Origin of the sequence: Paenibacillus nasutitermitis (genome assembly GCF_014641075.1) — a bacterium.
GTDB lineage: Bacteria > Bacillota > Bacilli > Paenibacillales > Paenibacillaceae > Paenibacillus_Z > Paenibacillus_Z nasutitermitis.
Genome location: NZ_BMHP01000002.1, coordinates 230,686 through 288,356 on the forward strand (window position 1 = coordinate 230,686; position 57,671 = coordinate 288,356).

The window sequence follows — 57,671 nt, forward strand, 5'->3', positions numbered from 1 at the left end:
TGATCCATGGAAAACAAGATTTCTATCAAAGCGGCTTGTGTGACAATGAATCCCGCGAATCCAACCACGGTCATTAAAAATGCGCCGATTAGCGGAATCCTGGCAATTGTTTTGAAAAATAACGCGGTAATCAGCAGATTAATAACAGGAGCCATATAAGACAGTGACGAAATTTCTTCTCGGGTTAAATAATTCTGGAAATTGATCAACTCGATAATAACCAGCGAATGACCCAAATATCTCAAAAAATTATAGCGGAACACATATAACGCCAATGCATAGATCGAAATACCTTCAATCGTGGAAAAAAACATAAACAACAAGAAACCGCCCATTTATTCAACCATCCCCAGAAGAAAATATAATCTGTCTATGTAACCTCGTCCTAGTAAGGGAGGCCTAACTCTATCATGCCGGATGTTTGCGAAATCGGCAATCACTTCTTTGTATAAGATTCAACAAGAAAGTCTATATTCCTTCGAGCTTATCGGACAAGTCCTATCAAAGTTTTTCAAAAAAGGCAGGAAGCTAATTCTGTGAATCACAAAAAAAAGAGAAGCTCTCATTTAGCTTCCCAACTTCCAGTTAATGGATGATAACCAATCCTTTTTTTAGGGGCAAGATCAAAATGAAGAACGATTTCAATAGGCCTGCTTCTCCATTTTCATGAATAGCCGCAGTTATCAGGAAAACTGTGTAATCGACCCAATTCGGGCTTGAAGACTCCTGGTTGGGGCGGTCCCATGCATGTTGTCAAAGGCTTTAACGACGGCACTTGCCACCTCAACATCCTGTGCGCTTGTACCACCGCTGACCCCGATGCCTCCGATGATCCTGCCCTCTTTTGTAAGCGGAATCCCTCCGCCAAGAATAACGATTCTCCCGTTATTTGTTGTATTGATACCAAAAGATGGCCCGCCGGGTTGGGCTGCTTGCGCCAGGTTTGCGGTCGGCGTTTGCAGCGCGACGCTGGTCCAAGCTTTATTCTGGGAAATATTGATCCCTCCAATCCGCGCATGATCCATCCGGTAGAAAGCAATGAGATTCCCCCCGTCGTCAACAACAGCGATATCTGCCGCGAGGCCCATCTCTTTCGCTTTCTTCTCTCCCTCCATAAGCAGGATTTTTGCCATTTCCAATGTAAGCCGCATTCGCGAATCCACTCCTTAGGTCATATATGACAGTGTATGACCAACTGCCTAATGAAGTGAATAAGGAAAGAACGACACTTACCCCGTTAACGGCAAATCGACTGCTGCTCATCCCGTCGGATTTACCCCTGCCGTTTCCATATCCACAGTTTTGAACCATTCCCAGACCTTAAATAATGCGTTTCACCCGCAAAGTATGTTTTAATGGAAGTAGCCCAATATCATTCATCGTAAAGGAGTAGATCACATATGCAGATATCAACTTTCTTGTTTCCCAAAGATAAAGTGGCCTTCATCACCTCCTCCATGTCCATGAAAGAAGCGATGGATCACTTGGAGCAGTCTCATTATTCCGCCATTCCTATTATTAACGGCGAAGGCAAATATATGGGAACCTTATCGGAAGGCGACCTGCTGTGGAAGCTCAAAAACACCCCCGGTCTGCATTTTGACAACATGCATGAATTCCCCATCACAGACATAAAAAAACGCAGTCGCAATGAATGCGTATCGATTAATGCGCAAATGGATGATATGCTGGCTCTGGCGGCCGACCAGAACTTTGTGCCCGTCGTCAACAACGACCGCGTATTCTTGGGGATTATCCGCCGCAAAGATATCATTGAATACTATACCCGCAATATAACCGATTAAGTCCACTATTACCGTTTGATCGGACGAAGCTGACCGCAGGCTGTCCCGCTTTTATGCTGTTATCAGGGACATGCGTGCGGGCGAGCAGCTTCGCGATTCAAGTACGGGCAGTTGTTTCCAATCCATTCTCCTCTCCCAGCCTCTCTTGATCTTCTCCCATCCAAGGCTCTACTATGTCATCGATGCGTAATATTTCCCATTATAACGGTCGGGCATATTTCTTCTATCTTAGGCAAATGCTAGCGGTAAAAGGGATTCGCCCAGGGAATCGCAAGCAAAGCTGGCATCGTGGCGGGAAATGCAGCAGATGCCACTTTGTCAGAATATAGCAATTACTCTTCCTCACACCAAGCGCAACGTTCTATACTCCTGTGGAGTGCAGTTCGTTTCCTTCTTGAACACTTTAGCAAAATACTGTCCTGACTCGAAGCCGACCGCCCCCGCGATTTCATGCACTTTCAAGCGAGAATTAGCCAGTAGTTCCTTCGCCCGTTTGAGCCGCCGGTCCTTGATCCAATCGGATACCCCCACACTGGTAGCCTGTTTATAGAGCTTGGACAAATAAGTCGGATGCAAGTAGACATGATCGGCCAGAACATCGAGCGACAGCGGCTCGGATAAATGCTGTTCGATGTATTGATTGACGTCGGACACAATTTGCCGGATGCGGTCCTTCTGCTCGTTTGTTTTAAGGGAGAACAGCAACTCATACAAACTTGCATAATACGACTCCGCTTCGCTCCAACTGTGAAACAAGGATGCATTCAACAGTGGTTCCGTTCGGACTGTAGCCGAAACTTCCTCGAACAGCTGCCACCTGTTCAAGTAGGACAGGAACATCGCACTGAACGTATAGTGGATCTCCACCAGAAGCGTTCCTTTCTCCCCTTCCAGGGCGATCGTTCTGACGGTCGCCGCAATTTCCCGAAACATTCTGGCGAACTCCTCTTTTTGACCGCTCTCCAGCTGCCACTCCAGCTGCTTGATTCTCTTGACCAGGAGCACTCCGCGATGTACGGCACCTCCGGGAGTAGCGCTTCCTTCCTGCGGAACTTCATTGTCTTTGGGCTCGAACAAAATCACTTCCCGTCCCCGGCCAAGTCCTTGATGCAAAATGTTCTGCAGCTTCATATACTGCCTGCCTAGTTCCACCCATTCACAAGATGAGCTGCTGATGACGAGGGACAGCTGCACCTGAAGCAGTTGAACGCAACTCGCCTGGATATCGGGCAGCGTATAATGCAAGAACGTCTCGCATTTGCGCCATTCCTCCGCCCTTGCTGCCGCATCCGGTTGAACTGGCTGAATGAGCCAGACCAGCTCGGCATGCCGAGTACTCCAGGAAATGACGTTCCATGTCCTCATATACTCGGCAAATATATTCTGAACCGCAAATTGAAATAACGACTTATCCGACAAGCTCAGAACATCCTCCCGCCAGGAATCGATCCTGCCTGCTACCAGAAGCACGTTCTCGTCCGCAGCGAGTGGGATGTCCAGTTCCTTCAAGCGCTTGTTCGTTACATCTCCAGGAACGAGATCCCCTTCCAACAGATCGCTCAAATATTCCTTGCGCAGCAGCGGAACCGCTTCCCGCACTTGACGTTCAGCCCTCATCATGAATTGTTCCACCTTCAACTCGTCCTGGAGTAGCGTGATTGCTTTGTCAACCGCGTCAAACACGACCTGGTCATCCTCCAGCTTCAAAATATAGTCGATTCCACCCTGCCTAAAGGCCGATTGGATATAGTCGAAATCTTCGTATCCGGTCAAAAAAATGATTTTGCAACGCGGCCACAATTCCAGAATCCGAACTTGAAGCTCCAGCCCGCTCATGACCGGCATATGAAAGTCAGTCAGGACGATGTCCATTTTAGCCGTACTAACGATTCGCAATGCTTCAACCGCCGAGTAAGCCCGATACACTTCCATCTCGACGTGGCCCCATTCCAGAAACTGCTCGTACAAGCCGTTGACTATCTTCGGTTCATCGTCGACGATCAATAATTTGTACATGGCTATCTCTCCCCAGTTGAACTTAATCCTCCGCTCTCTTTTCCCTGACATTCGGAATGCTGATAACGACTTGATTGCCTCCGCCAGACTTGCGGCTGAACGTTACGCCTCCCCTATTGCCGAACTCCAGGCGCAGCCTTCTGTGAACGTTGACCAGTCCCGTCGTCTCCACATCCAACCATCCGGTTGCCTGCAGCTTGAGTTGTAGGTCCTCATATTCCACGTCAGGCATCGGTTCCCCGTTGTCTTCCACAATAATATCGAGACCTTCCTCTTGAGGATCGAACCGGACCTCCAGCAATCCCCCTTCAAGGGTGTTGCGCATCCCGTGCTGGTAGACGTTCTCAAGGATCGGCTGCAAGATCAGCTTAGGCACCATCGCATCCGCATAAGCAGGGGGCAGCTCTTCGAACCGAGCCTCGATCCGCTCTTCGAATCGGAAGGTCTGAATGTCTACATATAATCGTGAAAAAGCCGTCTCTTCTTCAAGCCGAATGGTTCCTTTGTGCGTTCGAGTAATAAATTTAAAATATTTGCCAAGAAACGACGTGAATTCCGCTATTTTCTCGTTTTCCCCGTTTCGGGCCAGCCGGTACAAGATGTAAAAGTTGTTATATAGAAAATGGGGGTTGATCTGCGATTGGAGCTGCCGTAGCTCAGACAAGTTGGCCCTATAGTTCTGTTCGTACACTTCATGGATCAGTTCCTGGATCCGGTTGGTTGTCTGATTGTACTGCTGGTACAGGTAGCCGAATTCGTCCGACCGCTTATACACAAGGGCTTCGTTCTTTCCGTTCTCCATCCCGCGGAAAGCGCGAATTAACCGCAACAGCGGTTGGTGGATCTGCAGAAATATCCAGTAAGAGAACAGGATTATTACAAGCAGGGAGATGAACGAGAGGACCCAGAACCAAACGCGATACTGCTTCAAGGAGCCCAACATCTCTGATTCCGGCGTATACATAAGCAGAGAAAAACCCATATCGCGCGAATCCTCCGCGTACACCCAATACGATTGACCCCCAAACTGCACCGTCTTTACGTGGATGTCTTTCTTTACCGTCTCCTGTGCTGGGGCACTTGGATCTATGTTCTGCTGCACATAGGTCAGCATCTCCCGCTCCAATTCCGTGTTGCCCTTCTTCCCGGTCAGCACCCACCTTCCATCCCGACCCACAACCATCGTCCCTCCGCTTTCATCAATCATTAAGCTGTCAAGCATTTCGCCGACTTTTTCAGTAGCGATCTCGGCACTAACCAGAAATGACGGCTCTCTGCCATTAATCAGCGCCAGATTCGAGTAGGGGAAGCTGATGTACAAGCGGTTGTTCCAATAGACAAACGGATCGGCAAGCCGTTGGCTGACTCCCTTCAAAGCTTTGTATTCCTCATCCGGAAGCAAATCGTATGTATTTGCGGACGAAATAAGCCTGTTCACCGAAGGCAAGTAAACACTCGCCGACCGAACATAATTGCTGGAATTGCTAAGACTGATCAGCCTGCTGCGGACGTTCAGAACCGCGTTGCGCCAGTCATTATCGCTGTACACCTCGCCTTTGCTACTGAGCATCCTCACGTCCCTGTAATTGACAAACTCTTCTTGCGTCCGGGTAATGAGGCTGAAATCGCCCTCCAACTGTCGAATATAAAAGCCAACGCGGGATTTCATGGCATCTTCGATCTTCGCGCGTACGTTGCTCGCACCATAGTTGTTCATCATCAAGCTGATGACATACACCGGAGTCAAGACGAGGAGGAAGGATACGATGAGTTTCGGATAAATATTCAGCAGCTTTCCTAGAACTCCCATAGAATCCCCTTCCCTTGGTTAACATCCTTCCATGTCTAATGGTTCGACAGAAATCAAAGAATGTCCTGCCCCTGAATCAAGGACAGAACATTCCGGAAATGTTCATTCTTTCACGCTGCCAAGAACGATGCCTTTCGTAAAATACCGCTGAAGAAACGGATAAATCATCAAAATCGGTAAGGCGCCGAGAAAAATTTGTGCCGCCCGTACCGTTCTGGCGGATACTTTGTCATACTCCTTGAGCGTATCTCCGGTTCCGCTTAGTGTACTCAAATCGAGATCGATCACGATTGTCCGAAGATAGGTCTGCAGCGGATAATGAACAGGCGAATTCATGTAGATCATCCCGTCGAACCAAGCGTTCCAATGACCCACCGTGCTGAACAAACCAATGGTCGCAAGGGCCGGCAGCGACAGTGGCAGATAAATCTTGATCAGTGTTGTCATATGCCCCGCTCCGTCCATCATCGCCGCCTCATCCAACTCCTTCGGCAAGCCGCGGAAGAAGTTCAAGAGCAGCAGTACATTGAACACCGGTACAGCCCCGGGAAGAACCAGCGCCCAGATCGTATCCAGTATTCCTGTGGCGCGTACGGTCATAAAAGTAGGAATCAGACCGCCGTGGAACAAAATGGTGAATACGATAATCCATGCATACAGCGTACGCTGTGGAAATACCCGAGCTTCCTTCGATAGCGGATATGCCATCGTGACCGCCATAAACATGTTGATCGAAACACCAAGCAGTACCCTTTGGACGGAAACGCCGATGGAGCGTACAAATTCCGCTTTAGCCAACACAATCCGGTAAGCATCCGTCGTGAAGTCGACTGGCCACAGCTTCACGTCACCCGCTGTCACCGCCAGGTCAGAACTGAAGGAGATCGAAAATATGTGAATGATCGGAAATATGCACGAGAATGAAAGAAGCGTAAGAAACAAGTAATTGCAAATAGAAAACAATCTTGAAGACAGCGTAACATCCTTTATCAAGTGCCGTCCTCCCCTCCAGCATTACTTCTGAAACGCACATCATAAGCAGTCAATCTAGAAAATACGGTAATTAGCAAGTCGGTACGCCAAAAAGTAGGAAACCGAGATAAGGATAAAGGACACGACGGATTTGAATAGTCCCACCGCCGTCGCAAGCGAATATTTGGCCTGCTGGATCCCCATCCGATACACAAGCGTGTCAATAATATCCCCGGTATCATAGACTGCCGAGTTGTACATGTTGAACACCTGGTCGAATCCTGCATTCAATATTTGCCCCAGGCTCAAGGTAGCGAGCAGCACGATAATGGGGGTCATCCCGGGCAGCGTGATGTGCCTGATCTGTCTCCACCGGTTCGCTCCGTCGACTACCGCCGCTTCATATAAATTCGGGTTAATGCTCGTTATGGCAGCCAAATAGACGATGGTGCTGAAACCGAAATCTTTCCATAGATCCGTGCTGACGAGTACATAAGGAAACACCTTAGGCTCCCCGAGGAAAAACACCGGCTCGAATCCAAGACTTTTAATAAGCGTGTTAACGATCCCGGTCGAGGGCGACAAGATGTCGATGAAGATGCCGCCCAAAATGATCCAGGATAGGAAATGCGGTAAATAGATCAACGTCTGAATGCTGCGCTTGACGAAATGAATGCGAATTTCATTAATCAGCAGGGCCACCAGAATAGGAAAAGCTAGACCGGCGATCACTTTCAGCACCGCAATGTAGACCGTATTCCAAATGACCCTGTAAATATTGGGCAGCGCCATCATGTAGGTAAAATTATCCCACCCCACCCACTTCGATCCGAATATACCCATCGCCGGCTTGAAACTCTGGAAAGCCAGCGATATGCCCAGCATAGGGATGAAATGATAGACGGCCAACAAGATCAACCCGGGCAACAGCATCAGATGCAGAGGCCATCGCGCATACATCGTCTTCGAATTGTTCCGCATTCTGAATCACCCCTATCATCAATCACAATTATTTTTTCTGGCTTGCTAACCAGTCGTTGACCTCTTTCGTAATTTCGGTGCCGCCGAGTCGATTCCAGTCCGATACGTACTTGTCGAACAAGTCAATGGATTCACCGAGCAATATTTTCGTAAAAGTCTCGACGGTCAAATCGTTCAGCGTGCTGTTCCTATCCACCATCAGTTCAGATGGGATTCCATAGAACTGATCGTAATTGAGCAGCTTTTCCGTTACATATTTATTGATTACTGCCTCCGAACCCTCAGGTCCGAATATCTTGGCATATCTCCACATCGACTTGTCGCCGGCCTGATACTGCTTCACCTGATCGAAATAGCCTTTGCCTTCGGGATTCAGCTTACTCATGTTGCCTGTGCTGAGCGCTTCCTTGATCGCCAAATGATGTTCCAGATTCTTCGTAGCGCCGAACGTCTTCACATCCTGATACTGATAAACGGCAAAGTCACCATCATACATATACTTAAAGTCCGCTGTTTCACCGAATATTTTCTCGACATACAGGTTCATCATCTTGACGATCACAGCTGGATTCTTGCTCTTCTTGTTGACCACCCAGTACGAACCGGGCATCGCAGACACTTGCGACAGAGCCGGCTTGTCGTCGATCGACTGCAAGGGATACATTTCCCAGACTTGATCAGGGTTGGCCGTAACGGCTTTGTTCAGCTTGTTAAGCGGCTCCGCGAACCCGCCGAAAAACATGCCGACCTTGCCGTTTACCGCATCTGTGAGCAGTTGATCCGCCGTCTTGACGGAAAATTCCTTGTCGATTTCCCCAGACTTGTACAGTTCCTGCAGCTTGGCGAGCGCTATCTTCATCTCCGGTTGAATATTTCCCTGGACGAGCCCGCTACCACCCTCTGGATCCTTGATCCAGCTATTCTTATAGGCATGGAAGCCGTTGAAGAAGCCGGTCATCCCGCCGAAGCCGCCGAAAATGTTGGAGTAGAAGCCGAAGCCGAATGTATCGTTCTTGCCGTTCTTGTCCGGGTCATTCTCTTTGAACGCCTTGGATATTTTGTAGACATCGTCCATTGACTTCGGTGCCGATAAGCCCACATTGTCCAGCCAGTCCTTGCGCAGCCAGATCATTTGCGCCCCTTCGGTTGCCGCTGTGATGTACGGGATCGCCATTAGCTTATTGTCTATCGTGGCGGAAGAAAGACCAACGCCATTATCGGACCGCAGCTTCTCGTCGGCTAGCGGTGTAATGTTCTTCTTATAGACGTCCGTAAGATCCGCTACCATCCCGGCATCGATCAATTGCTTAAGCTGGGTTGCTTGGACGCGGAATATATCCGGCAGATCTCCCGAAGCGATAGACAAGTTCAATTTGTCGTTATATGCTGCGCCATCGGTTACCCAGTTATTGATGATCTTGATGCCGTACGTCTGCTCGAGCAGTTTCGTCATCACGTTGCTGTCCAGCGTATCTCCCTCAGGAAACGTAAGGCCTCCCGGCATATCCCGCACCATCGTAACCGTAACAGGCGGATCGTATTTGGCCTCAGGACTTTGTTCGCTCGGGTTGCCGTTTACGGTTGCGGTTGGCTTGTTTTCCTTAGGCGCCTCTGTTTTATTGCCGTTGCTGCTTGAGCATGCAGAGAGCATGGAAGATAGAGCAAGAACCATCGAGATGAGCATGACCTTCTTTTTTTGGTGTTTCAAGTGTACCCCTCCATAAATTAGGAATTGTATGTATAAGGACTATTCTTGCTGTACTTTTAGTCTAACAAACCCATGTTCAGCGAGGTAGAATAAACTCTCAAGCAGTTGTGCATTCTCTCAATCTATTTATCCAACCCGTGAACTTCAATGGGGAAATCACGCAGCAGGCCGAATCGGCAGAAGGGGCTGTCCCCCAAAGGACAACCCCTTCCTGTTCCGCATTCACATGACAAGACCTTAATATACTTCAATCTCGGCAAACTGCATTCTGTAAGACCCATATACATCGGTTCTCAGGTTAGTACCTGTGACCTTAACATACTTCGCAGACTGCGGTGCGAATGTGAAGCTCTGTACCTGATTTCCCGGCTTGGCATAGTTCGTTCTCGTTATCATTGTGGTCCAGTTGACGTTGTCTGTGGACACCTGAATGGTAAAATCAATGGGGAAGCAATTACCCAAATTCGTATTGTCGTTTCTCGGATAAAGATCTACGCGGCTTATCGTTTTATTGCTCCCTATGTCCGCTGTAACCCATTCGGTATGATTTGTGGAAGTACTGTTCTGGCTGCTCCAGCCCAACAGCCCCGACAAAGAAGATCTTAGTCCATCAAATATTTTACTAATTGACCACCCAGATCCTTCATGCGAACTGGAGGCGGTTATATTTTGAACGGGATCGTTTTCTACGGTTTTTACAAACATTACCGCATCCGCTATTGTGTTTCCTGCATCGGTAGTGAGGATCTTAACATAGCCGCCCGTTGGAGCCAGATCATAAGTTCCGATTAGATTCCATTTATCCCCGTTTATCTTCTGATTTACAACTTTTGATGTATCCGTTCCGCCATTATAAGCAATTTCCAGAGGCGCTGCATCAGGTCTGTCGACTCCTGCCGTCCATCTCATATAAATGTTGTACTTGCCTGGTTTAAAGGTATACCAGGAATCTGCATCCGGCGTTGAGAATTTTGCCCATCTCGATGATGCATCTGCTCCACTGGTCCCATCATAAGCATAATTGGTTCCCCAGTATCCGGGCCCGCTTGTAGAGACTGGCCAGGCTGAATCGAATGTGGCATAATTGCTTGTATTATCAACTACGACTTTGCTAATGTAGTTAATATAAGTCGTTGTACTTCCGTTTACAACAAAACCTTGATTCAGTGACTTTTCAAAGTCTGCTTCCGTTTCGGACATGAAAGCATTGAAGTAGTTAATGCTCAATTCTGTACACTGCTTAAAACGATAATTATTGTTCCAATTCGTATCCTTGTGCCAATAGGTTAAATTATATACATCTGATATTCTCATATCATATGGAAGCCCGCTATTATGATCGGAATGATTATCCCAGTTAAGGCTATCCATAACGTTGCCATCCCCTACCGGTGTTTCGGGGATTCCATCCCCATTGTTGTCCACTTTCAAATTGGCGTCAATATTATGCGGATTTCCAGGATCATGACCGGCGTCCAGATGGGCAAAATAGTCCTGCAATAAATGTACGCCATTGGCAAGCAGTCTGAATTGAAGCTCGGGTTTTTGATTTTGTTTTTTCCAGTGAATGGCGAGCTTCAGCATTTCGAGTGCGTTGTTCATTCGGGCATCATTTTTCAAATTGGTAACCTGATGCGCAGCCACATGGATGACGCTGTCATTCGCGGCATTTTCAGAAATATCAATTGAAATGGGAGTTTCCGGATTACCGGGATCGTCCAACTCGGCGACCCATTTTTTCTCATCAGCAACATCGGCCTCTGCAACATATTTCAATAATCGCGGTCCCATTAATCCATAACCAGTATCAGGTATCGAATTCATGTAGCTTTTAAAGGATGAGGCGCGTGTGTCATTATAGGCACTCATAGTGATCTTACCGTGACCGGAGTTGTTGCTGCTCGTTAAATCAGCGCCCCTTGTTGTTACTCCCCCCCATGCTAATGCGGAATGTGGAGAAGACATGAAGATGATCGCGAGAAAACCGATGGAAAGCTTTAAATGGACACCTTTTCTTTTCATATCAAAAACCTCCTTTGATATTGATGCACTCCTCTACTTTAACAAAGCGGCATCTCCGTGGATCCTTCTCCGTTTCGCTACACCTCCTTATGATTGTCAGCCGCATTCATCCTGTCTCTTTCATTCTATAGAAAGGCCCCATTCTCCCACAGTGGAAAGTGTTCGCATTTCGTGTCATCTGTCAACATCTTAGGCGCAGAAAACCCAAAAACCACAAGCTCCGGCAGCCGTTGAGTTGCTTGCACCGGTTACTTGTGGGATGGACAGCCTGACTATTATAAGGGACTACGCCTTTCTTTGCTCAATCACCATTTTCCATCTTTCCAAATAGTTCGTGCAAATTAAGGCGGATGGATACTTGCTCAGGACAAGCTCCATATCCTCTTCGCGATCGACCGGCCAGGCTGCGAGTTGAATACCATTCTACTCGATCGTACGGGCATAGGATTCCGTTAGGAAGGATAGTCTCACACACAAATAAGTGGCGTCGATCTCCTTCATGAAGGGGAAGAAGTGAGGCATGCTGCCATGAAAAACAAGGCCAAGCGGAATGTCCATGTCCAGCTCCCTTAAGCGGGCGATGGAAAAATGGTCGAAAGAGATTACATACACCTGCTCGAGCATCCCCGCCTTGCGCACCACATCCGATACCGCCTGCTCCAGTCCGGGGTACAATTCTCCCTCTTGCTTATCTCGATCCTGACGATCAGGCGGTCCTTCAACAGAAGAAGCACTTCCTCCAGCGTGGGGATCACCTCCGTGCCTCCGACCCGGAATCGGCTCAACACTTCAGACGTGTAATCCTTCACGAGTCCTTTCCCATCGGTCATCCGGTCCAGCGTCTTGTCATGAAGGACCATTGGGATACCGTCCTTGCTTAAGTGAACATCCAATTCCAAATGGGTGAATTCCAACTCGCAAGCTGCTTGGAAAGCTGCAATCGTGTTCTCCGGATAACGCCCCGAATACCCCGGTGTGCAATTCCTCTTACTGCCATCGGTCAATCACTCCTTTAATTTATAAAAATGCGTGCCTAGTATGTGCCGTTCAACAGCAGCAGCCGCATGCCTTCCTCTTCGGACGTTTCCAGCACGGAGATCGTGGCGTTGGATACGGTCAGCTGCCTGTAGGCTCTGAGTGGCATGGACAGCATACCAGCCAAATAGATTCGGATAGCGGTACTATGACTGACGACTAGGATGCGCTTCCCCGGATGCTCCATCGCTTTCTCTTTAAAGAATCCATCCATCCTCCTGTAAATCTCCAAGCCTGACTCACCGGTTTCACCAGCCTTGACGCTTGTCGGATCGGCCTTCCAACTGTTCCAGCAGTCCGGATACCGTTCCTCAATATCATTACCCCAAAGGCCATCCCAGCTTCCAAAGTCCGCTTCCGTCAACCGCTCATCCATCAGAATCGGGAGCTGCCTATGCTGAGCAATGAAGGTCGCCGTATCGATGGCTCGACGTAGATCAGACGCATACACGAGATCGATCCCCACCAGCTGCAAGGAAGCAGCAGCAGCCTGTTCCCTTCCCACATCCGATAGCGGGATATCCGAACGGCCGCAGTAGCGGTTGCGATCTCGGTTCCATTCGGTCTCCCCGTGCCGCATCAAGTAAAATCGAGTCATGTTGCTTCACCTCCCTTTGCCTTGCTTATGTAGCCTTTATCTGTTAGTTGACTTACAAATAGTCGATATCTTTCCTCATACTGCTCACATAGCCCTGCGCTGGCTGGCTCAACCGTCCGTTCCGGCAAGATCATCGCACTTCCTGCTTCCTCCACGCCAGAGAACCACGTTTGAGATGCAGCCAACACAGTGGCGCCGGCTGCTCCTTCGGTAAACTTCATCATGTGGATAGCATCCCCATGACACTGCTGCGGATGGTGAGCCAGGTCAAGCTTTTGCTAGCGCCACCTGCGGTATACAACCGGGTTACCTTTTCGCCGGACAAGCTTTCGATCATTTTATAGGAAAGACGCTCCAGATAAGCGACGCCTTCCATGCGGGAGGCAAACACCAAAGGGCTCCAACTGTTACCATAGATTTTTTAGAGCCAGTTCAGCCCATCCTCGTTTGTTGGACGCAAACTGATTAATAATGTTAATATTTAATGAGATTAACATCGGTCTTCTTGCACATCAGGCGGAAAATCAGATTGGAGAATTGAAGCTTCATATCCGGTGTCACAAGCAAAGCTGGCATCATTGAAGCTGTCTATGGCCTGTTTATGTGAGCATAAAAAAATGAGGTGCACGGATCATGCACCTCATGTATGTCGATACCGACGGGTTCTGTTGTTTATTGATGAACGGTCGGAGCTGATTCCTCGCGGCCGAGCAGCACGGATTTTTCATATGCCTTGACCTCGGACAGCCAGGCTTCTCGAACCGGCACGCCGGTTTTCTCGCAATAATAATCCCAGATTGCGCCGAAAGGATATGATTTGAACTCCTCGGCCAATGCAAGACGGGTTGTATAATCGCCTTCAAGCTCTGCCTGCTTGAGCGCTTCCACTGGTTCGAGCATAGCCCGCAGGAGGGCTTTAATCGTATTGCGCGTTCCAATAACCCATGCCGCCACACGGTTGATGCTGGCGTCAAAGAAATCCAGACCAATATGCGTAGTCCCCAGAAGATCGTTGCGTACGAGTTCCCGGCCAATATCCAGCAGCTCGTCGTCCAGAACAACAACATGGTCGCTGTCCCAACGAACCGGACGGCTGACATGCAGCAGAATGCCGTTCGTAAATAAGGACAGTGAAGACAGCTTGTTGGAAATGACTTCCGTTGGGTGGAAATGTCCGGCGTCCAGACAAATTAGCTTGTCGTTCTGAATGCCGTAGCCCATATAGAACTCATGGGAGCCTACCGTATAAGCTTCTGCTCCGAGTCCGAACAGCTTGCTTTCCACCGCATCAAGATTATGTTTGGGATCAAGCTCTTCCGCAAATACCTCGTCAAGCGCTTCCTTCAGGCGGCGGCGCGGCGTCAAGCGGTCAGCGGGGATATCCTTGTATCCGTCTGGTACCCAGACATTGGTTACGCAGGTCTGGCCCAGCTGTTCGCCGAAGTAGGCGCCGATTTTCCGCGAAGCCTTACAGTGGTCGATCCAGAATTTGCGGATTTCCGCGTCCGGATGACTCAGCGTTAAGCCGTCCTTGGATTTCTCGTGGGAGAAGCAGGTTGGATTAAAATCGAGCCCAAGTCCCTGCTCCTTCGCCCAATCTACCCAGGACTGGAAATGACGCGGCTCCAGCTCATTGAGATCCACCTTCTCGTTTGTGTCCGCATAGATCGCGTGCAAGTTTACTTTATGTTTGCCAGGAATGAGTGAAAACGCTTTCTCCATATCCTTACGAAGCTCATTGGGGGTGCGTGCGGCACCCGGGTAATTTCCCGTCACCGAGATCCCGCCGGTCAGTTCCTGATCCTGAAACAGAAAACCGCGGACATCGTCGCCTTGCCAGCAATGAACGGAGATTTTGATTTCCTCCAGCTTGCGCAGAACCTCGTCCACATCGATACCATGCTGTGCGTACAGCTTCTTGGCTTCTTCATAGCTTGCTTTAATTGTCATCGTCAAGCCTCCTTATGTAATGGATCATACGGGTATGTAACCCGAATGAACAGATCCTTTGGTTGAAATCTCACATTCAAGTATGACAGATTCATCCTTCTAATTCTAGGCTGATCTGGCGTATAACTATGCTGATCGGGACAATTCAAGGCAATTTCTACGGATCGGTTAAAAAATATTCTTAAGCGATCGATGTCCGTGTGAGTCAACGCGCAGCCTGACAACTCATCGCCCGCATTTCCCTTGAAAGGCTGCAATAACCGGTTCCACATTGACTCTGGAACCGGCTATTGTACGCCTCGTATTCTTAGCTGTGAAATTTCTGGATCTTCTATAATAGGATGGAAACACCCTCCTAATCTTTAGCATGCAATAAAAGCTTCCTGAGATAGGCTGAAATTTCCGGAGACTTGCCGCGGCGAATCATTTCATCGACTTCTTCCGAATTCATCCGGTCCACTAAATGAACAAAATTCTCCATCGCATTTACTCCTTCACGCACAGCCTCAAGGCTATCCTCACGATAGGGATACTGATCAATGGACAGCCAGCCTTGATAATTCGTTTTCTTCAGCCAATAAAAGAATTCTAAAGTCTCAATGGTGTGTACGCTTCCCACGATCATGTCATCATCCCACAAGCGGAAATTATCATTCATATGCACATGGAACAGCTTGTTTCCGTATTTTTTCAATAAGGCAACCGATTCTGCAGGTGTTTCATAGGCATTAAGCGCATGGCCGAAATCAATGGTTACACCCACATTATCTGTGCCTACTTCCTGGGCGATTAAAAGCGAGGTTGCCACAGTGCTCAGATAGCTGTGCGTGCGAGGTTCTTTGATTTTATACTCCAGGCTGATTTTCACATTCGAACGATAATTGCATACTTCTTTAATGCCTTCAGCAAACCAATCCCGTTCTGTCATGTAATCCCCTTGAAACTGATAATCGTAGCCATCTTGGCCAGGCCATAAGCTGATCAGATTACCTCCAAGCTCCGAAGCCGCGTCGATCATTTCCTTTGTATGTGCTACAGCCTCTGCCCGGATATTGGGATCTTTGGCTGCAAAGCTGCCATATTTCCATTTCATTTGACCAAAATGATCCGGAATTATCGAAACCAGCTGCAGTTGATACTCCTCCAAATACTTCTTGATCTCTTTCACATTTTGCTCGGTGACATGCCAGGAACCGATAAGTTCCACTCCTGTCACCTGAGGAATTTTTTTCACCCGTTCAAATAATTGTTTTATTTCAAAAGGTGCGCTATACCCTGAAGTCAAGAAACGATCCGAACACGAGCCGACATTGGATAAAATAACAGAGAATGGGACCATTCTAAATTCCTCCTATACTGATGATAAATTTAACTTCTTTAGCTAAAGGATCTTCGTTTTATATGTTTATGTCCTCTACATCTTTAAAGCCCCTTGCGTCATACCCTGAATGAAATATTTCATGCCGAAAGAGAATATGGCCAACAGCGGAACGGAAGATAGAGCATAAGCAGCGAAAACTACACCTTTATCTGCTATTCCGAACTGATTCTGAAACACGGTCAGACCGACAGCGATAACCTGTATATTACTATCGCGGATCGTTAACAGCGGCCAAATGTAATCGTTATAAACGCCGACTGACTGCATAATCAGAATAGTGGCCAGGATCGGCAATGAAAGCGGAATGACGATTCGGACAAATACTGTTTTCTCTCTGGCTCCGTCTATCCGTGCCGCCTCAAAAAGCTCTCCGGGAATGCCACTCATGAAACTGCGGCATAAAAAGGTGCCGAATACTTGACCGCCTGCCGCGCTGGAAACAATCATGACCCAGGGTGTATTGGTGAGGCCCATTTCTGAGTACAGCACATAGGATGGTATTAAGGTCAATATGCCTGGAATCATCAACAGGGCGAGCATTACCATAAACAGCAGCTCTTTGCCCGGGAAGATCTTTTTTGCGAATATATACCCGTTAATCGCCGACAGTATAATAACGCAGATACTGCCAGCAACCGCATAAATAACGGTGTTGGCTACGTATCGCCAAATGCTGTTGTAAGCCTCTGCATAGTTATCCCATTGAGGGGGTGACGGCAATGACCAGAAGCTGCTCAGAATCTGTGCGTTGCTCTTGAGTGAGCTGACCAGCATAAACACAATCGGCAACAGGGTGAAGCCAACCAGTATAAGAAGCGGAATGATAACGAGGGCTTGTCTTATCCTCCGGTTAAGCAGTTTGTTATTTTCCAAGGAAGCCCCCTCCTATACGTTTGAAGTTTTAAATAATCTCATATTAATGATTGTAATAATCAAAATAACAACGAACATGGAAACGCCCAAGGCCGAAGCGTAGCCCAAATCATTGAACTGTGTCGCTGCATAATACATCTGGAGCGCCGGAACGTAGGTCGAGCCCATTGGACCGCCGCCTGTGACGATCAGGATACTGCCGAAATCCTGAATAATTCCAATCAAGCCCAGGATGATGAGAAATTTAAATTGACCGGACAGCAAGGGTAGATGGATGGAACGAATAATACGAAATAATCCTGCTCCATCGATTTTGGCGGATTCGGTAAGCTCCTCCGGAATCGTGAGCAATCCCGCATAGAGGACAAGCAGTTGAAGAATACCGACAAATGGAAAACCGATAAAAATAATGGCCCAAATCGCTGTTTTTGGATCGCCTAGCCAAGCATGTGCCCATGACCCAAGTCCAACCGTTTGCAGGAATTCATTGATCAGACCCATATTCGGATCGTACATATTTTGCCAAATCAGCATTAACGCTACTCCCGGCAAAATCATTGTGGAGACAAAAATCGTCCGAAATCCATACTGCATCCGCTTGCCCCGCAGATGATAAATAAGCTCAGCTGTAATTAATGGCGGCACAAGGGTCTTGATAAGGCCTGTGACAATCAACAAGACAAGATTGTCTATTCCTCTGGTGACGTAAGGATCCTGGAATATCCGCCTGAAGTTATCCAGGCCGACAAACGTAGTCCTCCCTCCAGGATGCCAATCATACAGGGAATGAAACAATCCCGAGAAAGCGGGGACGTATAAAAAAACAATCAACAGACCAAATCCGGGAACCAGTGCAATATAGATACTCCGGGCCTTCCAAATGGAACGCAAGAGGGATAACTTATTCCTTTTTTTCATCATCATGAACAGCCATGCCAGCCCAATGACCAAGAGTGCTATGCCGCTAATCCACGCTATCATCGTCAATGAGGCTTGCCTTTTTGCATTCTGCAGCGTAGCGCTTACATCATACTCCGTGACGATTCCTGTATCTGTGCCGCTGTAAAGCATTTTCGATTCCGGGTCAAAAGCTACTTGCCTGACAATGGTACCCACATTGGTCTCCCACAGCTTGACACCACTGCGGGAAAAAACATATATCGATCCCGAAAGATCCGATACGCCGATATATTCGCCATTAGCTGATCCGGTAAAAGAAGTGGGATTGTCTTTGACCGCAAAAGAGGACATTGAATTTCCGCTACTGTCGTATACGGTGATATTTCCGCCAATGGAGCCAACGACAGTCTCGCCCTGGTCAGATACGGCAAGTGCCTGGATCGGACCGCTGATCGCGGTTTTATACAGGATCTTTCCGGAACGATTCAGCATATAGACATATTGATCGCTGGCACCGACTGCCGTCCATTCTCCATTAGCGGAAACTTCAACCGTCTTGAGGGTGACTCCGATTTCCGTAGACGAAATGGTTTTCCCATTGGCAGGATTAATGTACACAAGCTCGGTGCTGCCCTGGAGAATAAGGGCTGCAACAGCTCCATCTGCCGATGCCGATATATCCTTGACTCTTAACTTCATATCTTCCTGCCAGATTAAATGTCCATCCGAGCCATAAGCATATAAATGACGGTCATCGGATGAAACCAGAAATGTGCCATCCTCCAACAGGTCAACACCCGTCACGATGTTACGTGCCGTTACCTGGAATATTGGATCACCTTTCGCATCGAACACGCTTGCCTGCGCAGAAGCACTCCCTACCCCGATTCGAGCTCCATCCGCCGAAACAACGATCGAGGTAATCGTTCCCCCATCCCCAACCTTCCACTGCTGACTTTCCGAAGCAAATACTGGCCATGCCTGAAACAGGCAGCACCCGACAAGGAAAGCCAAAATCAATTTCCTCACTTTTTTCCCTCCATCTACTACAGATGAAGGCCCCGCGTCTAGGACGTGGAAGCCTTCACAATCAGATTTCATATACGATTATTTGCGTTCAGGCGGCCTGCGTTCAGGATGCTCCAGATCGGAGAGCTCCAGCTTCCGCGTTTTCAACATCGCTTCGAAATTTTTGTCGATATTGGCTTGCAGTGCCGTTAAATAGGCATCTGCTGTCATTTGGCCATTTAAATATTTCTGAATCAGTACGATCCAATCCTGAACGGAAGGCTGGTAGTCCCATAGTCCGCGAGGCAGCACGCCTGCAGCAGTCGGCCCGTTCTGAAAGTGACCGATCGGCTGGAAGCTGGCGAATACTTCCTTCATCGCATCCGGGAGAACAACGTTCTTAATCATTGGCGGACCTGCTAAGGATGCGTCCGTACTCTCTTCTGTCGCCTTCAGATAAACGTTGTAACCCTCAGGACTTGTGACATACATCATGAAATCCATGTCCAACTCCGTTTGTTTCGCATCCTTCTGAGTAAACCCATAGTATCCGATAGGAATTTGTACCGTACGTGCCGGTGCCATGACGCCGGGTCCTTCAATACTTGGCATATTGAAGAATCCGAATTCGAATGGCTTGACCCCTTCTTTTACGCCTGTTTTGGTCTCGTCTTTGAGATCCTTCGGCAATTGCCAGTACAGATCAGGGAAAGCGAGTATAGCAGCAGCTTTACCAGTAAGGAACAAACTGTATGCCTGAGCGTCTTCAAGACCGAAGAAGCCTTTTGGCGTAAATTTCATCAGTTCCTTAATATGTTCGATCGATGCTTTCCATTGCGGATTGCCTTCGACCTTGTAAGGACCTACTTTATCCTTGATGGCTTTCAATGTCCGCAGGTCGTTTTTTGTGACCTTGTTGGCGGAATCGTTGTACGGGTCCGTGGGATCGAATTTCCAATTGTCATCCACCTGAGGCAAATAGGTGTAATCCTGTTCCTGTGAACGCATGATTTCGGCGGAATCGCGCATATATTGATCAGCGTATATCCCCATCAACCAGCCAACCCGGCCTGTCCAGAATGAATTGGATCCGCCTGCAAGTGCAAGTCCTGTATAGCCTGCATCTGTAACTTTTTGCATGTCAACCAGCAGTTGGTCGAAGGTTTTGGGTGTTTCCGTAATTCCGGCTTTGGCGAAAATATCTTTGTTGTACGCCCACACAACCTGAATGGACTCGTAGCTCAGATCGAATAAATGATCCTCCGCACTGACAGCATCCAAATTAATGTTCATACCGGCAAGATCGAAGCCATCCTTCCACTTCTCTCCTGTATAAGGACTTATTTTCTCCAGATATGGATAATAGTCCACGAACTTGCCCGCCTGCTTCAGATCTTCAACCTCATTATTGACGACCATATCCACATCAGGACTGCCTGCGGCGAATTGGGCTGTCAGCCATTCTTTGTACCCTTCACCGGGCTTATTGTCTACTACGACCTTTACATTCGGGTGAAGCTTCGAGTATGCATCTCCCACCACCTTCCATACCGAGTTGGATTTACCGGAGAGTGATATTCGAATGGTACCGCTTAAATCAGATTCAGGTGCTTCAGATGGTGGTTCGGTTGAGGAGTCTGGAGTGGTACTATTCTGTTTCGGTACTGTTTCAGGTTCCTTCTCCTTGTTTCCGCTGCATCCAGCTCCAGCTAGAAGGGTGAGAATGAGAACAACACATAGCAGGTAAATGGACGATTTCTTGCTTATCCCCTTTGGCACTTAAATCTCCCCCTTATTTATCGCTATTTCCGACAAATCGATACGCTTGCATGAACCTCTTCACCGGGTTGATTTCATTTTAAGGGACGCAATGCGCTTTGTATTTACCATATATCCGTATCTGGAGTGTCCCTGTGGGCAGGCATGACGTACAATTCTTCAACTGCATTTATACAATATTGAACTGATGCTGCTGCTGCATCGAATAAGCATAACGAAATTCCAGTCGATTTTTGGAGAAATAAAATATCCCGCTTAGTCTATCAAACAGGTTAGTTCTGCCCTCGGACGGCAAGCGATAGGATATTGATGATTACGTAAGGAATCGTTGCTATAAGAGCATTTGTCTATTATTTCGCATGGTTAATTATTAACTTCATTAATAATAAAACAACAAAAAAGCGCACACTCCTAAGAGCGGCGCTTCTTCATGGTTGCCGTTAGAATCTTCCCGATTTGAAGATCGAATATAGCAGCCACATGAACAAAAAACCTGCTATGATAAAACCGATTTCAATGGCCGGAATATCCCATAACATACTGGACTGATGACTGATTGAGGAGCCAATGATCAACCCCAGCATAATGATGCTGAACGATAGCAGAACAAGACTGATTGACAACCTGTTGCTGATCCGGTCCAGCTTCTTCAGGATGACTTCAATTCCCGATACGCTGACCTCCAGCTTCAAATTGCCGTTATTCACCGTTTGGAGCAGCCCTTTAATATGTTTGGGGAATTCGACCAGAATCTCGCCGTAATCGGCTACGTCCTTCCAGAACCTTTCTCCGATATTTTTTGGATGAAAACGTTCCTTGAACAAACGTTTCCCAATGGGCTCTGCGATTTGGATGATGCTGATTTCCGGATCGAGCTTCTCAACGATGCCTTCCATCGTCAACAAAGTCTTGCCAAGAAGAATGAGGTCGGAAGGAATACGTATTTGATGACGGTAAGCAATGTCGAACAGGTCCTGCACAGATTCGCCAAGGCTCACCTCGCTCAGCGCAACACCGTAATATTTATCGCGCATTTGATTGACATCCTGGCGCAGCTCCGCTTTATTCACATGCTCCGTTACAATACCCATATCCAGCAGGGATTTTATGATAACATCGGTTTTCTTGCGCATCAGGCCGATAATCAGATTGGAGAAATGAAGCTTCATTTCCGGTGTCAGCCGCCCCACCATCCCAAAATCAATAAAAGCGACCACTTCCCCCGGAAGCACAAGCAAATTGCCGGGATGCGGATCCGCATGGAAGAAGCCTTCAATGAATACTTGATGCAGGATGGATTGAACAAAACGTTCCGCAATGATTTTAGTATTATAGTTTTTAGTCTTCAACTGCTCAATATCGCTGACTTTAATGCCTTCGACAAACTCCATGACCAGCACCCTGGTAGAGGAGTAAGACCAATAGACGCCCGGAATATAAATATTCGGGTCATTCTTGAACTGACCGGCAATGAGCTCCGTGTTCCTGCCTTCCATTTTGTAGTCCAATTCGTCCAGCAGCGACTTACCGAACTCCTCGACCATTTTCAAGATTTGATATTTTTTGGCCCAATCGAAATGGTTCTCCATAATGGCTGCCAGATTGCGGAGGATTTCCAGGTCGGTTTTCACCATTTCCGCAATATCGGGGCGCTGAATCTTGACTGCCACTCTTTCGCCCGAGATCAGCTTTCCTTCATGAACCTGTCCGATAGAAGCGGCAGCCGTAGGTATCTGCCGAAATTCTTCAAATATCTCATCCATTTTAAAGCCTGATTCTGCTTCAATAATATGTTCCACATCAGAAAAAGGAAAAGCTTCAACCTGATCCTGAAGCTTCTCCAACTGCTTGATCAATTCCTCGGGAAACACATCCGATCGTGTGCTGCCGATCTGTCCCAGTTTGATAAAAGTAGGACCCAGATCCTGGATGACATTCCCGATCCGCTCCCAAAGGGACAGCTTGGGCACTTTATCGGCATGCTTCATGATTCGGGCGGGAAGAGACAGCATGTGAAAGACATCGATCTCTTCCACAATGAATCCAAACCCGTTCCGAATCAAAGCGATTGCGATATCCCGATACCGGTTCATATGTCTCACTCGTTTACCGAACATGGTGGCAGGTTCCTTTCACGTGACCTTGTTGCCTTAGGCCTGTCCCTCTTGCTGCTGCTCGAGATTGAGCTCTAACGGCTCCGCGGGTCCCGTCTTGAGGGTCTTGATCTGGGTTTCCAGACGGATAATATCATCCTTTGTCGCAACGTTCAACTCCACAAGCAGCTGCTGCAGCTGTTCCCTGACGATCCGCTTCAGCTCCGTTTGTTCATCCTCGCCCCTTTGAATCAGACGATTCAACAGCTCTTTGGATTCACCTGGAGCGATTTCCCCTTTTTTCACCAGCTCTTCGACAACCTTCTCAACCTTTTCCTTGCTCGTGATTGTGATGCCTACGCCTAACGACAAAGCCTTTTTGATTATTTCATTCATGGCTAACAACCTCCGTTCCTTCTTATTTTATTGGCTTTAGCTACAGGTCAGTACAGTTTTCCCTGAATATAAAGATTTGTCGAAAGTTTCATGACCGCATGTGTATAACAGATCTGGCGGAGCGATCGGCTGCTGGCAAAATAGAGCGGATATATGGCTGACATGGTCGCTTTCATCTTGCTGTGCAGCAGCTCAAAAACCTGGGCTTCCGTGTAAAATTGCGTTTCCCTGCCCTGCAGCCATTCAAAATAAGAGACAATGACGCCCCCAGCATTAGCCAGAATATCCGGTATTACCATGCAGCCTTTATTCAGCAATATCTGATCCGCTTCTCCCGTTACCGGAGCATTGGCCCCTTCCACGATGAAACGGGCTTTGACCCGCTCTACATTGTCATCGCGAATCTGATCCTCAAGAGCAGCGAGGAAAAGCACATCGATCTCAAGGTAAAGGATCTCTTCTCTGCCTTTGATCTCCGCAGACACTCCCGACTCTGCAAGCTCCTCGGGCGTGCTTGGCAAGTCCCCGCTGTGAGACGCAGCAAAGCTGACCAGGGTCGGAATATCGAGTCCTTCGGCATTAAATAAAGTAATATTGCGGTCGCTGACCGCTACAACTTTATTCTGCAGGTGGTTGCAGCGGTAAGCTTCCAACGCCACGACGGAGCCGACATTTCCGAAGCCCTGGATCCCCAGAGCAAGCGGACGATCCGCACCACCAATAACGCTTTGGGCCATAGGATGGTTGCTGCCGCTTATGCCAAGCGGCTGATCCTTGGAAAAATCATGAAGCAAATAGCGGAAGGTGTAATAGACGCCTTTGCCCGTCGCTTCCCTTCTGCCCAGCGACCCGCCGTTGACCACGCTTTTGCCCGTAAAGCTGCCTCGGTAAGGCTTCCCGGGATTGATGTTCTTGTATTCAGACATCATCCAGTCCATTTCGCGTTCCCCTGTACCTACATCCGGAGCCGGAATATCCTTGTGCGGTCCGAGGACATCGCTGAAATACTGTACATATTTTTTGCAGATCAGATAAAGCTCGCGTGCGGAATAATGACGGGGATTAATGGCCACTCCGCCCTTGCCTCCACCGAAAGGAACTTCATGAAGAGCATTCTTAAGCGTCATTAAAGCCGCCAGATTAATGACTTCTTCTTCATTGACGGATTCGTGGAAACGGATTCCACCTTTATACGGTCCCAATGTATCATTATGTTGTGTCCGAAAAGCAGGGATACGCGTAACTTCGCCATTGTCCAACGGAACGCGGAGAAATGATTTATGCATGCGGTTAGGTGTAGAAAGAATGGAGGCCAGGGATTTAAATGCCTTCTCGCGGATCTCATCCTGTAAACCAGGCAAATAAGTAGGATCCTCCAGCAGAATTTGCAACGAATTTTCGACGATTGCGCTAGTTTGGCTTGACATTATGTATAAATCACCTCAAGTATTTGATTGTAGTTACATTACCCTCCTTCCTATACAGTATAACCAACTGAAAGCCTTTGACCAAACTGTGGTGATCTTTCCTGTTTGTTACGCCGGTTATGTTGAGGCAGTCGTCAAAGGCTCCTCCCCTGTGCGGGGGCTTCAGAAATCAGCCAATGAGCCGTTTTCCTACACTTTACTGGGTAACGAAAAAAAAGGCCGCTGCCCATGCCGCGACCTTTCTGCTGATTCGATTTTACCGGGCGCTCCCCGCTCCCAGGCAGTTCTCAAGGATAGCCATACGGATAAACAATCCGTTCTGGGCCTGTCGGAAGTAGCCTGCACGGGGATCGGCATCCACCTCCGCATCGATTTCGCCCGCTCTGGGGAGCGGATGAAGAATGAGGGCATCTGAGCGCATATGATCAAGCAGGTGACGGTTAATAATATACTTGCCAGCCGCAAGCTGGTACTCTTCAAGCGACGGGAACCGTTCTTTCTGAACACGGGTCTGATAGAAGACATCGGCCGTGCCGGACACTTTCATCAGATCGCCTGTTTCCTCATAAACGACGCCTTTCTCGTCCAAATAGCGTTTGACCGCTTCCGGTATTCTGGCATTGTCAGGCGCGATGAAGGTGATCTTGATATCCTTATAGTTCGACAATAAATAACTGAGCGAGTGCACGGTACGGCCGTAAGTCAAATCGCCAATCATGGCAATATGCAGCCCTTCAATCCGCCCAAGCTCCTTCTGAATCGTATACAGGTCCAGCAGCGCCTGTGTGGGGTGCTCACCTGAGCCGTCGCCGGCATTCACAACCGGCACTCTTGCCGATACCTCCGCTGCGCGATGAGCCGCTCCCACATCGGTATGGCGGAGCACAATCACATCGCAGTAGCCCGAGACTACGCGTACAGTATCCTCCAGCGTTTCTCCCTTGATTGCCGAGGAGAACTGGGCGGCGTTCTCAGTTCCGATTACACTGCCTCCCAGTCGGTACATTGCCGATTCAAAGGATAGGCGTGTTCTTGTGCTGGCTTCAAAAAACAGCGAACACATAATCTTGCCGGCAAAGCGGGTTGTCCCTCCCGCCGCCACAATTTGCTCCATTTGGGCAGCAGAGTGGAATAATTGTTCCAGCGCTATCTGGTCAAACTGCTTCGAGCCAATTACATGAAAGGGGGGGTTCATAGAATTCGTTCCTTTTCCGGCAGCGAATAATGGATTCGCGCCCTAGAGTAGTAATGATATTCTGTCGTTCATAAGCGGGTCTCATATTAAACTCCGACCCCTAGAATTATAACGCAAATCCATGCCGGCAGGAATCCTGCCTCAACAATTTGTCTTCCGCAGGCCACACGCGTTCATTTTGCACATAGAACAGGCCGCCTGGCGGACATTCGCCAGGGCGGCCTGTTTGGATGAGTGAACGACTATTATTGAATCTCAATACGTTTATTGTGGGTTTGTTCTTTATCTTTCTTCGGAATCTCGAGTTTCAAAATGCCATTCTCGAAGCTGGAAGTTATTAGTTCATCTTTGATATTCTCCACGTAGAAACGGCGTATGAATTCACCGTAGTACCGTTCCCGCCGGATCATTTGATTCTCGTCGCCGTTCATATCCTGCTCCTGATGGCGCGATGCTTTGATCGTCAGATAAGCTGTAATTGATCTCGATATCGTCTTTGCTGAACCCCGGCAGCTCGGATTCAATCAGGTAAGCATCCTCGCGTTCCCGGATATCGGTGCATAATGGATGGGTGTTGCTTCTGAGCGGCGCGAAGAAATCTTCAATTCTTATCCTTCGTGAAGATGATCCATATCCAGCGATTTTCCACATTTTATCCCCGTATATATTTATTTTTCACAGTATTTCTTTGACTTTCTTTGGCTTTGACCTTAATTGACTTATGAAAAAGCTAAGGGTCGCTCCAATGTCGGCTGGCTGTAGTCGCCGATGCAAAAAAGAGGAAAAGAGCGGCATCTCTTCCTCGTTGAAGTATCTCTTGGGTGTTACCTTTTATCAATTCCATTCAAACTCGGAGGACGTTTTGCCGTCTTCTCCGGTTTTGTATCCATCTCAGGCTCTTTGATGCTGGATTCGTTCTTCTGATTATGGATTTTTTCGCTTTTGTTATGCGGCATCAATCTTCACCTCCGCCTACATTATGCGCCGGAATGGCAGCTTTTTATGCGCGGCTTGAATAAATGGTGGACAAACTGCTCTATTTTATCATTTTATTCAGATATTGTTCAGATATATTTGCAATAATGAACCGGGGGAGGACCGATATTCATGATGAAGAAAATGCTATCTTATCTGCTTATTATTGCGGGACTTGCTCTAATCGCGATGCCTTATGTCAAAGAATGGTATTACGACCAGGAACAACGGCGCCTGCTGGAAAACATCGACCACGATCGGTTTGCTGATGCAGCGGGAAAATCCGACCTGCTGCTGGCAGAAAGCTATAAACGTTTATCCAACCTGCTCTCCCAGGAGGCGGAAACAAACGATCCCGGTCCCGAAAGTCTCAGCGCCACACAATTTGCCGAAGATCCCAAAGCAATCGCGGTCATCCGGATCGACAGCATCGATGTCAAGCTTCCTGTACTCGAAGGCGCAACAACCAGGAATATGAAATATGCGGCCGTCCATATGACGGAAACAGTAGCTCTGGGGGAAATCGGAAATTCTGCGATAGCCGCCCATAGAGCCCATACAAAAGGCCGATTATTTAATCGGTTGGGCGAGTTAAAGGTCGGCGATACCATTACGGTAGAGCAGAAGGATCGGGTTCTGGAATATGCCGTATACAAAATATCCGTCGTTCTGCCAACGGATATGTCCGTTTTGAACAGCAACGAGACCGACAGCATACTGACGCTTATTACCTGCGATCCCATCACGAATCCCACTCACCGGTTGATCGTTCAGGCTAAAATGTAGTTATTGTTTCGGCTATCGAAATACCCAAATATTTCTTGAACAACCAGTAGTATATTGATATAGTAGAGACAAGATAAGTCACGATAACGGCAAACCTGTCGAAAGGCAGCGACGCAAAGCTACAGGGCCTTCTCCTATGGATGGCAGCCAGTTACCGAACGTTTTGTCTTTTTTTATTTTCTGGAATCCGTCATACATCGCTCAACCGATAATGGCAAACCTGTCGAAAGACAGGGACGCAAAGCTAAAGGGCCTTCCTGATAAGATGGCAGCCAGCTACCGAAAGGAGTCTTTTTATTGAGATCATTTTTTCTCCTACTTACCACCGTATGTTTACTGGCTCTCCCCTTTTCCACTGCTGCTGCGGCAACCGGGACGGCAGATACCTCAGCCTGGCTGGATTTGACGCAAGTGGAAGATGGAATTGTCGGATCGAGCTATAAGGCTGCAGACAAATCAACGATCATGCTTTTAATTGCCAAAAGCGGTACAACCTATACCTATAAGCTGAAGGCATCCGGTAAGACGGAGTATTTCCCCTTACAGCTCGGCGACGGTTCCTATTCCATTTCGCTTATGGAAGGGGTCGGCGGCGGCAAATACAAAAAAATCGGCACGGCGGCGATAGATCTAAAACTGAGCGATGCCAGCCGGGTGTTTCTTGGATCTGTACAAAATGTCGATTGGAAAAGCGCTACCGCAGCTGTAGCCAAAGCCAAGGAAATAACAAAAAACAAAAAAACGGACGATGATAAAATCAAAGCCATTCATGATTATATTGTCAAAACAATCAGCTACGACAGCAAGCTCAGCACCACGGTCTCTGCCGATTATATCCCCGATGCGGGCAGAACGCTGAAATCGGGTAAAGGGATCTGCTACGACTATTCTTCTCTTTTTGCAGTTATGGCCCGCAGCGTGGGCATTCCGACGAAGCTTGTAATGGGCACAAGCGATTATGTGAAAGGGTATCATGCCTGGAACCAGGTGCTCAACAATGGAAAATGGGTTATCATCGATTCAACCATCGATGCCAGTCTGGGCAAAAATGTCGGCGATACCATCGTCAAAGCATCCGGCAAATATACCGCCACCAAACTATATTAAGCTCCTTCAGCTTCATATGGCTTGGATAACGGGCATTCCATCAACGACAAAAAAAGGCCAACCTGAACATTCCGGTTGATCTGATAATAGGCAAAGACTTCACAGGATGAAAATCATGTGAAGTCTTTTTATCGTCCGGACTATATCGGATCAGGCCAAGCCGAAGCCGCGAACCAGCAAGAAGCCCAGTACTGCCAAAACGATGGAGCCGAGCAGTCCTGCCATAAAGGACTTCCTGCCCAATCTGAAGAACGAAGGCAGGTCAACGCCAAGACCTAGAGCAGCCATGGCCATAGCGATCAGGATATAAGCGGCTACGATCAGCTGACCGGCTGCCGCTTCCGGAACGATATGCAGAGTATTTAACCCGCTCATCGCCAGAAAGCCGAAAATAAACCAGGGTACCGGTATTTTCTGAGCCGCTCCCTTTGTCCCATTATTGTGCTTGTTCTCCCTCCTTCTCATCCAGATTCCAAGAATAAGAGCAACAGGCACCAGCATGGCAACCCGGGTGAGCTTCACAATAACGGCGAGATCGACGGCTTCCTGCCCTCCTGGAGCCGCGGCTGCAATTGCATGCGCCACCTCATGGAGGGTCGCTCCTGCGAAGATGCCATATCCGCCTTCGCTCAGGCCAAGGATCGGATACATCAAGGTATAGACCAATGTAAAGATGGTGCCGAGAATCGCAACCGATGCGGCCCCGATTGCCGTCTCCTCATCGCGGGCCTTGATCTGTGGCGAAATAGCCACCACTGCGGCTGCGCCGCAAATGGCCGTACCACAAGCCGTCAGGAGCCCAAGCTTCCGATCCACCTTCAACAAACGTGCAAAACCAAGAACAACAAAGATCGTCGTGACAATATTAATGAGGGCGATCGCCAGAACTTTGGGCCCGGCATGGATAATATCAGTCAGGTTAAGCCGCATGCCAAGCAGAATAATCCCGTAGCGCAGCAGCGTTTTGCTGGAAAAAGCAATGCCTGCGGATGCGCGTTCCGGTACCCCCGCAACCGCTCTGAAGCCCATCCCGATCAGAATAGCTATAACGAGTTGACCCATAATATTCATAAACGGAAGCTCCGCGATATATTTCGCTGCGATGGCGATTGCAAGTGTTATGCCCAATCCCCATATGAACCCCGAATTCCGTTTTTTGAGCGTCATTGCAAATGAATGTGTCATCATGTTCACTCCCTGCCTTAATCGTTAGCTATAATGCTTATGGTTTAACTATAAGACTGCTGCTCCGGAAAGTGAAATGCCAATATGTTATCCAATTCATCAGTAAATCTAATGACTGACAATTTGCTGGAAAAAAGCACTGCTTGTTCGCGTAATCGGTTTACGCTTGGTTTCTGACCTTTGTATTGAACCACTCTTCCCAATCTTCCGGATTGCCCGAGGAGAGCCGGCTCTATCCATAAGGGTTCCCCAAATCACGAAAAACCCACTCCTCCGAGTACAAATGCGAGACCGGGAGCACTTTCTCTCAAATGGTCCATCAGGCGCGTTGTCTGTTCTGCCAGAGCAGGGTCCGTCAAGGATAAACAAACCAGACCCACCTCCTGAATACGAATAATATCGCTTACTCCCGTACTTGGCGTATCAGCTCCCAAATACAGAACATCGACGCCCTTTTTGCGCAGAAAAACCGAAAACAGCAGCAGACGCAGATTCAGGGTAGCTGCCGCCCCCGAGGCAAGCATTTGCTACAGCCCGCAAGCCCGTGACCCGAGAAAACAAGCCCAAGCGCGTGATTCTAAAGAATTCAGACCTGCACCGCTTCATGGCCTGCTGTCTGAAAATAAACTTTCTTCAGGCATTCTGCACACGGGCCAAACGCGCCCAAGCCCCTTACCGCAATGCCTCGCGCTCCATCGGACAAAGGCGTTACAGCCTTCATCCCCCCCCTTGTGCGGGTGTATGTCCGGAGCCGCCGAATGCTTTATTGCCTCCCCTACCCCCGCTAATACATCGCATTAAAGAATGCGGGCAGCCGTTCATAAATACGGCTCATAGCAAGAAAGGGCTGAACGGTTACCAGTCCTCTGGTTTTGATGCCGCTTGTGACAGCCCTAGGATGCCTTCTGGCTCCAGGAAGGTATCCGCATCCAGAATATATCAGCATATCCCTTCCGCCTGCCAGGCGCCCTTCCAGCACGCCTAGCCTGTGCCCAACCAGACTGGAGGCAGCTCGCCTGGCTGCACGACCTTTGCGCCAGATGCGCGGCAATTGCAGCGGTCTGATCCGTTGAACCGTCATCCACAACAATCATTTCATACTGCGACCACATCTTCTTGGCTAGCGAGGCCAGCAGACGACCGATATTCTTCTTCTCGTCCCGTACCGGCATAATTACCGAATTGCTTTTCGCAACCGTTTGTCACAGGAACGAAAGCGCTTGTTCCCTTTATTCCTGCTCCTTCCCACTCCTCCTGGTTATGAATATCCCTGGTACCGGCATACTTATTACCCTTGTATCATTTGCAGCGTTCAAGGGAGGTTGCTATGCTCCAAAACATCCAAACAGAAATCCGCCGATTATCCGGCCAAATGGCCGGCAGCCAGTCGGCAGACGGAAGCTGGCGGTATGGCTTCATTGAAAGCGGGCAAACGCTTGATGCCGCTTCTATTGTGCTTATGCGGATTGCCGCCGGGAAACAGGCTCATGATCCCGTTATACAAGGCCTGGCAGAGCGCATTGTCTCGGAACAAGGCAGTGACGGCGCCTGGCGTGTATACCCAGACGAGCCTTCAGCAAGCCCGTCTTCGACAGCGGAAAATTACGTCGCTCTTCTTTATGCCGGGTTTGGTGAACAATTGCCTTTGATGATTCGGGCCCGCGGAGCGATCCGGGAAATGGGCGGATTAACCGGCGTGGATAGTTTGATGACCAAGTTTCTGCTTGCCGTTATCGGACAATATCCCTGGCCCAGGTGGTTCCCGGTGCCGCTTTCCATCATACTTCTACCATCTTATTCGCCCATCCATTTTCAGCAGTTCTCTGGCTATGCCCGCGTTCATATTGCCCCGATGCTGCTGCTCGGACATCGCAAGCCGGACTTTGGCCTGAGCTCTATCCCAAAACTTGCGCAGCCCCGCATGCCCGGCGAGAGCGGGAGCCTGCATGCACTGCCCGAGGATAACAATCTGCTGTGGCTGCGCCATTTTGACATACGCAAGCTTTCACTTCTGCAAGATGGGCTGAAGATACTCAAGAATCTGCCGTTCTCCGGCGGAACCGGGCCGTTCAACGCCCCCGGCCGAGCGGCAGCGCTGGCCGAACAGTTCATGCTGGAGCGTATCGAATCCGATGGACTTCTTTACAGCTATGCGACTTCAACATTTTTAATGATTTACAGCCTGCTTGCGATCGGCTATAAGCCTGCAGATCCTGTTATTGCAAACGCATTGAAGGGGATACAGAGCCAGATTTTCCAACATAACGGCCATTGGATGCAGCAAAATACGAATTCGACCGTATGGGATACTGCTTTGACCAGCTATGCGCTGCAAGAAGCAGGCATGCCCGCGGAGGCTATGCCTATCCGAAAAGCGGGAGAATATCTGCTTACCAGGCAGCACTCAAAGCTTGGCGACTGGAAGCTGGGCGTACGGCACCCCCTGGCAGGCGGATGGGGCTTCTCGGATATCAACACAATTAATCCCGATATGGACGATACTACCGCAGCGCTTCGGGCAATCGCCGGTTTGAAAAAATCCAGCCTGATCGATGATCCGTATCGATACGAGTCGGCGAGTTCTCGCGGGCTGCAGTGGTTATTGTCGATGCAAAATGACGATGGAGGTTTTGCCGCATTTGAACGCAATATCGATAATCCGCTTCTGCTGTGGCTGCCGATCGAAGGCGGCAAAGATGCGGTGACCGATCCCTCGACGGCCGATTTGACGGGGCGTACGCTGCATTATATGGGCGCGACCCTTGGGCTTACAACGCGTCACCGGATTCTTCGGCGAGCCGCCGATTGGCTCTATGATCACCAGGAACAAGATGGTTCCTGGTATGGGCGCTGGGGTGTCTGCTACATCTATGGAACATGGGCGGCCCTGACCGGATTGATGGCAGCCGGCGAGTCTGCCGAGCATCAGGCAATCCGCAAAGCTGAAGGCTGGCTCCGTTCGATCCAGCATCCGGACGGAGGATTCGGAGAATCCTGCCAGAGCAACAGGCTGAAGCGCTTCTCTCCTTTGCATACGTCCGTGCTTTCACAGACCGCTTGGGCGCTGGATGCTCTGATAGCCATAAGCGCAGAGCCAGACGGTTCCATTCAGCGCGCGGCAGCCTATCTGCTGGAACATACCGGCAGCAGCGGCGCCGCCGCAAGCTATCCTACAGGCGCAGGACTCCCGGGACATTTCTATAATCAATACGAGAGCTATTCGCGGATATGGCCGCTGCTGGCGTTTTCCCATTATGAGCGCAAGTTTGGCGAACTTCCGGAATAACGAGCATGAAGAGAATGAGGACGATTGATGTTAGGACCGGTTGAACAACGATAAAAAAAAAGCGCCCCTATAGCAAGGGGCGCTTGTCAATAAGCCAGTGCGTATTCACTTCGTTTAGATGCAGGAAATCAGACCTAACGAAGCTTCCAATACAAATCGCTCATACGCAGCTCATTGCGGAGAGCGCGCGTATTGGTGGAGTGATCAATAATTACATACTCGATACCAGCCATCTCTGCCCAATCCACCAATTGTTCCGGTGTCACCTCATAGGAGAAAACGGTATGATGAGCGCCCCCTGAATGAATCCAGGCTTCAGCCGATTCGCTCAAGGACGGCTGAGGCTTCCACAACACACGCGCGACGGGAAGCTTCGGCATTTCGCGATCCGGCTCAACCGCATCCACCACGTTAATAATCAGCCTGAAACGGTTGCCAAGATCAATGATTGAAGCATTCAAGGCCCGGCCGCTGCGGCCATTAAATACCATCCTTGCCGGGTCGGACTTGCCGCCTATGCCGAGCGGGTGAACTTCAAGGCGAGGCTTGTCTGTGGAGATAGTCGGACATACCTCAAGCATATGCGCACCAAGCACCATTTCATTTCCCGGTTCAAAGTGGTATGTATAATCCTCCATGAACGAGGTGCCTTTGTTATCGGCGATCATTTTCATCATGCGGGTAAGCGCGGCTGTTTTCCAGTCGCCTTCTCCCCCGAACCCATAGCCCTGTTCCATCAAGCGCTGAACAGCCAGACCCGGCAGCTGCAGGATGCCGTGCAGGTCCTCGAATGATGTGGTGAATGCGGTGAAGCCGCCTTCTTCCAGAAAGGATTTCATGCCCAACTCGATGCGGGCCTGTTCCCGTATCGCTTCCCATTTCTCGGGTGAATTTCTTGTCTCCGGCGCAATTTCATAAAGAGTCTCGTATTCATCCGTCAGTGCATGAACCTGCTCCTCGGAAATTTGTGCAATCCGCGCGGCCAAATCGCCTACGCCATAACCGTTGATGGACCAGCCGAATTTGATTTGAGCCTCCACCTTGTCGCCTTCCGTAACCGCCACTTGCCTCATATTGTCGCCGAAGCGCGCAACCTTCAGGCTCCGTCCTTCGGTGAAGGCTACGGCTGTGCGCATCCATCCGGCAATGCGCCCGCGGGTCGCGGGATCTTCCCAATAACCGACAACAACCTTGCGGGCAATCCCCATGCGCGCTCCAATGAAGCCGTATTCGCGGTCGCCATGCGCGGATTGATTCGTGTTCATAAAGTCCATGTCAATGCTGTCCCAAGGAATATCGCGGTTAAATTGAGTGTGCAAATGCAGCAGTGGTTTACGAAGCTCCGAGAGTCCCGCAATCCACATTTTTGCCGGTGAGAAGGTATGCATCCAGGTTATAATGCCTGCGCAGCGGTCGTCGACGTTGGCTTGCGTGCAAAGCTTGTAAATCTCATCCGGCGTTTTTACAACAGGCTGGAAAACAACTTCAAATGGAATCGATGCGTCGCTAATGAATGCTTCCGCAATCGTCCGTGAGTGCTCCGCAACCTCCAGCAGCGTTTCAGGACCGTATAAATGCTGGCTTCCCGTTACAAACCAAAACTGAAAAGGCTTAACTTTAAGCATGTTTTTCCCCCTTCACACTGCAGCACCGGAACCGGGAGCTGACGGCTCCTGCCGCATGTCGATTTGATAAAGCTGCAAGAGGAATAAACCCCCGCGAGTCGCTGCACACCAATTTCAACTTGTACAGACAATTCAATCCTTTTTATAACCGGACTTGCTTGTTTTCTCGCAGAAAACTCGGTTTTTGTGAAGAAACGAGGTTGTTTAACGCCACACTTGTACGTACAACATCGATATGGTCTATTGTAAGCGCAAGCGGACTGTTTTTCAATACCTAATCTTCCATCTCTTTCGCACAACTAGCTTGCAAATCGAAACGCATCTATACCAAAAGTCATTAAAAAACGAAATAATCACCGTTTTTCCCGTAAATCTTAGAGAAATCACGGAATTTACTTGACATTGATACACTTTGTATCATAAATTACTAATAGATAGAATTAACGGTACCCGTTTGTACTAGGACTAATTGTTCAGTATAAACGTAAGGAGCTATAGCTATGACAATGGGAGACCGATTAAGGGAACTGCGACTAAAAAAACATCTTTCTCAGGAAGAGGTTGCCAAACAGATTGGCATTACCAGGTCGGCTTACAGCCACTATGAAATCAACAATCGTCAGCCCGTTTATGACACGCTGAAAAAACTGGCCATCTTGTTTAATGTTACGCTGGATTATATTATTGGCGGCGAAAGCTCCAAACAGGAGCATAATGTGTCTCCGGACGCATTTGAAATCATCCGGATCCTGAACAGCATGGATCAGGACAAACGCAAGCAGTCCATCGACCGGATGCTTGCGGTTATCAAACAGGCTGAATAAGGCTGTTCTTCACGCCTTTTTCGTTCTGGGATGCGGGAAGCGATAACCAGATGGTCGTGCTTCGACCCGGTTCACTGCTGGCTCCGATTTTGCCGCCATGCGCCTCGATGATTTCTTTGGCAATGGCCAGACCCAGACCGCTGCTACCTTCAGCGGAATTCCGGGACATTTCTTTCTTGTAAAACCGGTCGAATATAAAGGGCAGGTGCTCCGCTTCGATTCCGATACCACTGTCTGTTACATGAAGGAGCACTTCTTTGGTCAGGTGTGAATAGGAAAAAGTAAGCGTTATCCTTCCTCCAGCCTGCGTATGTTTGATCGCATTGTAGACCAGATTCGCGATTACCTGGTCCATTCTTGGCAGATCAAGCTGCAGTTTGATTTGCTGAGGGTCAACCTGAACCGCATCTTCTTCACCATGAATGAATGTGCAATCTAGGGCAAGTCCCGCACTGCGTACGTCAATTTCATACTGCTCGCATAACTGTTCCATCCAAGCGCTAAGGCAGACGGAAGCCTTATCGAAACGCAGCTGCCCCGCTTCCAGCTTGGACAGTTCAAAAAGATCGCGTATGAGCCGCTCCAGGCCGCTTACTTTGCCGAGCATCATTCGCACATACCTCTGCCTTTGCTCCTCCGTATTCACAACACCGTCCTGAATGGCCTCCAAATAGCCCTGCAGCAGCGTAATCGGGGTGCGTAGATCATGTGAAATATTTGTCATAAAATGGCGTCTTGAGGTCTCCATGCGGCCAAGCTCGCGGTTTGCTTTCTCCAGCGTCTGGTTCGTTTTCTTCAAGGTATCGGTTCTTTCTTCGATCCGCTCTTCCAGATGGGTATTCAATTCCCTCAGCTGGTTGGATACCAATTCGCCCTTGCGGAGTGCGCTGGAGAATCGGGTGGAAATGATGAAGGACTGCATCAGGATGAAGAAAAACAATCCAAGGGGCACAAGCTGTGTATAAACAAGCCACTCATTGTAGAACAGCACATCATTTAACACGGTCATAACAAATACAGCCATCCCCGCAAGCACGAAGGTCGCCCCTTCTCTCCTGTTTACTCTGGCTGCAACCAGAACAACCAGCGAATACAAGCCTACAACCAGCACAAACGACTGGAAAAGCAGCAGGATTTGGGAATATACAATCGCCGGAAACATCACTACAATCAAAGTGAGCAGCAACCCGATGCCCATGACCCATTTAATTGCTTTCTTCGATCCATCCTGTGGAAACAATTGGAACACATACAAATATCCGGATATAGCGCATAAAGGCAAGGATATATACCCCAGCTTAAGCCCCATTTCCCATGAAATCGGAAAAATCTGAAGAAGATAAGAATCTCCGGTAACGCCGGCCCTTAAAGCGATAATCAGGCATAACAGGCCAAAATGGATTGTAAACTTCTCCTGTCTGCGGAAGGCATACAATCCGATATGATAGATTCCGATAATCAACAGGCTGCCGAGAATAGACATGTCCTGTGCAGCCGACCAATTTTGCATACGGAATAGCGTTCCGCTTTCTCCAAGCTTGAAGTCGACCCATATCCCACCCTTGCGATGCTGAAAATTAGAGACCTGTACCACAAGATCCAGCTCGTCCGTATCTGCTTTAAAGGCTACAACTACGGGATACTGATCGGCTTGTGACAATTCCTCGCTTGTCCCTACTTTTCCTTTTGAAGCCAACATCTCGCCGTTGATCCACATTGTATAGGCACTGTAAATATTGGGTACCCGGATTGCGAGCACCTTCTTTGTTGGATCAATCCTGATCTTCAGTCTGTAGGTCGCATACCCTTGCCCGTCCGATAACCCGTATCCCTTCGGATAGCTGTTCCAAGATTTCGGAACGTTGACATAATGTTCACCGCCCCGCTGTGCTGAAAGCTGCTCCGGTGCAAGCAGTTGCCGTGGGAAGAAAGCCCACTCCCCGTCCAGCGAGATGGCTCCATCCTCCTCAAATGACCAATTGCGCAGGTCCAATGTCCCACGGTCCGCTGCATGATCATTTGTTTCCCTGCTGCCGCTGCACCCGGCTAAACCCAGAGGCAGCGACATGAATAATATGATGACAATCAACAAGCGGCGAATAAGGTTTTCCCTCCTTTTTTGTAAACGCGGATTGCTCATACCTCCCTCCATTGGATATAATGGTTCGAGAAAGAGGAGGATGTAAGATGAGCGCCAATAAAATTTTGGTGGTTGATGATGAATCGGATATAACCGAACTAATCGCCCTATATATGGAAAAGGAAGGCTTTGTTGTCCATGCAACGGATAATGGAGAAGATGCCATTTCCCTGGCGGAAGAGCTGAAGCCGGATCTGATCATACTGGATATTTCCCTCAAATCGATTGACGGCTATGAAGTGTGCACAAAGATCAGAGCTTCTTCCGATGTGCCCATTTTGTTCGTCAGCTGCAAAAGCGATGATACGGATATTATACACGGTCTGAATGTAGGCGGCGACGATTATATCACCAAACCATTTAGTCCCAGCCAGCTGGTTGCCCGGGTTAAGGCTCATTTGCGCAGGCAGTCTGTCTTTGAGCAGCAGCGGGCTGAACGAGAATTCGAGGAAATTTTGAGCTATGACGGCCTGACGATTGATCTTCCGGCGAGAACCGTGCATGTTCAGGGCACGGAGGTTTTTCTTTCCGCCAAGGAATTCGATCTGCTGGTACGTCTGGCCAAATCACCCAACCGGGCTTTTGCGCTGGATGAGCTTTATATGATCGTCTGGGGACATGACAGCATGGGGGATACCCGTACATTGATGGTTCATATCAGCAACCTGCGTAAAAAAATCGAGCCGGACCCGGCTAATCCGATCTATATTTTGACGGTGCGCGGGGTCGGATATAAATTCAACTACAAGGAAGGAACCACTCATGTATAACGCAGATCAGTGGAAAGATTATGAATTATTGGACACTGGCGGAGGTGAGAAGCTGGAGCGTTGGGGCTCTTATGTGCTCAGACGCCCGGATCCGCAAGTGATCTGGCCCATTGGCAGCGAAACTGGCTTGTGGTCAAGCGCTGACGGCCATTATCACCGCAGCTCCTCCGGAGGCGGCGAGTGGGAGTTTCGGACGAAAATGCCGGACCGCTGGTCCATTTCATACGGCGAGCTAAAATTCCACATCAAACCTACCAGCTTCAAGCACACGGGTTTGTTTCCCGAGCAGGCTGTGAACTGGAGCTGGATGATGGACAAGATACGCAAAGCCAAGCGCCCCATCCGTGTGCTGAATTTATTTGCTTATACGGGGGGAGCGACCGTCGCGGCGGCCGCAGCCGGTGCGGAAGTGTGCCATGTGGATGCGGCCAAAGGCATGGTCCAATGGGCGAAGGAGAATGCGCAGCTTTCTGGCCTTGCGAATCATCCTATCCGCTACATTACCGATGATGTGTTCAAATTCGTACAGCGCGAGCAGCGCCGCGGACGGGAATACGATGCCATTATTATGGACCCTCCTTCATACGGAAGGGGGCCAAACGGTGAAATGTGGAAGCTTGAGGAAAATTTATATCCGTTTCTGGAGTCCTGCAGAGCTATTCTTTCGCCAAATCCGCTGTTTGTTCTAGTCAATTCCTACACGACGGGCTTATCCCCTTCTGTGCTTCATAATCTGCTGCAGATGACAATCGGCCAGAAGTATGAGGGAAGCATCCACTGCGGGGAAATTGGACTGCCGATCACGGCTTCGGGCCTGACCCTCCCCTGCGGTATTCTGGGCCGTTGGGAGAGTCAATGATGAGCGACAGGTCTCCCCTGGCTGGTCCCGGGAAGCTGGCGATTTTATATGAAGACAATCATCTGCTCGCCGTTGTCAAACCGCCAGGCATGCTTTCACAGGCCGATGATACCGGTGAACCGGATATGGTCAATCTGCTCAAGCAGGATTTGAAGGAACGTTATGCCAAACCCGGCAATGTTTTTGTCGGACTCGTGCACCGGCTCGACCGTCCCGTCGGAGGAGCGATGCTGTTCGCCAAAACATCGAAAGCGGCTTCCCGTCTTTCGGATTCGGTCCGCAGACGCGACTTCGAGAAGATCTATGTTGCGGTCGTTCAAGGGATTCCCGCACCATCCTCCGGGCGGCTTCGGCATTTCTTGAGCAAGGATGCCAAGCGCAACCTCGTCACGGCCTATGACCGGCCGGCCGCTGATGCCAAAGAAGCGATCCTGGATTACGCGGTGGTTGCAAGCCGCGGTAACAGCTCGCTGATCGTTGTCCGCCTGCTGACCGGCCGATCCCATCAGATTCGCGTCCAAATGGCGGCGGCAGGCTATCCGCTGCTGTATGACCGTAAATACGGCGCAGCTGCCATAGAGGGGGAACGAGACATTGCGCTGTGGTCTGTTTCGGTTGGTGCCGCCCACCCTGTTACCAGGGAGTGGTTGACCTGTCGCTGCCCTCCCCCTATGGAGGAGCCGTGGAGCAGGTATAGCGAAGAAGATTACGCCAGAGCCCCGCGAATGCTGCCGGACGAAGGAGAGCGCCTATGACGCTGAGAATGCTTCGGATAATAATAACCGCATTAGCCCTCCTCTCCCTGTTGGCCGGCTGTACGGACGCAGAGAAGCGAAACGGCAACACCGGCCTGGCCAACACAGGTATTGCGAACGAGCCTGTCCAGCCAAAGCCAGCATCCGGCGATGTCGGCGACAGGCTTCCACCAGACGAAATAACAGATCCGGAACCTGAGAGTGTACCGGAACCAGAAGAGGAAGCGGAACTGATTCCGGATAGCGAAGCGGTGTGGATGGCCGTTGGCGATGTGATGATGCATATGCCGCAGCTCCCATCATCCTACGATGAGAAAACAAAGAGCTACAATTTCAATCCTTTTTTCACAAAAGTAAAGCCGCTGCTGGAGCAAGGCGATTGGACAATTGCCAATCTTGAAACGCCTATTGCCGGCAAGGCGCTTGGTTACTCCGGCTTTCCGCGCTTCAATTCACCTGTTGAGCTGGCCAGTGCGCTTAAGTATGCCGGATTTAATGTGATTACAAATGCGAATAATCACTCTCTTGACCGGGGCGCGCAAGGTATTGAACTGACATTAAAACATCTACTCGATCAGGGATTCATTGTAAAAGGGACCGCACGCTCAAAGGCGGAGGCGGAGCATCTTACCATCGTCGAACAGAAAGGAATCCGGATGGGGCTGCTTGCTTATACATACGGTACCAATGGCATTCCTCTTCCGAAGAACCAGCCTTACGCCGTTTCATTGATCGACGAGGCAGCCATTATTCGCGACATTGGCCTTCTCCGCAAGGCCGGTACAGATTTTATCACGATCTCCTTGCATTTCGGAGTTGAATACCAGACCGTACCCAATGACGATCAAAAAACACTGGCGCGCAAGCTAATTGCGGCAGGGGCAGATATTATTGCGGGATCCCATCCTCATGTTCTGCAGCCTTATGAGACAGTAGAAGCGACCAATGACGATGGTACCGTAAGACGCGGGCTGATCATTTATTCCATGGGAAACTTTATTTCCAACCAGCGCGGTGACACCAAGGACTGCGGTGTAATTTATAAGGTGATCATTCATAAAAATAACAACACGAAGCAGACCAGAATCGGGGAAATTGAACCGATCCCGACATGGGTTTACCGGAGCGGAGTGAAGGGAGCCTATAAATATAGTATCGTTCCGTTGGAGCAGACCATTAAAGAACGCAGCCTCAAAGGACTCTCTTCCGAAGAATACAAACGGCTAAACAGCCAATTGGTTCTTCTGAAAAAACGACTGTCATCCATGTCGGCTCAAGCAGCCTCCACCAAATAAATTCGCTATTATAAAGATGCTAATTGAAAATTATTCAGAAACATCCGCTTTCCATGCAATCAAAAAGCACCGCCCATTCCACGAGCTCTCGTCGAAAGGGCGGTGCTTTTGTGTGGTTTGTATTGCGCTCGTATTCTGGAAAAGTCTTGATGCCTGGTACGGCTGGTTGTCATTTCCGCTTCGGCTGCATTACCGCCTACTCCGGCAAGGAAATTCCGTGTATCTGCTCTTCAACCGCCTTCGCATGCCACGCAGCACGGTTCCTTGCCAACCAGCCAGAAGCTTTATGAATTTGCTACTTTACCCAGCAAATAAACGAGCAGCTGCTGGTTATGCGAGGAGATACGATCCAGCGCCTCGCCAATATAGGCGTCTCTTAGCTCGATGCCTCGCTTTGCTTCCGACCGCCCTTTATCGGTTACCGTTACCCACACGATCCTGCGGTCATGATCATCGCGGCTGCGCGTCACAAGCCCCCCTCTTTCCATCCGGTCAAGCAAGGTGGTGATCGCAGCAGGTGTCGTTGACAGGTACGCAAGCAAATCCGATGGCTTCATCGGCTGATGCTGAAGCAAAAGCTCAAGTACGCCTAATTGGCCTTCCGTTAAACCCGGGGCAAGCGACTCCTCCAGATGCATTTTCCATTCCTTCGTCATCTTCATCCACAAACGTACAAACTCCGAAGACACCATTGCCTTCACCACCTCAGCTTTTATATGATTACTTTTATTATAACATTGGCAAATGTCGAATTAAAGATTAATGCAATTAATATTTTGTGCCATTAATCGAGAAAAAAGAGAACCATTAGACAACATGTGACATAGATTATCCTTATAGGCTGTTGACCAGGATCGAAAAGAAGGACAGGAGCGTGACTGACTTGGATGAGCGCAAGTTACTATTCATTCAAAAACTGATTGATGCACGAATTGTATTAAAAGACCCACAATGGCTGGACCGTTTGGATGAACCGGCGCCATTGTGGGTCATTCTTGACATCATGATGCAGCTGATAGAGCGAAGCGATCCGCCTTATCAGCCCTTTGATTAATAGCTTCTAGACGTCTGCTCTCGGGAAGAATACAACAAGCGGATCCTTCTTGTCAACGGTAATAATCGCTTTGCCTGTCGACTTCCGGTCATCGATCGGAGCTTTTTCCGTGCTGAAGGTTAGAGCCGTCCCAGAAGCCGTTATCGCCAGCAATTCGCGTTCATCCCTGCAATAAAGCGCGCCGATGAGCCGCTCTCCATTCGATCTTACCCGTTTGCCTTCCTTAAACTCAAAGCTGACCAATCCTTTGCCTCCGCGGCCTTGGACAGGGTAGTCAAGGAGCAGAGAACGTTTGGCAAAGCCCAGTTCAGTGAGGACAAGCACTTCGCCTTCATCACCGGTTACCCACTCAGCACCGACGATTTCATCTTCGGGACGGAGCTGGATGCCCCGTACTCCCGCTGCCACCCGCCCCATCGCGTTGACTTCGCTTTCGATGAACCGGATACACATCCCCAGCTTGCTGACCAGCAGCAGCTCTTTGGCCCCGTCGCTGACCTCGACCTTCAGAACTTCATCGCCTTCGGACACTTTAATCGCCGCAATCGCTGTGGAGCGGGTAGAACGGTATTCCTTCAAATCCGTACGCTTGACCTGCCCGCGTTTGGTAACAAAGGCAAGCGAACGTCCCGGCTCTTCGAAATCCTTGACCGGAATGATGCTGATAATGGCATCATCCTTAGGAATCGGCACCACATTAACGACGGCGGTTCCTGCATCCTTCCATTTGAATTCCGGAATCAGATGGACTGGCAGCATATAATAATGGCCTTTGCGGGTAAAAAGAAGCAGTTGGTCTATCGTATTGACATCCAGCAGCGTCCGGATATAATCGCCTTCCTTGACGCCCGCACTGGATAATTCTCCGCCGGACCTTGTAAAGGACAGCTTCGAGGTGCGTTTGATATACCCGTTCAGACTCAGCGTAACGAGCACATCCTCAGCCGGAACGATAACCTCCAGATTCACTTTCAGCTCATCGACTTCGCCCTGAATATCCGAACGGCGATTGATCCCGTAGCTGCCCCGTATCTCAAGCAGCTCCTCTTTAATTACCCCGATCAACTTCTTCTCGCTGTTAAGAATGGATTTGTAGAAGGCAACCCGTTTCTGGATTTCTTTTAATTCCTTCTCCAGCGATGTGATTTCCAGATTGGTCAGACGGTACAATTGCAAGGTCAATATGGCGTCCGACTGACGCTCCGTGAAAGCAAATTTGGCTACCAGATTGTTTTGCGCATCCTGCCGGTTCTTGGACGCTTTAATCGTGGCAATAATCTCATCCAGCAGATTTAGTGCTTTGACGAGTCCTTCGAGCACATGGGCGCGGTCTTCCGCTTTCTCCAGCTCGTATTTCGTCCGGAACGTAACGACTTCCCGCTGGTGGGCGATATAGGCCGTAAGCATATCCTTGAGACCCAATTGTTTGGGAGTCTTGTTGACAATGGCGACCATATTGAAATTATAGGTCACCTGAAGGTCTGTTTTCTTAAGCAAATAAGCCAGGATACCTTGTGCGTCAACGTCTTTTTTCAGCTCTACGACAATTCTCATCCCGTTGCGTCCGCTCTCGTCGCGAACCTCCGCAATCCCTTCGACCTTTTTCTCAATCCGAATGTTTTCCATTGCGGTAACCAGTCGTGATTTAACAACCTGGTACGGGATTTCGGTGATGACGATTTGTTGTCGTCCACCTTTCATATCCTCGATCGCAACCTTGGAACGGATATAGATACGGCCTTTTCCTGTCTGATAGGCTTCCCGGATCCCTTCTTCGCCCATGATAAGACCGCCAGTGGGAAAATCCGGTCCTTTCACAATGGCCATCAGCTGCTCCAGTGTCTGATCAGGCTGCTCCATAACCGCGATACAAGCGTCAATGACTTCGGTCAGATTATGGGGCGGAATTTCTGTGGCAAAACCGGACGAAATCCCGCTTACCCCGTTTACAAGCAAATTCGGGTAACGGGATGGAAGCACGACTGGCTCTTTGGTTGTATTATCAAAATTATCCTTAAACAAAACCGTCCGCTTCTCAATATCCCTCAGCAGCTCCAGCGCAATTTTAGAAAGCCTGGCTTCCGTATAACGCATAGCCGCGGCCGGATCATCGTCCTGGGATCCCCAGTTGCCATGTCCGTCCACAAGCATATGCCCCATTTTCCAGGGCTGCGCCATTCTGACCATGCCCTCGTAAATGGATGAATCGCCGTGCGGATGGTAATTCCCCATCACGTCGCCGACTGTTTTTGCGGACTTGCGGTAAGGCTTGTCCGGCGTATTGCCAGCATCGTACATCGCGTAAAGAATACGCCGCTGCACCGGTTTCAGTCCGTCCCGGACATCGGGAATAGCGCGATCCTGGATAATATATTTCGAATAGCGTCCGAATCGGTCTCCGACGACTTCTTCCAGAAACGCCGGCATAAACTGTTCCATCATACCCATCTGCGTTTGTCTCCTACCTTTATTGCAAGAATGGATGGACTTCTGGCTGCGTTGTTCACTCTTGCAGCCAGTACCAGCCGTCCCTGCTTTTTTAGCGGGTTATTCCTCGTATTCCGTAAAATCTACGTTCTCTACAATCCATCGTTTGCGAGGATCGACCTTATCGCCCATCAGGGTTGATACCCGGCGCTCTGCCTTCGCCGCATCTTCGATCTGAACCTGAAGAAGTGTGCGCGTTTCCGGGTCCATCGTCGTTTCCCACAGCTGATCGGGATTCATTTCTCCCAGTCCTTTGTAGCGCTGCAGCTCAAACTGCTTGCCGAACTCTTTTAAATAACTTTGCAGCTGATCATCGGTCCACGCATACCGGACTGTTTCCAGTTTGCCTGATTTGCGGGTGATTTTGTATAGCGGTGGCTGGGCAATAAACACCCGGCCCAGATCAATCAACGGCTTCATATAGCGGTAGAAGAAGGTGAGCAGCAGCACCTGGATATGCGCGCCGTCCGTATCCGCATCCGTCATAATGATGATCTTGTTATAGTTGCAGGATTCCGCATCGAATTCAGGGCCGATCCCGGCGCCGATTGTCGCGATAATCGCTTTATATTCATCGTTTTTGAGAATATCGGCGAGCTTTGATTTCTCCGGATTCATCGGCTTTCCCTTCAGGGGAAGAATCGCCTGATGCTTGGAGTCGCGTCCTTGCTTGGCCGAACCCCCTGCGGAGTCGCCTTCGACGATAAACAGCTCATTGCGGGTATAATCTTTTGATTGAGCCGGCGTCAGCTTGCCGCCCAGATTGGAGCTTTCGCTTTTCTTCTTGCCACTGCGGATCTCCTCACGCGCTTTACGCGCTGCTTCCCGAGCCCTTGAAGCCTGGATCGATTTCTTCAGCAGCATTTGGGCAACTTGCGGATTTTCCTCAAGAAAGACCTGCATCTTATCCGAAACGATCGCATCCACAGCTCCGCGTGCCGAAGCGCTCCCGAGCTGGTCCTTCGTCTGGCCGACAAATTCAACTTCCGACATTTTGATATTAATGACGGCCATCATGCCTTCACGAAGATCATTGCCTTCGAGGTTCTTGTCCTTTTCCTTAATCAGCGCATTCTTGCGGGCGTAGTCATTCATCACACGCGTATAGGCCGTCTTGAAGCCTGTTTCATGCGTACCGCCGCCTCGTGTCGGTATAGCATTGACGAATGACGCCATCGTCTCCGTATAACCGTCATTGTACTGCAGAGCGACCTCAACTTCAATATCATCGCGTTCCCCGGTAAAATGGATCACATCATGCAGCACCGTTTTCTCTTCATTAAGAAATTGGACGAACTGCTGCGCACCGCCTTCATAATGATAAATATCCTGTTTGCCGCTGCGCTCATCCTTTACCGAAACCTTCAGTCCCGAATTGAGAAAGGCAATTTCCTGGAGACGTTCGGACAAGGTATCGTAATTGATGGCGATATTGCCGTGAAATACGCGGGCATCCGGTTTAAAGGTCACCTTGGTCCCGGTGCGGTTCGTATTGCCGATGATTTCAAGACCGGTTGTCGGCTCGCCGACATGCTCTTTGCCTTTCTTATCGACCCAATACTCGAACCGCTGCTTATGTATTTTACCGTGAAGGAATATTTCAACCTCCAGCCACTCGGACAGCGCGTTCGTCACCGAGGCGCCAACACCGTGAAGGCCTCCTGATTTCTTATATCCCCCGCCGCCGAACTTACCGCCGGCATGCAGCATCGTAAACACGACCTGCGGAGTCGGAACTCCGGTCTTATGCATCCCCGTGGGAATACCCCTGCCATTATCGCGAACCATGATTGAGCCGTCATTATGAATGACCACCTCAATAACGGAGCAGAATTTTGCCAAATGTTCGTCAACCGCATTGTCGACGATCTCCCAGACGAGATGATGAAGTCCCGAGGCAGTCGTGCTCCCGATGTACATTCCGGGCCGTTTGCGAACAGCGGTTAACCCCTCCAGCACTTGTATGTCGTCTGCTTCATAGTTGCGATCGGCAGCCGAAGAAGTTGCGCCCGCAAACAGATCCACCTGCTCAGTCATACACGTCCTCCTAAAAGTTTTTGCGAGGCTGTGCCTGGTGGAACCTTAATCGGTCCCACCAAGCGAAAACTCGCTTCGTAAGCGTTACTTAAGTTTTGTGTGATTACTTCCCTGATATGCTTCTCCGCGAGCACAAAACTCACTTCGTAAGCATGTGCCAAGTTTTTGCGAGACTGTGCCTGGTGGAACCTTAATCGGTCCCACCAAGCGAAAACTCGCTTCGTAAGCGTTACTTAAGTTTTGTGTGATTACTTCCCTGATATGCTTCTCCGCGAGCACAAAACTCACTTCGTAAGCATGTGCCAAGTTTTTGCGAGGCTGTGCCTGGTGGAACCTTAATCGGTTCCACCAAGCGAAAACTCGCTTCGTAAGCGTTACTTAAGTTTTGTGTGATTACTTCCCTGATATGCTTCTCCATGAGTAAAAAACTCGTCTCGTAAGCATAAGCTAATATTTGACGATTATGCAAGACCCATTATGTTCACCTTATAGAATTTATAAGTTTCACTCTTATAAATTTCTATAAGGTCTAAGGGAAGAAACTAACTTTGCCGCCAGAGGACGGCGCAGCCGTTTCTTCTTGTTTTGCAAACAAGCATGCCTTACCCGTGCTATTTTAATTCAAGATGTCCTGTTTCGTAAAGACAGTAAATGAAACAATCAGGCCTCCGATAGCCCAAGCGGCCAGGGTCAGAAGAGAAAAAGTTAGGGTCATCCCTTCAATCGGCGGCGGCGAGCCTGCCAGATAGTCGGTCAACTGCAAATTTACGGCAAATACATATTTGGCGCTTTCCCAGGAGGCGGACATGCTCGCAAGGATGGTACCGGCAATAACCGCCGCCATCATCGTGACGATGCTGGCTGCTGTACTGCGGACCAGCACCGAAACCATTAATGCCAGAATGGCCACAGTCATGGATGAGAACCAAATGAGACCGGATTGCATCAGAAGATACTGCCACTGCGGCAGCGCATGAACATAACTGCTGTCCACGTTGGAGCCATTAAGTTGAAATCCTGTAAATATCGGCATATTCCAGCCCCCATAGCCGAAGAAAGCACCTGATATAAGGTAACACAGAATCCCGCTTGAGACCACAATCAGTGATACATACAGTGTCAGCGCAACCAGCTTGCTAAATAATATTTTCCATCGTCGGACGGGCCTTGTCAGCAGCATTTTGATCGTTCCGCTCGACCGTTCCCCCGAAACCAGATCAGAAGCGATCGCCAGAACAAGCAGCGGATAAAACAAAGAAACGGAATTCTGCATAAAACCGCGTGTGAACGTGACACCGTCGGGGGAATTCGGATTCACATCGTGGTTCAGGTAATACTGCAGCTGCTGAACGGCGATTTTCCGGTACCTTTTCCACTCCTCGGGAATCCGTTCGCTGGATAGTGTATTCTGATAATCGTTAATTTGCTGGACAAGCTGGTTTCGCCAGTCTTTGAAATTTTTCTTGTTCGTCTCGGCAATCTTCACTTGGGCATATGTAAATACCGGAATAAGGACAAGGAGGACAAGAATGACCACATAAAATCGTTTCTTTTTCCAGATTTTCAGCGTCTCATTCTGTATCAACGGCAGTAGTCTATCCAATGCTCTCCCCCTCCGTCATTTTCAGGAACAGCTCCTCGAGCGTAGGCGCAACCCGTTGCACGGACAGAACACCGACTCCGTCCTGCACAGCCCTCTCCACGATAAACGGAATCCGTTCCAAAGGCATCATCGTGATAATCGCATCCTTCAAGCCCGACAATAATCCCTCGTCAATCTGATGCTCATCTTCCCCGATGAAAGTCATATTCGGTTCTCCGGCAAGCAGCGCCCGCCCGGCTTCAGGCTGATCAAACTGCCAGACTACATAGGTGCCTGCCTGATTGACAAGCTCATCTACCGTTCCGACGGCAAGTACCCGTCCCTGGCTGATAATGGCCACACGGTCGCACATCAACTGAATTTCACTAAGCAAATGGCTGGAAATAAAGAGGCTCATCCCTTGACTTGCAAGCATACGGACAAATTCCCGCAGCTCCTTGATCCCTTTCGGGTCCAGGCCGTTCGTTGGCTCATCCAGAATAAGCAGTTTTGGCCGGCCAAGCAGAGCTTGCGCAATCCCCAATCTTTGACGCATGCCCAGCGAATACGTTTTGACTTTATCGTGAATACGCTGATCCAGCCCGACCACACTGACGACTTCCCGGATCCGTTTTTCATCGATTCCGCGCTGCATCCTGGCAAAATGCTCGAGGTTTTCCCAGCCGCCCATGTAGGCATAAACCTCAGGGTTCTCCACAATGCACCCGATATGCTTCAAGGCATTCTCGGGATCCTTATGGACATTATAACCGCAAATGCTGATATCCCCGGAGGTCGGCTTGATCAGGTCAACCAGCATCCGAATGGTGGTCGTTTTCCCCGAGCCATTTGGCCCCAGGAAACCAAAAATCTCACCGGACCGGACATCAAAGGAGACGTCATGAATGATCATTTTGCGTCCGATTTTTTTCTTCACATCCCGGACCGACATTATAACTTCGTGCGAATCCTTCTGAGGAATAGACGGGGAATTATCCGGCTGCGGCATGGATGCATGGTTGCTACTATTGGGATGCATGGGAACTTGCCTCCTATTCCAGTGATTGGGTGATCCGAATAGCGATTTGTCCGTACCCCTCATGATTGGGATGAAAATGATCCGATGAAAGATAGGTCCCGATCGTATTTTCAAACAAATCGAAGGTCGGAATAAGCGTCATATTCGGATAGCGATGGACCAGCTCATAGGCCTGATTATTCCATTTCTGAACCTCGAGACTGCCTTCACGCAGATCTTTCAAATCATAAAACGGGTTATACAAACCGATATACACCACCTGCGCATCCGGATTGATTTCATAAAGCTGCTCCACAACCTGCTTCAGCCGTTCAATTCCTTCAGGCAGTTCGCTCTTGAGATTGCCAAGATCAAAGTCGCCTGTAGCCTGACTGGCCGGCTGGCCGGCGGCTATCTGGAACAGATCGTTTCCTCCGATGGTAAACAGAATCAAATTCGACTGGGATAAGGAGAAACGATAGCCTTTGTCCGTTTTCAACCGTTCCACGAGTTGATCGGCGCGGAGTCCGTTCACAGCCAAATTGTTATTGAGCTTCACCGGCACTTTGAATTTCTCTTCGAGCAAACGGACAACCTGCTTCACGTATCCTTCGCCCGTTGCATCCCCTGTGCCTTTGGTCAGGGAGTCGCCGATCGCCGTAATGCGAATCTCTTTGCTGGCCCCGAGGGTCGCTGATACCTCTGGTACAGCGGAAGGCCTTTCGCCTTCATAAGCTTCACCTTGCGGCCAAAGCATATCCTTGACCGAATAGCCGAATCCGAACAGGAGCAGCAGCGTTGAAGCAAGCGCGGTCAGACTCACCATTCTCCATAACCCCGTTGAACCATTGCGTCTCATGAAATGCGATTCCCCCCTCGGATTAAATGGGATCCACCCGACTCTCCCAACTCGTCTGTGTCTAATGTGTCTTTTTTTATAATGAAAAACGGTTGCCCCATCCGTTTAGCTGTGCAACATGTTTCACTCCTCAGCAATTGAAGAATATATAGGATGGAAACCTTTAACGTACCTATATTTTAAAATAAGGCTTTGCCTCGCAATTTGCAAATTATGACGGCAACGGACAAATTACGAAAACCCGAGCGGCGCAACGGCCAGCCTCTTGAGCTCCTTATACAGGACCGTCGGCTGGACTGTCGCGGCACTCGGGCTGTCGCCTTTTTGCCATCAATCAGCTGTATTCGATTGTGAGCGATTCCGCCGCTTGCCTCGCAAGTTCCCGCGCTTGTTCGGTATCATCCGCCGTGCTGAGCGCTACGGCCATACGACGTCCCGGCTTGGTGACGGGTTTACCGAACACCCGGACCTGCGTATGGGGCAAGGCTAGCGCATCCTCAAGGCCATTAATCCGGAAGTTGCCGGAATCACGGTCGGCCTTCAGCGTGTGGGAAGCCCCAGGCGTCAACAACCGGATCGTTGGCACCGGAAAACCAAGAATGGCCCTGGCATGCAGAGCGAATTCGGACAGATCCTGGGTTACCATGGTCACCATTCCCGTATCATGCGGTCTAGGCGATACTTCACTGAATAAAACGCCTTCGGCTGTAAGGAACAGCTCAACGCCGTAAATACCGTATCCGCCCAGTTCCCCGGTTACCGCCTGTGCGATCGATTCAGCTTCTGCGATCTGCTTGTCCGTCATTGGATGCGGCTGCCAGGATTCAATATAATCCCCATCTTTCTGCACATGTCCAATCGGAGCACAGAAGGCTGTGCCTGAAACGGAACGTACCGTGAGGAGAGTGATCTCCGACTCAAAATGGACAAAACCTTCCACAATAATACGCTGCTTCTTCGCCCGCCCGCCATCCATTGCGAATTGCCAGCAGCCTTCGATTTCCGCTTCCGAACGGCAGACACTTTGGCCTTTTCCGGATGAGCTCATGATCGGCTTGATCACGCAGGGCATGCCTAGCTCAGCTACAGCCTGTCTCAGCTCCTCCAGCGTATCGGCAAACCGGTAAGGAGCGGTTGCAAGTCCCAGCGTCTCAGCAGCAAGTCTGCGGATTCCTTCACGGTCCATCGTCAGCAGAGCAGCCCTTGCTGTCGGAATAACGTGATAGCCTTCCTGCTCCAGCTCCACGAGGGCACTTGTAGCAATTGCTTCGATTTCCGGTACGATCAGATCGGGCTGTTCCTGCAGAATAAGCGTTCTCAGGGCTGATGCGTCCAGCATATCGATTACATGGGAGCGGTGGGCTACCTGCATAGCCGGAGCATCGCCGTATCGGTCGACGGCAATCGTCTCGGCGCCGAGCCTTTGGGCTTCAATAATGACTTCCTTGCCGAGTTCACCGGAGCCAAGTAGCATGATTTTGCGTGAATGCAGGGAAAGCGGCGAGCCATAAGACATATAGAAAAGAACCTCCCGGAAGAAAACGGAAGCGGGCTGCCTGTTCCCAACAGGGGCAAGGCAAGTGCGCGCGCTTCGTTATCGTTTTCTTCCATTGTGGAGGTTCCTCGTCGAAAAATCAAGAATTATGCGGATAAAAATCGGTACTGCGCTTCAATCAGCCCATTATACGTACCGCCGTGCCTGATCAGTTCTTCATGGTTGCCCTGTTCGACGATAACGCCATGATCGAGAACGACGATACGGTCGGCATTGCGAATCGTAGACAGACGATGGGCCACGATGAAGGAGGTACGGCCTTTAAGAAGCGTCTTGAGCGCCTCCTGAATCTTGAGCTCCGTTTCCGTGTCGATGCTCGCCGTAGCTTCATCGAGAATGAGCACACGAGGGTCTGCCAGCAACGCCCGGGCGAATGACAGCAGTTGGCGCTGCCCCATTGAGAGAATATTCCCACGTTCCTGGACCTGTGTATCGTACCCATCAGGCAGATTCATAATAAAATCGTGAGCATCCACCGCAGTAGCCGCTTTTACCACATCATCGTCCGATGCATTCAAACGGCCGTAACGAATATTATCCCTGATGCTGCCCGAGAAAATAAAGGTGTCCTGGAGCACGATGCCGACCTGGGATCTGAGGCTTTCGATGCTGACATTGCGGATATCAATGCCATCTATGAGAACGGCCCCTTCGACAGGATCATAGAACCGGCAAAGAAGATTCATAATGGTACTTTTTCCGGAGCCGGTATGCCCCACAAGCGCTATCGTCTGGCCCGCCTTCACGTCCAAAGTGATTCCCTTCAGTGCCGGTCTGCCTTTCTCATATTCGAACACGATCGAATCGAATTTGACATCTCCGCGGATAGATGCCAGTTTGTCTGCCTCATGCTGCTCCACGACAGTCGGCTTCTCGTCAATAAACTCGAAAATACGCTCCGAGGAAGCCATAGCCACAAGCAGTTGGGCGTACATTTGACCCAATCGGTTAATCGGATCCCAGAAGTTCCCTACATAGTTGGCAAACCCGACCAGTACACCGACTGTGATCACTTCCGCCTGGATAAGATGGGAGCCATACCAGAACAGAATTAATGTTCCGATTGCGGAAGTGATTTCAATAATAGGACCGAAAGCCTGATTAAGCGCCGAGGCTTTGTTCCATGCTTTGATATTTGTATTATTCACATGATTGAAGAAAGAAAAATTCGCTTTTTCCTGCGTATATGCCTGCGTAACTTTCATTCCCTGAATCGCTTCATTCAGATGGGCATTAATCCGTGACTGCTTCATCCGGACATCCTGCCAGGCAAAACGGATCCGTCGGCGCAGCGCCCCCGAAACGATAAACATCAACGGCACCGTAATCATGACCGCGGCACCGAGTTTAAAGTTCCACAGGAGCAAAATGACGATGATTCCGATCAGTTGAACGCAGTCCATCAAGAGATTGACGACGCCGTTCGTGAACAAATCCTGTAGGGCATTCACGTCATTGGTGACTCGGACAAGCACTGACCCGGCAGGTCTCTTGTCGAAGAAGCGGAAGGAGAGCTTCTGGATATGACGGAACAAATCCTGCCGAAGGTCAAAGATGACTCGTTGGCCGATCAGACTCGTATATTTGATCCGGTACGTATTGGCCGCCCACTGAATAACATAGAGGAGCAGCATCAATCCTGCGTACATATAAAGCTTGGTCAGGCTGGTCTCGCCGTTTTTGGGCGAGATTGCTTCGTCAATGGCCATGATTATAATCGCGGGCACCGCAAGCCTTGTTGCCGTCCCCAGTACCATCGTCACGATAACAAGAGGAAGCAGCTGCTTACTGTATGGCTTCATGTATTGAAACAGTCGTCCCAGCTGCGACCAGTTAAACGGTTTCTCGATGATCTCGTCATCCTTGTAAATAAAACGTTCGCGATTATCCCCGCGAGCCGTGTGCTGCTCACTCACTGGGCGACCCTTCTTTCTGACGCAACCGATTCCGCGGTGCTAACCTGCGGCCGGTCGGCATATTGGATGTTGTACGTATCCAGGTAAGGCCCTGGAACCTTGATCAGATCCTCATGTTTGCCGCGCTGGACAATATGTCCTTCATCCATGACCAGGATCTCGTCGGCGTGACGCAGAGAGGAAATCCGGTGAGCGATGATGAATGTTGTCCGCCCTGCCATAACCTCTTTAAAACCAGCCTGAATCTCATGCTCCGTCTCCATGTCAACCGCACTGGTAGAATCGTCGAGCACCAGAATCTTCGGATTCTTGATCAGCGCCCGGGCAATGGCAATCCGCTGCTTCTGCCCGCCGGACAGACCCATTCCGCGTTCGCCGACAATCGTATCGTAACCCTCAGGCATCTCCAGAATAAAATCATGGGCTTTGGACAGCTTCGCCGCCTTCACGATTTGCTCCTCGGTTACATTGTCAATCCCATAGGCGATATTGTCGCGGATCGAGCAGGAGAAAAGGAATGTCTCCTGGAAAACAATCGAGATGTTAGAGCGCAAGCTCTCCAGCGTAAGATCGTTGATATTGAAGCCATCTACCGTGATGGTCCCTTTCTTGATGTTATACGCTCTCATCAACAGCTGAATGATCGTGGACTTGCCGGATCCGGTTCCGCCCAGCATGCCGATAACGGTTCCAGGAGGCGCCTCGATGTTCAGGTCCGATACCGCTGGTGCTTTATCGGGATAGTTAAACGTCACCCCGCTGAAGCGGACATAGCCCTCAACGATGTTGTCCTCCAGGACGACCGGCTCGTCGCTGTTTTTAACATGCACATACTGGTTTAATAATTCGGTAAGCCGCTCGCCTGATGCTTTGGACTGCGTATAGTTGTTAATCAGAAATCCGATATTCCACATCGGTCCGATAATGTACCATACCATGCTGAAGAAAGCGACCAGCGCACCAAGCGTCAAAGATCCGTTAATGACAAGCGTACCGCCCGCAACAAGCAGGATGACCACGCAGCAGCTGGCCAATAGCTCCATGATGGGGAAGAATTTGGCCCACAGCACCGATGCGCCGATCTGATTTTGCTTATAGATGTCGCTGCGCTTGGAAAATTTATCGATCTCATGCGGCTCACGGGCGAACGATTTAACAGTCCTCATCCCTGTGATATTCTCTTGAACCGCGGTCGTGAGATTACTCATCGCCAGACGCATTTCCCGGAAAGCCGGGTGTATTTGTTTCTCAAACCGAACAGCCGCGAATGCCAGAAACGGCATGGTCAACAAAGTGATTAGCGTGAGCTGCCAGTGAATATAAAACATCATCGTTGCCCCGAAAACAATCATTAACATCATATTAAGCATTTGTGCAAATCCAAAAGCGATAAAGTTCCGCACCGCTTCCAAATCCGCTGTCAGACGGGACATGAGATCTCCAGTCTGGGCCGTATCATAATACTGGTACGATAATTTCTGAAGCTTCTCGTAACATGCATTCCGAAGCCGAAACGCAACACGGTTGCCGAGCTGTCCGGCAAATAATCCGTGTAAAAACTGCAGGCATGCTTTAATGGTAACCACACCTACAACGGTCAGCGATAGAACAGGCACCAACCTGAAATCACGGGGTTTGATGACATCGTCGATCAAAATCCGCAGCATATTGGGGTAAACAAGCCCTAAAGCCGTTGCGCAAATCAAAAATGCAATCGATGCAAACATTTTCTTGCGCTCTACCCAATAATACTCTTTGAGTTGCCTAAAGACGTCCAATGGGTTTTCCTCTCCTTATTCCTTGCTTTTTTTAATGTCATATCCAATAAAGTCCGCTCGCACAGATAAAGCCAACCTGAAGCAACCAGATCCTGAATTCGGCCGGACCGGGGTTTTCTACTTACATCCCCTTGGCGCACGGGCAGACACTACCCGCACGGAACCTGTTCTTCCTCCGGCTTGTTCCGACCTCGCGCTCCTCCATAGTTGACTTCTTGAAACTCGCACTTTTATTGAATATGAATGAATATTAACAGCATCAATCCGACTCGGCAAACAGACCTGCGTCGCATATAGTTGGCAGAATCCTCTTTCTCTTCCATATTGACGATTTGTTAGGGGGTATTCTTCGATATCGTCGCATTTCATCATCAACATGCACACATTGCTCCGTTTTTGCATATTTACCTTTGTTTTTGCAGTATTTATTTTTTCAAAGCAAAGAACCTTGCCAGTCATCCTTCAGGGATGATGCAAGGTTCTTCTTTAGCTAATGCGCGTATTTTCTATAGGTCCTGCAGCCTTTGCTGCAGCTCTCTGAGCTCATCCAGATTGGAATTGCCGGTGATTGACGAAAGCTTGCCGGATGTAAACGATCCGATATCCGCCAACAGGACGGACACGATTGACTGGGCAGCCTCTTGCCAGAAGTCCGCGTAACGGTATTCCCACTGAGACTCGGCCTGTGAAATCCACTGCTGCAAAGGCTCCGTTAACTCGGCTTCCAGCGCGCTGCGCAGCGCTCCTTTACCCTCCCCTTCAAAAAAGTGGCGGGGCGACTTGAACCGGCTCCACAGCCACTTTGAGTCGATCGCTTCCGCCTGCCAGGGCGGCTGCTCCTCGGGCGTTGGCATCTCCAGCGGCTTGAAGGCAGAGGCATGGAAACCATGCAGGACCTGCCCTACATCACCAGCCAGATCGGAAAATTGCTTCGCCGCCAGACGGTTAAGCGTATTGTCCAAACGAAGCGATGTCGCCTGAAGCTCCTGGGCCAGCTCGATTTGCAGCAGCCTTTGCAGCTCCAGCCATGAGGTCCAGAGCGCTTTGCGCAGATCGCGGCCATCATCTTGCAGAACCGCCGGATTAAAAGCGAAATTATAATGTTCGCCGAATCGCAGCTGAACCCGTTGAAGCACATAGAACAGCAGTTCCTTGAGCTCCTGGAAGAGCTGCGGGTTGTTTCGCACCATAGATTGCTCCAACTCACGCATGCGGACTGTGGCGGTGTCGGCAGCCGTACGCAGCTCCTCAGCCGCCTTCGCACGGCTGGCTGCGTCGCCTGATGCCGCCTCGATCCAGTCGTCCAGTGTACGCCCCGATCGCTCAAGCTCCAGCTCAGCAGAAGCAACGGCAAGCTGTCCGAGATCATCCCGGGTGAAGGAAAGAAATGCTTCTTCAAAGGCCGCGATGCCCGAAATGACAGTCAAAGCAGAATCATGTCTCTGCTTGCCATCCAATGCCTGCAGGCTGGACACAGGGAATATACGGGGGAATCGGATGCCCTGCTGCTGCAAATTTCGCTCGACATGCGCAAGCACCCCGCCAAGCTCTTCGCTGCCTGACGCCAGGTCCGCGGCATTGACGATAAAGAACATTTTATCCAGCTCAAACTGGTCCTTCACTCGACCCAGCTGCAGAAGGAACTGACGGTCTGCCTGCGAGAAGGCGTGATTATAATAAGTGACAAACAGAATCGCATCGGCATTTTTAATGTAATTGAAGGCTACCCCTGTATGCCTCGCATTTACAGAGTCGGCGCCGGGTGTATCGACAAGTACAATACCCTGAGCCGTCAGCGTATTATGATGGTAAAGCTCGATCTCGCGAAC

The 57,671-nt window shown here is 49.6% G+C and carries 48 protein-coding genes and 2 riboswitches (2 of these 50 only partly in view); of the genes, 10 read left to right on the plus strand and 38 right to left on the minus strand.

All coding sequences use genetic code 11. From position 1 onward, the window contains the following. Together IEY46_RS11120 and IEY46_RS11125 are read right to left on the minus strand one after the other, a co-directional pair. On the minus strand, positions 1-335 hold the 5' portion of the coding sequence (locus tag IEY46_RS11120; protein WP_188992096.1) for a hypothetical protein. It extends 292 nt beyond the left edge of the window; the window shows 335 of its 627 coding nt (coding positions 1-335); its start codon is at positions 333-335; its stop codon lies beyond the left edge, outside the window. A 348-nt stretch (positions 336-683) separates the two neighbouring features. Beyond that, positions 684-1,151 carry a GlcG/HbpS family heme-binding protein gene (locus IEY46_RS11125; protein WP_188992097.1) on the minus strand — a complete coding sequence of 156 codons (468 nt, stop codon included), beginning with the start codon at positions 1,149-1,151 and terminating at the stop codon, positions 684-686. A 249-nt stretch (positions 1,152-1,400) separates the two neighbouring features. Between IEY46_RS11125 and IEY46_RS11130 the strand changes: the two genes are divergently transcribed. Then, positions 1,401-1,805 carry a CBS domain-containing protein gene (locus IEY46_RS11130; RefSeq protein WP_188992098.1) on the plus strand — a complete coding sequence of 135 codons (405 nt, stop codon included), beginning with the start codon at positions 1,401-1,403 and terminating at the stop codon, positions 1,803-1,805. Positions 1,806-2,147: 342 nt separating this feature from the next. On the opposite strand, the gene IEY46_RS11135 is transcribed toward IEY46_RS11130, so the two are convergent. From IEY46_RS11135 to IEY46_RS11230, 21 genes are all read right to left on the minus strand, one after another. Further along, the gene (locus IEY46_RS11135) at positions 2,148-3,821 is read right to left on the minus strand and encodes an AraC family transcriptional regulator (protein WP_188992099.1); all 1,674 of its coding nucleotides are present in this window, start codon (positions 3,819-3,821) and stop codon (positions 2,148-2,150) included. Between the two features lie 22 nt (positions 3,822-3,843). Then, on the minus strand, positions 3,844-5,631 hold the full coding sequence (locus IEY46_RS11140; RefSeq protein WP_188992100.1) for a sensor histidine kinase: 1,788 nt from the start codon (positions 5,629-5,631) through the stop codon (positions 3,844-3,846). A gap of 102 nt (positions 5,632-5,733) precedes the next feature. Continuing rightward, complete coding sequence (locus IEY46_RS11145; protein WP_188992101.1) at positions 5,734-6,624, minus strand: carbohydrate ABC transporter permease; 891 nt, start codon at positions 6,622-6,624, stop codon at positions 5,734-5,736. Positions 6,625-6,678: 54 nt separating this feature from the next. Continuing rightward, positions 6,679-7,584 carry an ABC transporter permease gene (locus IEY46_RS11150; protein WP_188992102.1) on the minus strand — a complete coding sequence of 302 codons (906 nt, stop codon included), beginning with the start codon at positions 7,582-7,584 and terminating at the stop codon, positions 6,679-6,681. Positions 7,585-7,612: 28 nt separating this feature from the next. Continuing rightward, positions 7,613-9,292: an extracellular solute-binding protein gene (locus IEY46_RS11155; RefSeq protein ID WP_188992103.1), complete on the minus strand. Its 1,680-nt coding sequence runs from the start codon at positions 9,290-9,292 to the stop codon at positions 7,613-7,615. 237 nt (positions 9,293-9,529) lie between these two features. Then, a complete protein-coding gene (locus IEY46_RS11160; RefSeq protein WP_188992104.1) occupies positions 9,530-11,314 on the minus strand; it encodes a discoidin domain-containing protein in 1,785 nt (594 codons plus the stop codon). Positions 11,315-11,737: 423 nt separating this feature from the next. After that, complete coding sequence (locus tag IEY46_RS36345; protein WP_229750233.1) at positions 11,738-11,926, minus strand: PI-PLC domain-containing protein; 189 nt, start codon at positions 11,924-11,926, stop codon at positions 11,738-11,740. Continuing rightward, positions 11,917-12,318 carry a glycerophosphodiester phosphodiesterase gene (locus IEY46_RS36350; RefSeq protein ID WP_229750234.1) on the minus strand — a complete coding sequence of 134 codons (402 nt, stop codon included), beginning with the start codon at positions 12,316-12,318 and terminating at the stop codon, positions 11,917-11,919. The genes IEY46_RS36345 and IEY46_RS36350 overlap by 10 nt, the downstream gene beginning before the upstream one ends. A gap of 29 nt (positions 12,319-12,347) precedes the next feature. After that, the gene (locus IEY46_RS11170; protein WP_188992105.1) at positions 12,348-12,947 is read right to left on the minus strand and encodes a histidine phosphatase family protein; all 600 of its coding nucleotides are present in this window, start codon (positions 12,945-12,947) and stop codon (positions 12,348-12,350) included. Next, positions 12,944-13,171, minus strand: a complete 228-nt coding sequence (locus IEY46_RS11175; RefSeq protein ID WP_188992106.1) for a hypothetical protein — start codon at positions 13,169-13,171, stop codon at positions 12,944-12,946. The genes IEY46_RS11170 and IEY46_RS11175 overlap by 4 nt, the downstream gene beginning before the upstream one ends. Beyond that, complete coding sequence (locus tag IEY46_RS11180) at positions 13,168-13,338, minus strand: FGGY-family carbohydrate kinase (RefSeq protein ID WP_188992107.1); 171 nt, start codon at positions 13,336-13,338, stop codon at positions 13,168-13,170. The genes IEY46_RS11175 and IEY46_RS11180 overlap by 4 nt, the downstream gene beginning before the upstream one ends. A gap of 281 nt (positions 13,339-13,619) precedes the next feature. Beyond that, positions 13,620-14,897, minus strand: a complete 1,278-nt coding sequence (gene rhaA / locus IEY46_RS11185) for an L-rhamnose isomerase (RefSeq protein ID WP_188992108.1) — start codon at positions 14,895-14,897, stop codon at positions 13,620-13,622. A 355-nt stretch (positions 14,898-15,252) separates the two neighbouring features. Further along, entirely contained in the window at positions 15,253-16,236 is a 984-nt protein-coding gene (locus IEY46_RS11190; protein WP_188992109.1) for a sugar phosphate isomerase/epimerase family protein, read from the minus strand. Between the two features lie 75 nt (positions 16,237-16,311). Next, complete coding sequence (locus IEY46_RS11195) at positions 16,312-17,151, minus strand: carbohydrate ABC transporter permease (RefSeq protein WP_229750235.1); 840 nt, start codon at positions 17,149-17,151, stop codon at positions 16,312-16,314. A gap of 12 nt (positions 17,152-17,163) precedes the next feature. After that, on the minus strand, positions 17,164-19,080 hold the full coding sequence (locus tag IEY46_RS11200; RefSeq protein WP_229750236.1) for an ABC transporter permease subunit: 1,917 nt from the start codon (positions 19,078-19,080) through the stop codon (positions 17,164-17,166). A 78-nt stretch (positions 19,081-19,158) separates the two neighbouring features. After that, the gene (locus IEY46_RS11205) at positions 19,159-20,838 is read right to left on the minus strand and encodes an ABC transporter substrate-binding protein (protein WP_229750237.1); all 1,680 of its coding nucleotides are present in this window, start codon (positions 20,836-20,838) and stop codon (positions 19,159-19,161) included. A 440-nt stretch (positions 20,839-21,278) separates the two neighbouring features. Continuing rightward, entirely contained in the window at positions 21,279-22,955 is a 1,677-nt protein-coding gene (locus IEY46_RS11210; RefSeq protein WP_188992111.1) for an ABC1 kinase family protein, read from the minus strand. Positions 22,956-22,988: 33 nt separating this feature from the next. Beyond that, positions 22,989-23,327: a phasin family protein gene (locus IEY46_RS11215; protein ID WP_188992112.1), complete on the minus strand. Its 339-nt coding sequence runs from the start codon at positions 23,325-23,327 to the stop codon at positions 22,989-22,991. 47 nt (positions 23,328-23,374) lie between these two features. After that, entirely contained in the window at positions 23,375-24,754 is a 1,380-nt protein-coding gene (locus IEY46_RS11220; RefSeq protein ID WP_188992113.1) for a Glu/Leu/Phe/Val family dehydrogenase, read from the minus strand. A 256-nt stretch (positions 24,755-25,010) separates the two neighbouring features. Then, on the minus strand, positions 25,011-25,949 hold the full coding sequence (gene pyrB, locus IEY46_RS11225; protein WP_188992114.1) for an aspartate carbamoyltransferase: 939 nt from the start codon (positions 25,947-25,949) through the stop codon (positions 25,011-25,013). Between the two features lie 245 nt (positions 25,950-26,194). Then, positions 26,195-26,473 (minus strand): Hsp20 family protein, encoded by a 279-nt coding sequence (locus IEY46_RS11230; RefSeq protein ID WP_188992115.1) that lies wholly within the window; start codon positions 26,471-26,473, stop codon positions 26,195-26,197. Between the two features lie 583 nt (positions 26,474-27,056). Here IEY46_RS11230 and IEY46_RS11235 point away from each other — a divergent pair. Both IEY46_RS11235 and IEY46_RS11240 read left to right on the plus strand, forming a co-directional pair. After that, positions 27,057-27,710, plus strand: coding sequence for a class D sortase (locus IEY46_RS11235; RefSeq protein ID WP_229750238.1), 654 nt, complete (start codon positions 27,057-27,059; stop codon positions 27,708-27,710). Positions 27,711-27,788: 78 nt separating this feature from the next. Further along, positions 27,789-27,869, plus strand: a riboswitch (cyclic di-GMP riboswitch). Between the two features lie 44 nt (positions 27,870-27,913). Next, positions 27,914-27,994, plus strand: a riboswitch (cyclic di-GMP riboswitch). Between the two features lie 13 nt (positions 27,995-28,007). Then, the gene (locus tag IEY46_RS11240; RefSeq protein ID WP_188992116.1) at positions 28,008-28,817 is read left to right on the plus strand and encodes a transglutaminase-like domain-containing protein; all 810 of its coding nucleotides are present in this window, start codon (positions 28,008-28,010) and stop codon (positions 28,815-28,817) included. Between the two features lie 150 nt (positions 28,818-28,967). Here IEY46_RS11240 and IEY46_RS11245 read toward each other — a convergent pair whose 3' ends face one another. The 3 genes from IEY46_RS11245 to IEY46_RS11255 all read right to left on the minus strand — a co-directional run bounded on the left by IEY46_RS11245 (position 28,968) and on the right by IEY46_RS11255 (position 31,174). After that, a complete protein-coding gene (locus IEY46_RS11245) occupies positions 28,968-30,002 on the minus strand; it encodes a YeiH family protein (RefSeq protein WP_229750239.1) in 1,035 nt (344 codons plus the stop codon). Positions 30,003-30,256: 254 nt separating this feature from the next. Beyond that, positions 30,257-30,526 carry a hypothetical protein gene (locus IEY46_RS11250; protein WP_188992117.1) on the minus strand — a complete coding sequence of 90 codons (270 nt, stop codon included), beginning with the start codon at positions 30,524-30,526 and terminating at the stop codon, positions 30,257-30,259. Between the two features lie 369 nt (positions 30,527-30,895). After that, entirely contained in the window at positions 30,896-31,174 is a 279-nt protein-coding gene (locus IEY46_RS11255) for a glycosyltransferase family 2 protein (protein ID WP_188992118.1), read from the minus strand. Positions 31,175-31,329: 155 nt separating this feature from the next. On the opposite strand from IEY46_RS11255, the gene IEY46_RS11260 reads away from it, so the two are divergent. After that, positions 31,330-33,288, plus strand: a complete 1,959-nt coding sequence (locus IEY46_RS11260; RefSeq protein ID WP_188992119.1) for a terpene cyclase/mutase family protein — start codon at positions 31,330-31,332, stop codon at positions 33,286-33,288. A 134-nt stretch (positions 33,289-33,422) separates the two neighbouring features. Here the strand turns inward: IEY46_RS11260 and araA are convergent, their stop codons facing one another. After that, positions 33,423-34,913, minus strand: coding sequence for an L-arabinose isomerase (araA, locus tag IEY46_RS11265; protein ID WP_188992120.1), 1,491 nt, complete (start codon positions 34,911-34,913; stop codon positions 33,423-33,425). Between the two features lie 500 nt (positions 34,914-35,413). Between araA and IEY46_RS11270 the strand changes: the two genes are divergently transcribed. Beyond that, positions 35,414-35,737 carry a helix-turn-helix domain-containing protein gene (locus IEY46_RS11270; RefSeq protein WP_188992121.1) on the plus strand — a complete coding sequence of 108 codons (324 nt, stop codon included), beginning with the start codon at positions 35,414-35,416 and terminating at the stop codon, positions 35,735-35,737. Here IEY46_RS11270 and IEY46_RS11275 read toward each other — a convergent pair. After that, positions 35,721-37,877 (minus strand): ATP-binding protein, encoded by a 2,157-nt coding sequence (locus tag IEY46_RS11275; RefSeq protein WP_229750240.1) that lies wholly within the window; start codon positions 37,875-37,877, stop codon positions 35,721-35,723. The two genes, IEY46_RS11270 and IEY46_RS11275, sit on opposite strands and share 17 nt — an antisense overlap. Positions 37,878-37,924: 47 nt before the next feature. Between IEY46_RS11275 and IEY46_RS11280 the strand changes: the two genes are divergently transcribed. Genes IEY46_RS11280 through IEY46_RS11295 form a run of 4 tightly spaced genes read left to right on the plus strand, consistent with a single transcriptional unit; the run spans position 37,925 to position 41,556 of the window. Next, complete coding sequence (locus IEY46_RS11280) at positions 37,925-38,647, plus strand: response regulator (RefSeq protein WP_188992123.1); 723 nt, start codon at positions 37,925-37,927, stop codon at positions 38,645-38,647. Then, positions 38,640-39,506, plus strand: a complete 867-nt coding sequence (locus IEY46_RS11285) for a class I SAM-dependent methyltransferase (protein WP_188992124.1) — start codon at positions 38,640-38,642, stop codon at positions 39,504-39,506. The genes IEY46_RS11280 and IEY46_RS11285 overlap by 8 nt, the downstream gene beginning before the upstream one ends. After that, positions 39,506-40,261, plus strand: a complete 756-nt coding sequence (locus IEY46_RS11290) for an RluA family pseudouridine synthase (protein ID WP_188992125.1) — start codon at positions 39,506-39,508, stop codon at positions 40,259-40,261. Before IEY46_RS11285 ends, IEY46_RS11290 begins: the two co-directional genes overlap by 1 nt. Next, positions 40,258-41,556, plus strand: coding sequence for a CapA family protein (locus tag IEY46_RS11295; protein WP_229750241.1), 1,299 nt, complete (start codon positions 40,258-40,260; stop codon positions 41,554-41,556). The genes IEY46_RS11290 and IEY46_RS11295 overlap by 4 nt, the downstream gene beginning before the upstream one ends. 284 nt (positions 41,557-41,840) lie before the next feature. Here the strand turns inward: IEY46_RS11295 and IEY46_RS11300 are convergent, their stop codons facing one another. After that, a complete protein-coding gene (locus IEY46_RS11300; RefSeq protein ID WP_188992126.1) occupies positions 41,841-42,248 on the minus strand; it encodes a MarR family winged helix-turn-helix transcriptional regulator in 408 nt (135 codons plus the stop codon). Between the two features lie 182 nt (positions 42,249-42,430). On the opposite strand from IEY46_RS11300, the gene IEY46_RS11305 reads away from it, so the two are divergent. Further along, the gene (locus IEY46_RS11305) at positions 42,431-42,610 is read left to right on the plus strand and encodes a hypothetical protein (RefSeq protein ID WP_229750242.1); all 180 of its coding nucleotides are present in this window, start codon (positions 42,431-42,433) and stop codon (positions 42,608-42,610) included. 6 nt (positions 42,611-42,616) lie between these two features. Here IEY46_RS11305 and gyrA read toward each other — a convergent pair whose 3' ends face one another. The 9 genes from gyrA to IEY46_RS36355 all read right to left on the minus strand — a co-directional run. Next, positions 42,617-45,058, minus strand: a complete 2,442-nt coding sequence (gyrA, locus tag IEY46_RS11310) for a DNA gyrase subunit A (protein WP_188992128.1) — start codon at positions 45,056-45,058, stop codon at positions 42,617-42,619. A gap of 99 nt (positions 45,059-45,157) precedes the next feature. Next, the gene (gene parE / locus IEY46_RS11315; RefSeq protein ID WP_188992129.1) at positions 45,158-47,134 is read right to left on the minus strand and encodes a DNA topoisomerase IV subunit B; all 1,977 of its coding nucleotides are present in this window, start codon (positions 47,132-47,134) and stop codon (positions 45,158-45,160) included. 616 nt (positions 47,135-47,750) lie between these two features. Continuing rightward, positions 47,751-48,737, minus strand: a complete 987-nt coding sequence (locus IEY46_RS11320) for an ABC transporter permease (RefSeq protein WP_188992130.1) — start codon at positions 48,735-48,737, stop codon at positions 47,751-47,753. Then, entirely contained in the window at positions 48,730-49,725 is a 996-nt protein-coding gene (locus tag IEY46_RS11325; protein WP_229750374.1) for an ABC transporter ATP-binding protein, read from the minus strand. Before IEY46_RS11325 ends, IEY46_RS11320 begins: the two co-directional genes overlap by 8 nt. Before the next feature lie 43 nt (positions 49,726-49,768). After that, the gene (locus IEY46_RS11330) at positions 49,769-50,593 is read right to left on the minus strand and encodes a GDSL-type esterase/lipase family protein (RefSeq protein WP_188992132.1); all 825 of its coding nucleotides are present in this window, start codon (positions 50,591-50,593) and stop codon (positions 49,769-49,771) included. Between the two features lie 334 nt (positions 50,594-50,927). Further along, positions 50,928-52,109 (minus strand): formate-dependent phosphoribosylglycinamide formyltransferase, encoded by a 1,182-nt coding sequence (gene purT / locus IEY46_RS11335; RefSeq protein ID WP_188992133.1) that lies wholly within the window; start codon positions 52,107-52,109, stop codon positions 50,928-50,930. A gap of 125 nt (positions 52,110-52,234) precedes the next feature. Continuing rightward, on the minus strand, positions 52,235-54,064 hold the full coding sequence (locus tag IEY46_RS11340; RefSeq protein ID WP_229750243.1) for an ABC transporter ATP-binding protein: 1,830 nt from the start codon (positions 54,062-54,064) through the stop codon (positions 52,235-52,237). Then, the gene (locus IEY46_RS11345; RefSeq protein ID WP_188992134.1) at positions 54,061-55,842 is read right to left on the minus strand and encodes an ABC transporter ATP-binding protein; all 1,782 of its coding nucleotides are present in this window, start codon (positions 55,840-55,842) and stop codon (positions 54,061-54,063) included. The genes IEY46_RS11340 and IEY46_RS11345 overlap by 4 nt, the downstream gene beginning before the upstream one ends. A gap of 506 nt (positions 55,843-56,348) precedes the next feature. Next, positions 56,349-57,671 carry the end of a dynamin family protein gene (locus IEY46_RS36355; protein WP_229750244.1) on the minus strand. 2,517 nt of this gene lie beyond the right edge of the window, so the window shows 1,323 of its 3,840 coding nt (coding positions 2,518-3,840); its start codon lies beyond the right edge, outside the window; the stop codon is at positions 56,349-56,351.

Excerpts from the sequence above, each read along its gene's own strand:
- IEY46_RS11125 (WP_188992097.1), bottom strand. The coding sequence starts at position 1,151 with ATGCGGCTTACATTGGAAATGGCAAAAATCCTGCTTATGGAGGGAGAG.
- IEY46_RS11130 (WP_188992098.1), top strand. The coding sequence starts at position 1,401 with ATGCAGATATCAACTTTCTTGTTTCCCAAAGATAAAGTGGCCTTCATC.
- IEY46_RS11135 (WP_188992099.1), bottom strand. The coding sequence starts at position 3,821 with ATGTACAAATTATTGATCGTCGACGATGAACCGAAGATAGTCAACGGC.
- IEY46_RS11140 (WP_188992100.1), bottom strand. The coding sequence starts at position 5,631 with ATGGGAGTTCTAGGAAAGCTGCTGAATATTTATCCGAAACTCATCGTA.
- IEY46_RS11150 (WP_188992102.1), bottom strand. The coding sequence starts at position 7,584 with ATGCGGAACAATTCGAAGACGATGTATGCGCGATGGCCTCTGCATCTG.
- IEY46_RS11160 (WP_188992104.1), bottom strand. The coding sequence starts at position 11,314 with ATGAAAAGAAAAGGTGTCCATTTAAAGCTTTCCATCGGTTTTCTCGCG.
- IEY46_RS11170 (WP_188992105.1), bottom strand. The coding sequence starts at position 12,947 with ATGACTCGATTTTACTTGATGCGGCACGGGGAGACCGAATGGAACCGA.
- IEY46_RS11175 (WP_188992106.1), bottom strand. The coding sequence starts at position 13,171 with ATGATGAAGTTTACCGAAGGAGCAGCCGGCGCCACTGTGTTGGCTGCA.
- rhaA (WP_188992108.1), bottom strand. The coding sequence starts at position 14,897 with ATGACAATTAAAGCAAGCTATGAAGAAGCCAAGAAGCTGTACGCACAG.
- IEY46_RS11190 (WP_188992109.1), bottom strand. The coding sequence starts at position 16,236 with ATGGTCCCATTCTCTGTTATTTTATCCAATGTCGGCTCGTGTTCGGAT.
- IEY46_RS11210 (WP_188992111.1), bottom strand. The coding sequence starts at position 22,955 with ATGTTCGGTAAACGAGTGAGACATATGAACCGGTATCGGGATATCGCA.
- IEY46_RS11215 (WP_188992112.1), bottom strand. The coding sequence starts at position 23,327 with ATGAATGAAATAATCAAAAAGGCTTTGTCGTTAGGCGTAGGCATCACA.
- IEY46_RS11220 (WP_188992113.1), bottom strand. The coding sequence starts at position 24,754 with ATGTCAAGCCAAACTAGCGCAATCGTCGAAAATTCGTTGCAAATTCTG.
- pyrB (WP_188992114.1), bottom strand. The coding sequence starts at position 25,949 with ATGAACCCCCCCTTTCATGTAATTGGCTCGAAGCAGTTTGACCAGATA.
- IEY46_RS11235 (WP_229750238.1), top strand. The coding sequence starts at position 27,057 with ATGATGAAGAAAATGCTATCTTATCTGCTTATTATTGCGGGACTTGCT.
- IEY46_RS11245 (WP_229750239.1), bottom strand. The coding sequence starts at position 30,002 with ATGACACATTCATTTGCAATGACGCTCAAAAAACGGAATTCGGGGTTC.
- IEY46_RS11250 (WP_188992117.1), bottom strand. The coding sequence starts at position 30,526 with ATGCTTGCCTCGGGGGCGGCAGCTACCCTGAATCTGCGTCTGCTGCTG.
- IEY46_RS11255 (WP_188992118.1), bottom strand. The coding sequence starts at position 31,174 with ATGCCGGTACGGGACGAGAAGAAGAATATCGGTCGTCTGCTGGCCTCG.
- IEY46_RS11260 (WP_188992119.1), top strand. The coding sequence starts at position 31,330 with ATGCTCCAAAACATCCAAACAGAAATCCGCCGATTATCCGGCCAAATG.
- araA (WP_188992120.1), bottom strand. The coding sequence starts at position 34,913 with ATGCTTAAAGTTAAGCCTTTTCAGTTTTGGTTTGTAACGGGAAGCCAG.
- IEY46_RS11270 (WP_188992121.1), top strand. The coding sequence starts at position 35,414 with ATGACAATGGGAGACCGATTAAGGGAACTGCGACTAAAAAAACATCTT.
- IEY46_RS11275 (WP_229750240.1), bottom strand. The coding sequence starts at position 37,877 with ATGAGCAATCCGCGTTTACAAAAAAGGAGGGAAAACCTTATTCGCCGC.
- IEY46_RS11280 (WP_188992123.1), top strand. The coding sequence starts at position 37,925 with ATGAGCGCCAATAAAATTTTGGTGGTTGATGATGAATCGGATATAACC.
- IEY46_RS11285 (WP_188992124.1), top strand. The coding sequence starts at position 38,640 with ATGTATAACGCAGATCAGTGGAAAGATTATGAATTATTGGACACTGGC.
- IEY46_RS11290 (WP_188992125.1), top strand. The coding sequence starts at position 39,506 with ATGAGCGACAGGTCTCCCCTGGCTGGTCCCGGGAAGCTGGCGATTTTA.
- IEY46_RS11295 (WP_229750241.1), top strand. The coding sequence starts at position 40,258 with ATGACGCTGAGAATGCTTCGGATAATAATAACCGCATTAGCCCTCCTC.
- IEY46_RS11300 (WP_188992126.1), bottom strand. The coding sequence starts at position 42,248 with ATGGTGTCTTCGGAGTTTGTACGTTTGTGGATGAAGATGACGAAGGAA.
- gyrA (WP_188992128.1), bottom strand. The coding sequence starts at position 45,058 with ATGGGTATGATGGAACAGTTTATGCCGGCGTTTCTGGAAGAAGTCGTC.
- parE (WP_188992129.1), bottom strand. The coding sequence starts at position 47,134 with ATGACTGAGCAGGTGGATCTGTTTGCGGGCGCAACTTCTTCGGCTGCC.
- IEY46_RS11325 (WP_229750374.1), bottom strand. The coding sequence starts at position 49,725 with ATGCCGCAGCCGGATAATTCCCCGTCTATTCCTCAGAAGGATTCGCAC.
- IEY46_RS11330 (WP_188992132.1), bottom strand. The coding sequence starts at position 50,593 with ATGAGACGCAATGGTTCAACGGGGTTATGGAGAATGGTGAGTCTGACC.
- purT (WP_188992133.1), bottom strand. The coding sequence starts at position 52,109 with ATGTCTTATGGCTCGCCGCTTTCCCTGCATTCACGCAAAATCATGCTA.